Origin of the sequence: Methylobacterium sp. WCS2018Hpa-22, assembly GCF_031843785.1 — a bacterium.
GTDB lineage: Bacteria > Pseudomonadota > Alphaproteobacteria > Rhizobiales > Beijerinckiaceae > Methylobacterium.
The window spans coordinates 167,614-225,284 of the sequence record NZ_JAVTJA010000010.1 but is presented as its reverse complement, the minus strand read 5'-3'; the positions used below and the strand labels follow the sequence as shown (position 1 = coordinate 225,284).

At 66.5% G+C, this 57,671-nt stretch carries 49 protein-coding genes (1 of these 49 running past the window's edge); 23 read left to right on the top strand and 26 right to left on the bottom strand.

Features of this window, described 5'->3' with window-relative positions:
- The 4 genes from bioD to RQI43_RS15410 all read right to left on the bottom strand — a co-directional run.
- Nucleotides 1–299, bottom strand: partial view of a dethiobiotin synthase gene (bioD, locus tag RQI43_RS15425; RefSeq protein WP_405030632.1) — the 5' portion only. It extends 400 nt beyond the left edge of the window; the window shows 299 of its 699 coding nt (coding positions 1–299); its start codon is at nt 297–299; its stop codon lies off the left edge, out of view.
- Between the two features lies 1 nt (nt 300).
- On the bottom strand, nt 301–1,074 hold the full coding sequence (locus RQI43_RS15420; protein WP_056454539.1) for a ferredoxin--NADP reductase: 774 nt from the start codon (nt 1,072–1,074) through the stop codon (nt 301–303).
- Between the two features lie 361 nt (nt 1,075–1,435).
- The gene (locus tag RQI43_RS15415) at nt 1,436–3,034 is read right to left on the bottom strand and encodes a HAMP domain-containing methyl-accepting chemotaxis protein (protein ID WP_311275700.1); all 1,599 of its coding nucleotides are present in this window, start codon (nt 3,032–3,034) and stop codon (nt 1,436–1,438) included.
- Nucleotides 3,035–3,820: 786 nt separating this feature from the next.
- Nucleotides 3,821–4,756, bottom strand: a complete 936-nt coding sequence (locus tag RQI43_RS15410) for a ring-cleaving dioxygenase (RefSeq protein ID WP_311275714.1) — start codon at nt 4,754–4,756, stop codon at nt 3,821–3,823.
- Between the two features lie 153 nt (nt 4,757–4,909).
- On the opposite strand from RQI43_RS15410, the gene RQI43_RS15405 reads away from it, so the two are divergent.
- Entirely contained in the window at nt 4,910–5,533 is a 624-nt protein-coding gene (locus RQI43_RS15405) for an FMN-dependent NADH-azoreductase (protein WP_056423192.1), read from the top strand.
- A 10-nt stretch (nt 5,534–5,543) separates the two neighbouring features.
- Here RQI43_RS15405 and RQI43_RS15400 read toward each other — a convergent pair whose 3' ends face one another.
- The 6 genes from RQI43_RS15400 to ileS form a co-directional block, all read right to left on the bottom strand.
- Nucleotides 5,544–6,140: a HupE/UreJ family protein gene (locus tag RQI43_RS15400; protein WP_056423189.1), complete on the bottom strand. Its 597-nt coding sequence runs from the start codon at nt 6,138–6,140 to the stop codon at nt 5,544–5,546.
- A 195-nt stretch (nt 6,141–6,335) separates the two neighbouring features.
- A complete protein-coding gene (locus RQI43_RS15395; RefSeq protein WP_056423187.1) occupies nt 6,336–7,637 on the bottom strand; it encodes a pitrilysin family protein in 1,302 nt (433 codons plus the stop codon).
- 63 nt (nt 7,638–7,700) lie between these two features.
- Complete coding sequence (locus tag RQI43_RS15390; RefSeq protein ID WP_056423183.1) at nt 7,701–9,086, bottom strand: pitrilysin family protein; 1,386 nt, start codon at nt 9,084–9,086, stop codon at nt 7,701–7,703.
- A gap of 184 nt (nt 9,087–9,270) precedes the next feature.
- Entirely contained in the window at nt 9,271–9,900 is a 630-nt protein-coding gene (locus RQI43_RS15385; RefSeq protein WP_207413047.1) for a hypothetical protein, read from the bottom strand.
- A 209-nt stretch (nt 9,901–10,109) separates the two neighbouring features.
- The gene (lspA, locus tag RQI43_RS15380; protein WP_056423178.1) at nt 10,110–10,610 is read right to left on the bottom strand and encodes a signal peptidase II; all 501 of its coding nucleotides are present in this window, start codon (nt 10,608–10,610) and stop codon (nt 10,110–10,112) included.
- 163 nt (nt 10,611–10,773) lie between these two features.
- The gene (gene ileS / locus RQI43_RS15375) at nt 10,774–13,758 is read right to left on the bottom strand and encodes an isoleucine--tRNA ligase (protein ID WP_311275699.1); all 2,985 of its coding nucleotides are present in this window, start codon (nt 13,756–13,758) and stop codon (nt 10,774–10,776) included.
- Nucleotides 13,759–14,232: 474 nt separating this feature from the next.
- Between ileS and RQI43_RS15370 the strand changes: the two genes are divergently transcribed.
- Together RQI43_RS15370 and RQI43_RS15365 are read left to right on the top strand one after the other, a co-directional pair.
- A complete protein-coding gene (locus RQI43_RS15370; protein WP_056423171.1) occupies nt 14,233–14,502 on the top strand; it encodes a hypothetical protein in 270 nt (89 codons plus the stop codon).
- A gap of 133 nt (nt 14,503–14,635) precedes the next feature.
- The gene (locus RQI43_RS15365) at nt 14,636–14,884 is read left to right on the top strand and encodes a hypothetical protein (RefSeq protein WP_311275698.1); all 249 of its coding nucleotides are present in this window, start codon (nt 14,636–14,638) and stop codon (nt 14,882–14,884) included.
- Nucleotides 14,885–14,970: 86 nt separating this feature from the next.
- On the opposite strand, the gene RQI43_RS15360 is transcribed toward RQI43_RS15365, so the two are convergent.
- From RQI43_RS15360 to RQI43_RS15350, 3 genes are all read right to left on the bottom strand, one after another.
- Nucleotides 14,971–15,525 carry a MarR family winged helix-turn-helix transcriptional regulator gene (locus RQI43_RS15360; protein WP_156467655.1) on the bottom strand — a complete coding sequence of 185 codons (555 nt, stop codon included), beginning with the start codon at nt 15,523–15,525 and terminating at the stop codon, nt 14,971–14,973.
- A 332-nt stretch (nt 15,526–15,857) separates the two neighbouring features.
- A complete protein-coding gene (locus tag RQI43_RS15355; protein WP_056423399.1) occupies nt 15,858–16,247 on the bottom strand; it encodes a response regulator in 390 nt (129 codons plus the stop codon).
- A gap of 82 nt (nt 16,248–16,329) precedes the next feature.
- A complete protein-coding gene (locus tag RQI43_RS15350) occupies nt 16,330–17,553 on the bottom strand; it encodes an adenosylmethionine--8-amino-7-oxononanoate transaminase (protein ID WP_405030631.1) in 1,224 nt (407 codons plus the stop codon).
- Nucleotides 17,554–17,880: 327 nt separating this feature from the next.
- Here RQI43_RS15350 and RQI43_RS15345 point away from each other — a divergent pair, with 327 nt between their 5' ends.
- Nucleotides 17,881–19,050 carry an aminotransferase class I/II-fold pyridoxal phosphate-dependent enzyme gene (locus tag RQI43_RS15345; protein ID WP_311275696.1) on the top strand — a complete coding sequence of 390 codons (1,170 nt, stop codon included), beginning with the start codon at nt 17,881–17,883 and terminating at the stop codon, nt 19,048–19,050.
- 2 nt (nt 19,051–19,052) lie between these two features.
- Here RQI43_RS15345 and RQI43_RS15340 read toward each other — a convergent pair whose 3' ends face one another.
- On the bottom strand, nt 19,053–22,478 hold the full coding sequence (locus RQI43_RS15340; protein ID WP_311275695.1) for an acyl-[ACP]--phospholipid O-acyltransferase: 3,426 nt from the start codon (nt 22,476–22,478) through the stop codon (nt 19,053–19,055).
- Nucleotides 22,479–22,662: 184 nt separating this feature from the next.
- Here RQI43_RS15340 and RQI43_RS15335 point away from each other — a divergent pair, with 184 nt between their 5' ends.
- Complete coding sequence (locus tag RQI43_RS15335; protein ID WP_311275694.1) at nt 22,663–23,277, top strand: TetR-like C-terminal domain-containing protein; 615 nt, start codon at nt 22,663–22,665, stop codon at nt 23,275–23,277.
- A 102-nt stretch (nt 23,278–23,379) separates the two neighbouring features.
- Complete coding sequence (locus RQI43_RS15330; RefSeq protein ID WP_311275693.1) at nt 23,380–23,937, top strand: pyridoxamine 5'-phosphate oxidase family protein; 558 nt, start codon at nt 23,380–23,382, stop codon at nt 23,935–23,937.
- A 10-nt stretch (nt 23,938–23,947) separates the two neighbouring features.
- Here the strand turns inward: RQI43_RS15330 and RQI43_RS15325 are convergent, their stop codons facing one another.
- Together RQI43_RS15325 and RQI43_RS15320 are read right to left on the bottom strand one after the other, a co-directional pair.
- Entirely contained in the window at nt 23,948–24,820 is an 873-nt protein-coding gene (locus tag RQI43_RS15325) for a DUF3108 domain-containing protein (protein ID WP_311275692.1), read from the bottom strand.
- A 124-nt stretch (nt 24,821–24,944) separates the two neighbouring features.
- A complete protein-coding gene (locus RQI43_RS15320) occupies nt 24,945–25,964 on the bottom strand; it encodes a gamma carbonic anhydrase family protein (RefSeq protein ID WP_311275691.1) in 1,020 nt (339 codons plus the stop codon).
- 226 nt (nt 25,965–26,190) lie between these two features.
- On the opposite strand from RQI43_RS15320, the gene RQI43_RS15315 reads away from it, so the two are divergent.
- From RQI43_RS15315 to RQI43_RS15305, 3 genes are all read left to right on the top strand, one after another.
- Nucleotides 26,191–26,682: a molybdenum cofactor biosynthesis protein MoaE gene (locus tag RQI43_RS15315; RefSeq protein ID WP_311275690.1), complete on the top strand. Its 492-nt coding sequence runs from the start codon at nt 26,191–26,193 to the stop codon at nt 26,680–26,682.
- A gap of 136 nt (nt 26,683–26,818) precedes the next feature.
- A complete protein-coding gene (locus RQI43_RS15310) occupies nt 26,819–28,003 on the top strand; it encodes an AI-2E family transporter (protein ID WP_311275689.1) in 1,185 nt (394 codons plus the stop codon).
- 674 nt (nt 28,004–28,677) lie between these two features.
- Nucleotides 28,678–29,394: a helix-turn-helix transcriptional regulator gene (locus tag RQI43_RS15305; RefSeq protein ID WP_311275688.1), complete on the top strand. Its 717-nt coding sequence runs from the start codon at nt 28,678–28,680 to the stop codon at nt 29,392–29,394.
- Between the two features lie 34 nt (nt 29,395–29,428).
- Here the strand turns inward: RQI43_RS15305 and RQI43_RS15300 are convergent, their stop codons facing one another.
- Both RQI43_RS15300 and RQI43_RS15295 read right to left on the bottom strand, forming a co-directional pair.
- Nucleotides 29,429–30,406 carry a site-specific tyrosine recombinase XerD gene (locus RQI43_RS15300; protein WP_311275687.1) on the bottom strand — a complete coding sequence of 326 codons (978 nt, stop codon included), beginning with the start codon at nt 30,404–30,406 and terminating at the stop codon, nt 29,429–29,431.
- Nucleotides 30,403–30,555: a hypothetical protein gene (locus tag RQI43_RS15295; RefSeq protein ID WP_056423134.1), complete on the bottom strand. Its 153-nt coding sequence runs from the start codon at nt 30,553–30,555 to the stop codon at nt 30,403–30,405. Before RQI43_RS15295 ends, RQI43_RS15300 begins: the two co-directional genes overlap by 4 nt.
- A gap of 325 nt (nt 30,556–30,880) precedes the next feature.
- Here RQI43_RS15295 and RQI43_RS15290 point away from each other — a divergent pair, with 325 nt between their 5' ends.
- The 3 genes from RQI43_RS15290 (at nt 30,881) to RQI43_RS15280 (ending at nt 34,098) form a co-directional block, all read left to right on the top strand.
- The gene (locus RQI43_RS15290; protein WP_056423131.1) at nt 30,881–31,498 is read left to right on the top strand and encodes a shikimate kinase; all 618 of its coding nucleotides are present in this window, start codon (nt 30,881–30,883) and stop codon (nt 31,496–31,498) included.
- Complete coding sequence (gene aroB, locus RQI43_RS15285) at nt 31,495–32,613, top strand: 3-dehydroquinate synthase (RefSeq protein WP_311275686.1); 1,119 nt, start codon at nt 31,495–31,497, stop codon at nt 32,611–32,613. Before RQI43_RS15290 ends, aroB begins: the two co-directional genes overlap by 4 nt.
- A gap of 180 nt (nt 32,614–32,793) precedes the next feature.
- A complete protein-coding gene (locus tag RQI43_RS15280; protein ID WP_311275685.1) occupies nt 32,794–34,098 on the top strand; it encodes an HlyC/CorC family transporter in 1,305 nt (434 codons plus the stop codon).
- Nucleotides 34,099–34,133: 35 nt separating this feature from the next.
- Here the strand turns inward: RQI43_RS15280 and RQI43_RS15275 are convergent, their stop codons facing one another.
- On the bottom strand, nt 34,134–34,562 hold the full coding sequence (locus tag RQI43_RS15275) for a cupin domain-containing protein (protein ID WP_311275684.1): 429 nt from the start codon (nt 34,560–34,562) through the stop codon (nt 34,134–34,136).
- A gap of 25 nt (nt 34,563–34,587) precedes the next feature.
- Nucleotides 34,588–35,358, bottom strand: a complete 771-nt coding sequence (locus RQI43_RS15270; RefSeq protein ID WP_311275683.1) for a hypothetical protein — start codon at nt 35,356–35,358, stop codon at nt 34,588–34,590.
- 404 nt (nt 35,359–35,762) lie between these two features.
- Here RQI43_RS15270 and RQI43_RS15265 point away from each other — a divergent pair, with 404 nt between their 5' ends.
- On the top strand, nt 35,763–38,654 hold the full coding sequence (locus tag RQI43_RS15265) for a phosphoenolpyruvate carboxylase (protein ID WP_311275682.1): 2,892 nt from the start codon (nt 35,763–35,765) through the stop codon (nt 38,652–38,654).
- A gap of 120 nt (nt 38,655–38,774) precedes the next feature.
- Here the strand turns inward: RQI43_RS15265 and RQI43_RS15260 are convergent, their stop codons facing one another.
- Complete coding sequence (locus RQI43_RS15260; protein ID WP_311275681.1) at nt 38,775–39,494, bottom strand: YggS family pyridoxal phosphate-dependent enzyme; 720 nt, start codon at nt 39,492–39,494, stop codon at nt 38,775–38,777.
- A 196-nt stretch (nt 39,495–39,690) separates the two neighbouring features.
- Here RQI43_RS15260 and leuS point away from each other — a divergent pair, with 196 nt between their 5' ends.
- The 7 genes from leuS to RQI43_RS15225 all read left to right on the top strand — a co-directional run bounded on the left by leuS (nt 39,691) and on the right by RQI43_RS15225 (nt 48,539).
- On the top strand, nt 39,691–42,282 hold the full coding sequence (leuS, locus tag RQI43_RS15255; RefSeq protein WP_311275680.1) for a leucine--tRNA ligase: 2,592 nt from the start codon (nt 39,691–39,693) through the stop codon (nt 42,280–42,282).
- 215 nt (nt 42,283–42,497) lie between these two features.
- Entirely contained in the window at nt 42,498–43,049 is a 552-nt protein-coding gene (gene lptE / locus RQI43_RS15250; RefSeq protein WP_056423110.1) for an LPS assembly lipoprotein LptE, read from the top strand.
- On the top strand, nt 43,046–44,077 hold the full coding sequence (gene holA, locus RQI43_RS15245; RefSeq protein WP_311275713.1) for a DNA polymerase III subunit delta: 1,032 nt from the start codon (nt 43,046–43,048) through the stop codon (nt 44,075–44,077). The genes lptE and holA overlap by 4 nt, the downstream gene beginning before the upstream one ends.
- A 154-nt stretch (nt 44,078–44,231) precedes the next feature.
- Nucleotides 44,232–46,121, top strand: a complete 1,890-nt coding sequence (gene mnmG / locus RQI43_RS15240; protein ID WP_056423104.1) for a tRNA uridine-5-carboxymethylaminomethyl(34) synthesis enzyme MnmG — start codon at nt 44,232–44,234, stop codon at nt 46,119–46,121.
- Nucleotides 46,111–46,752, top strand: coding sequence for a 16S rRNA (guanine(527)-N(7))-methyltransferase RsmG (gene rsmG, locus RQI43_RS15235; RefSeq protein ID WP_156652702.1), 642 nt, complete (start codon nt 46,111–46,113; stop codon nt 46,750–46,752). Before mnmG ends, rsmG begins: the two co-directional genes overlap by 11 nt.
- Complete coding sequence (locus tag RQI43_RS15230) at nt 46,749–47,591, top strand: ParA family protein (RefSeq protein WP_056423099.1); 843 nt, start codon at nt 46,749–46,751, stop codon at nt 47,589–47,591. The genes rsmG and RQI43_RS15230 overlap by 4 nt, the downstream gene beginning before the upstream one ends.
- 54 nt (nt 47,592–47,645) lie before the next feature.
- On the top strand, nt 47,646–48,539 hold the full coding sequence (locus RQI43_RS15225) for a ParB/RepB/Spo0J family partition protein (RefSeq protein WP_056423097.1): 894 nt from the start codon (nt 47,646–47,648) through the stop codon (nt 48,537–48,539).
- Nucleotides 48,540–48,585: 46 nt separating this feature from the next.
- Here the strand turns inward: RQI43_RS15225 and mnmE are convergent, their stop codons facing one another.
- From mnmE to RQI43_RS15200, 5 genes are all read right to left on the bottom strand, one after another.
- Nucleotides 48,586–49,893, bottom strand: coding sequence for a tRNA uridine-5-carboxymethylaminomethyl(34) synthesis GTPase MnmE (mnmE, locus tag RQI43_RS15220; RefSeq protein ID WP_311275679.1), 1,308 nt, complete (start codon nt 49,891–49,893; stop codon nt 48,586–48,588).
- A 216-nt stretch (nt 49,894–50,109) separates the two neighbouring features.
- Nucleotides 50,110–51,453, bottom strand: a complete 1,344-nt coding sequence (gene rho / locus RQI43_RS15215; protein ID WP_056423088.1) for a transcription termination factor Rho — start codon at nt 51,451–51,453, stop codon at nt 50,110–50,112.
- A 267-nt stretch (nt 51,454–51,720) separates the two neighbouring features.
- Nucleotides 51,721–52,377, bottom strand: a complete 657-nt coding sequence (locus RQI43_RS15210) for a Smr/MutS family protein (RefSeq protein WP_311275678.1) — start codon at nt 52,375–52,377, stop codon at nt 51,721–51,723.
- The gene (locus RQI43_RS15205; RefSeq protein WP_311275677.1) at nt 52,374–53,558 is read right to left on the bottom strand and encodes a murein transglycosylase A; all 1,185 of its coding nucleotides are present in this window, start codon (nt 53,556–53,558) and stop codon (nt 52,374–52,376) included. The genes RQI43_RS15210 and RQI43_RS15205 overlap by 4 nt, the downstream gene beginning before the upstream one ends.
- A gap of 16 nt (nt 53,559–53,574) precedes the next feature.
- On the bottom strand, nt 53,575–54,303 hold the full coding sequence (locus tag RQI43_RS15200; protein WP_311275676.1) for a Tim44/TimA family putative adaptor protein: 729 nt from the start codon (nt 54,301–54,303) through the stop codon (nt 53,575–53,577).
- A 436-nt stretch (nt 54,304–54,739) separates the two neighbouring features.
- On the opposite strand from RQI43_RS15200, the gene secB reads away from it, so the two are divergent.
- The 3 genes from secB to hisS all read left to right on the top strand — a co-directional run bounded on the left by secB (nt 54,740) and on the right by hisS (nt 57,601).
- The gene (gene secB / locus RQI43_RS15195; protein ID WP_056423082.1) at nt 54,740–55,252 is read left to right on the top strand and encodes a protein-export chaperone SecB; all 513 of its coding nucleotides are present in this window, start codon (nt 54,740–54,742) and stop codon (nt 55,250–55,252) included.
- A 233-nt stretch (nt 55,253–55,485) separates the two neighbouring features.
- Nucleotides 55,486–55,971 carry a DUF3429 domain-containing protein gene (locus RQI43_RS15190; protein ID WP_311275675.1) on the top strand — a complete coding sequence of 162 codons (486 nt, stop codon included), beginning with the start codon at nt 55,486–55,488 and terminating at the stop codon, nt 55,969–55,971.
- Between the two features lie 106 nt (nt 55,972–56,077).
- Entirely contained in the window at nt 56,078–57,601 is a 1,524-nt protein-coding gene (gene hisS / locus RQI43_RS15185; RefSeq protein ID WP_311275674.1) for a histidine--tRNA ligase, read from the top strand.
- Nucleotides 57,602–57,671 lie beyond the last annotated feature (70 nt).

Below are 57,671 nucleotides of genomic sequence, written 5' to 3'. Positions count from 1 at the left end.
AAAAGGCTCAGGCTCCTTCCTTCGCGGGCGGCGGCGAGATCGGGGCTGAGCGGCGCGGCAAAACGCCAGGGCGAGCAGGCCTCCACCGTCTCGGCCGTCAGCGGCATCCCCTGTGCGTCCAGCAGGATCGCCGTGTCGCTCTCACGAAATGCCGGATCGCCGAAGGGCGGGACACCGCTCGCCAGAGGCTTCAGGGTCGAAACGGCGCAGTCCTGCGCGCGCAGGGCACGCGTCAGGGACGCGGTGACGTAGGTCTTGCCGATCTCGGTGCCGGCGCCGGCGACGAAGACGGCGCGCACGTCACTTCTCGACGAAAGCCTTCTCGATGACGTAGTGGCCGGCCTCACCATGGTTGCCTTCCACGTAACCGCCGCTGGTCAGCATCTCGCGGGTGTCGCGGATCATGTCCGGCGAGCCGCACAGCATGAACCGGTCGTTCTCCACCGACATCGGCGGCAGGCCGATATCCTCGAACAGCTTGCCGGAGGTCATCAGGTCGGTGATCCGGCCGCGGTTGCGGAAGGGCTCGCGGGTGACCGTGGGGTAATAGATCAGGCCGGCGGAGATGACCTCGCCGAGGAACTCGTGGTTGGGCAGGTCCTGCGTGATCGTCTCGCCATAAGCGAGTTCCGAGACCTGTCGGCAACCATGGACGAGAACGACCTTCTCGAAGCGCTCGTAGGTCTCCGGGTCCTTGATGATCGACATGAACGGCGCGAGGCCGGTGCCGGTGCCGAGGAGATAGAGGTTCTTGCCCGGCATCAAATTGTCGAGCACCAGCGTCCCGGTGGGCTTCTTGCCGACGATGATCGGGTCCCCGACCTTGAGGTGCTGCAGCCGGGAGGTGAGCGGGCCGTTCTCGACCTTGATCGAGAAGAACTCGAGCTCTTCCTCGTAATTGGCCGAGACCACGCTGTAGGCGCGCAGCAGCGGACGGCCCTCGACTTCGATTCCCATCATCACGAACTCGCCGTTGCGGAAGCGGAACGCGGGGTCACGGGTGGTGCGGAAGGAGAACAGCGTGTCGGTCCAGTGATGGACACTCAGTACACGCTCCTCGTTGAACTTGCTCATCGACGGGTCCGTCTCAAACTTCGCTTGCGAATCTCGGCCTTCAGCCGGGTCTTCTCGCACCTGCGGCACGCCCGTCAAGGCATAGCAGGCGCGCAGGCAGCGAAACCGCCAACTGTCTGGAATTGCTCTTACTTGAGGGCGGCGATGCCTCGGGCGATGCGACCTCGTCCCGATTCCTTCTCAGGATCTTGCGGGAACGCGGGTGGGAAGGGGCATTCGCGGGGCTCCCGTGCCCTCACCGGGAGGGAGGGAGAGTGTCCGCCCAAGGCAGCGGGCTGCATCGCGACGCATGCCGCCCGCCTCATCGAGAGGCGGGCGGCGCTGATAGTCCTCGACCGGAGAAGGGCGATCGGCCCTCGGTTCAGGCGGCGCGCACCGTATGCAGGAACTTCTGCACTTCCGCGCTCAGCCGCTCCGCCTGCCGTGCGAGTTCCGACGAGGCGGTGAACACTTGGCTGGCGCCGGCGCCGGTCTCCTGCGCCGCACGGGCAACGCCGGTGATGTTGGCGCTGACCTCGCCGGTGCCGATCGAGGCTTGTGCCACCGAGCCCGCGATCTCCCGAGTCGCGGAATCCTGCTGCGCGACCGATGCGGAGATGGCGGCGGCCGTCTCGTCGATCCCGTGGATGGTCGAGGAGATCCCGTCGATGGCGCTGGCTGCCTGGCGGGTGGAGGATTGGATCGCCCCGATCTTCGCGGAGATTTCCGTCGTCGCCTTGGCGGTCTGGTTCGCGAGCTCCTTCACCTCGGAGGCCACCACCGCGAAGCCCCGGCCCGCTTCTCCGGCCCGCGCAGCTTCGATCGTCGCGTTGAGAGCGAGGAGATTGGTCTGGCCGGCGAGGTTGGAGATGAGGTTCACGACATCGCCGATGCTGGCGGCGACCTCGCGAAGTTCCGACACCGCCAGTGCGGTCTGCTCCGCCTCACGGACGGCGGCGGCGGTCATGTCCGCCGAACGTGCGACCTGGCGACCGATCTCCGCCACCGAGGCGCCGAGCTGCTCGGCCGAACCGGCCACGGCGGTGACATTGGCCGAGGCTTCCTCGGCGGCCGACAGAACCGCGCTGGACTGGGCCGACGTCTCCTCGGCGGAGGCCGTCAGCTGCGAGGCGGTAGCCTGCATTTCGGTAGCCGCAGCGGACACCATGCTCACGATCCCGCCGACCGCCGCCTCGAACTCGTCGGCCAGGGCATGCATGCCGGCCTTGCGCTCCGCCTCCGCGACGCCGCGCAGGTGCTCGGTTTCGACCTCGAGGGCGCGGTTGCGGATCATGCCGTCCTTGAACACCTGCACCGCCGACGCCATGGCGCCGAGCTCGTCCGTGCGCGTCCGATCCGGGATCGCGACCTCGACATCGCCTGCTGCCAGCCGGTTCATCGCGTCCGTCATTCCGCGTATCGGCCGGGCGACCGTGATCATCGAGAAGAGGGCCGAGCCGGCCTGAAGGAGGATCGCTACGCCACCGATCACGAGGCCCAGAAGCGTGGCGGTTTCCACGGCACCGGTCGACGACAGCCGCGCCTCGTCCGTGAAGCGCTGCGCATTGGACAGCGATTGCTCGATGGCGACGAGGGCCTTTCTGCGAGCACCGTTCCGCTGTTCCCCCGTCGACGCCAGGGCCGCCTCGTCGATCCTCTTGCGACCCTGGTCGTACGTAATGGTGGCTGCCGACTTGAGGGCGAGTTCCGTGAACTGCGCCAGCCCAGCATCGATGTCCTTGAGGACGTCGGGCTTCAGGGCGATACGGATCGGTGCCTTGAGGCCTTCATGGGCTGAATCGAAGCTCGTCCTGATACGGCCGACGGCCTCCTTGTAGGCCTCTTCCGTTTCGGACAGGCGCGCGTCGCGGAAGGCGACCTGAATCTGGGACAGGCCGAGCTGCGCGTTCTTGATGCCGTCGAGGATCGTCTGCTCTCGGCCGACGGCTTCGATAGAGCTCGTGATCCGCTGGTTTCCCATCCACTGATTAGCGACCAATCCGACCGCCATTAGAATGCCAAGGCCTGAGAAAAACCCCAATTTCTTCGCGATCGACAACTTGAACATCGTTCAGCCTGAGTTCCGATGGGATGGGAGAATGTCGGAGGCCTTTTCACTGCTCTTGCCGACGGGAGGTTTCGCCTCCGGTGTGCGTTATCGCCAATACGGGCTAAATATTTCTTAATTCGATCGCCTTTTCAGGCGATTACTGTTTTTGATAGAATTACTCAGATAAATTAGACTAAAACGATAGCTCGATGCTCTTTTCGCCGGGATCCTACCCCCGACTCGAGACACGGTCCTTCCGGGAAAAGGGGGATCGTGCTCACCGGTGTAATATAGCCGTCGGTAACCTGCCAGGATCGCCGACAGAGCTGGACCGATCAGCTTGATGGAGTTGATTTGGGAGGTTTGGTAATCATCGCTGAGCGTTGCGGATGCTTGTCGATCTGATGGAGCGGACGCACAGAGCCTTCCATTGGTTGCTTCCCTCGAACAGAATCACGCTGACAAAGTGAGTGCTGGTGACTTGGTTCGGGCGAAAAATGACGGCGGCGCGGGCAATCGACACCCGTTCACGGTTTCGTTGTCTGACGTAAGTAGTTCGCATTGGCCAGCCAAAGCTTCACCTCGCTCTGGCCTCTGAACGGTCACCGGTTCGAGGACGCAGAACCGGCGACCATTTCTGTTGAACTTGAGTAGCCGAAACCGGTCCGCGTCGGGGATCGTCTCATGCCGAACCTGCTCGGGGTAGTCGTCTTGCGGTCAGAGGGGCTTCAGCCCGGCTTCGATCTCGGCGCGGCGTCCTTCGAGGAAGGGCGGCAAGGACAGGCGCTCGCCCAGGGCCTCCAGCGGCTCGTCGGCGGTGAAGCCCGGACCGTCGGTGGCGATCTCGAACAGGATGCCGTTGGGCTCGCGGAAGTACAGGCTTTTGAAATAGTAGCGGTCTACCGGGCCGCTGGAAGGCATGCGGCGCTGTTTCAGCCTGTCGGCCCAACCTGCGTAGTCCGCATCGGGGACGCGGAAGGCGACGTGGTGGACCGCCCCCGCTCCCTGGCGCGCGGGCGGCAGGCCGGGTTGGGCGATGAGGTGTAGCTCGGCACCGGCGCCACCGTCCCCCATCTGCCAGACGCGGACTTCGCCTGCCGGTAATTCATAGGTGCGGGATTGGCTCATCCCCAGCACGTCGGCCAGAACCGCCTCGGTCGCCTCGATCCGCGCAAGGCTCAGACGGATCGGCCCCAGACCGCGGATCTGCCGCTCCACCGGCACCGGGCTGGCGGGCCAGGGATGGGCCTCTCCCGCGCCACCGTCATCCACCAGCATCAGGCGCTGGCCTTCCCGATCCTCGAAATCCAGGGTGAGGCGACCGTCGCGCAGGACGGGCTCCTCGTGGATCACGCCGTCTCGCGCGAGATGCTCGCGCCACCAGGCGATCGTGCCCTCCCCCGAGACGCGGAACGCCGTCCGGACGATGCTGTCGGTGCCCCGGCGCTCGGGTGGCGCCGGCCAGTCGAAGAAGGTCATGTCGGTGCCGGGTGCGGCGACGCCGTCGGCGTAGAACAGGTGGTAGGCCGAGACATCGTCCTGATTCACCGTCTTCTTCACGAGCCTCAGCCCGAGGCTCCGCGTGTAGAAGGCCGCATTGTCGGCGGCCCGCGCGGTGATGGCGGTGAGGTGATGAAGTCCGGTGAGGTGCATCAGCCTGTCCTTCGAATGACGAGGGAAAGCTGACATGGGTCATCCGACGCCGGAATGCGATGCCCCTGCGTACCATCCGCGAAGGGAGCGTGCCCCTAGGCCGGGGCGGAATGCGCGATAGATCCCTCGCTCACCGACCATCGGAGTTTCCGCATGCCCCACCTGCTCTACGTCGAAGCGTCACCGCGCAAGGAACGCTCGGCGTCGATCGAGGTCGCCCGCGCCTTCCTCGATGCCTGGCGTGCGACGCATCCGGAGGGCAAAGTGGACATGCTCGATGTCTGGAACACGGCGCTTCCGGACTTCGACGGGGAAGCGCTGGCGGGCAAGTACGCGGCCCTGGCGGGCGAAACCTTGAGCCCCGCACAGGAGGAGGCCTGGGTGGCGATCCGCGCCCTTGCGGACAGGTTTCGCGCGGCGGACCTGATCCTGTTCGCGGTGCCGATGTGGAACTACACCATCCCCTACAAGCTCAAGCACTTGTTTGATCTGGTCTCCCAGAAAGACCTTCTCTTCACCTTCGACGAGCGCGGCCAGAACGGGATGCTCGATGCCACGGCCGTCGTCATCAATGCGCGCGGCGTCGCCATCGGCGCGGATTTCCCGGCCGAGATCTACGACCATCAATCGACCTACATGGCTACTTGGCTGCGCATGGTCGGCATCACCGACGTCCACCAGATCGCCGTCGAGAAGGGATTGATGGGAGCCGATCTCGACCGGCAATCCCGTGACGAGGCCCGCGCCAAAGCCGAAGCCCTGGCGCGAAGGCTGTAGGGCTACGCTTTCAGAAAGCGCCGGCCAGGAGGCCGAGACCGGCGGCCGCGAAGGCTGCGCCGGCGACACGTAGCGCCGGACGGCCATTCTGCTCACCGAGGCGGCCCATGCCGAGGCCGAGACCGAGACCCACGGCGTGGAGCAGGGCGGTGGCAGCGACGAAGCCGGCGCCGTAGGCAAGGCCCGAGGCCGCCTCCGGCATCTCGGCACCGTGGGCATGGCCGTGGAACACCGCGAAGACGCCCACGAGCGCCATGGCGGCCGCGACCGGCATCGTCAGGCGCAGGGCGACGGCGGCACCGAGCACGGCGACGGACAGGGCGATGGCGGTCTCCACATGCGGAAGCACCACGCCGGACGCACCGAGCGCGCCGCCCACCACCATCATGCCGATGAACGACAGCGGGACGAGAAGGATCGCGCGGCCGCCGACCTGCGCGGCGACGAGGCCCACCGCCACCATGGCGAGCATATGGTCGAGGCCGGTGAGCGGATGGAGGAAGCCATGGGCGAGCCCCGACGCATCGCCCTGCCCGGTATGCGCCAGGGCGGGACCGGCCATGATGCCGAATGCCAGACCCGGCAGAATTCGAACGAAACGCGTCATCCCTACTCTCCCCGAAGCCCCGAAGGCCATCACCCGTCCTGAATGCAGGACGTGATCGGTCCTGGCAACGGTCGTGCCGACGCGACGGCGGGCAGAATCAGGTAGACTTGGCAGGACGGTGACGTCCCCCGATGCGTGGGGCGCGAAAGGCATCCGATCCGGAGCTCGGCCGACACGCCGCGAAGCATGCGAATCCTACAGGAAATCGGTGGGCCGCCCCGCCGCCACAACGAGCATCCTGCCGTCGGCGAAGGTGCGAGCGCCGGCGCGGCGGATATCCGCCTGGGTTACGTTCGTCACCATTTCGTTGCGGCGGGCGAAGTAATCCATCCCCAGCCCTTCGAAGGAGATCTGCACGAGCTGATGCGCGATCTTGGTCGAGGTGTCGAAGCCGAGCGCATAGGAGCCGGTGAGATAATCCTTGGCCTTCTGTAGCTCTTCGTCGGACGGACCGTCGCTGATGAGCCGGCCGATCTCGTCGCCGATCACCGACAGCGCTTCACCGACGCGCTCGTTCTTGGTGGCCGTGTAGCCCCAGGTCATGGCGCTGGCGCGGTGGCTGACGAGGGAGGTGCCCACGGAATAGGCCAGCCCCCGCTTCTCGCGCACTTCCTGGAACAGGCGTGAAGTGAAAGAGCCGCCGCCCAGAATATGGTTGAGCACATAGGCGGGGATGAAATCCGGGTCCTTCCACGGCACGCCGCCCATGCCGAAGCGCAGGACCGATTGCGGCACGTCGATATCGACGACGACGCGGCGACCGAGCTGGCCGACCTGCGTCTGCAGCACGGCATTCAACGGTCCGGCCTCGTCGAGGACACCGAAAGCGCGGTTGAGGGCATCGGCCAGACGGTCGGAATCGATGGCGCCGACGGCGGCCACCTTGAGTCCACCGCGGCCGATGAGTTGCCGATGCATCGCCACGAGGTCGTCACGGGTGATGGCCGCGATGCTCTCCGGGGTGCCGGAGGACGGCCGGGCATAAGGATGGCCGACATAGGCCTCGGCGAAGAAACGGCGTGAGGCCATCACGCCCGGATCGTTCTGCTGGTAGCGCAGGCCGGCGAGGGTCTGGGCACGGACCCGCTCGATGGCGTCAGCATCGAAGCGCGGCTTGGCCAGCGCGAGGGCCAGGAGATCGATGGCCTCGTCGGCGTGCTTGACCAGCATCTTCAGGGAGCCGCCCACCGCATCGGCGCCGGCATGGAACGACAATTCGATGGCCCGCGCGGCCAGCCGCTCCTGGAAGGCGTCGGAGGACAGATCGCCTGCGCCCTCGTCGAGGAGGCGTGCCAGCATCTGAGCGACGCCGCCCTTGCCCTCGGGATCCTGCGCGGCACCGCCCTCAAAGGTGAATGCCAGGGCAATCATCGGCACCACGGGCGATTCCACGTGCCAGGCTTCGATCCCGGCGGCGGCGGCCACCGGAAGCGCCACCGTGGGAGCGTCCGCGCCGCGGGCGGTGGTATCGACCAGATTGGCTTCGACCGAGTTCATGAGAACCTCATTCTTTTTCTGGGCGCCCGGGCCGGCATCAGCGGGATCGCGCGAGGGCTCGCCTCACGCAGCGGCCGCGTCGGGATCGCGCGTCTTCGTCAGGTATCCGGTCACGGAGCGGGCGGGGATTAGGTAGCGCTCTGCGACGGCGGCGAGCCGGGCCTGCGTGACCCCCTCGATATCCGAGGGCCAGCGACGGACCTCCTCGATGCTCTCGCCGATCGCGAGGGCCGAGCCGTAGATTCGGGCCAGCGAGGATTGGCTGTCGGAAGAATAGACTGTCTCGGCCACGAGCCGGGTCTTGGCCCGCTCGATCGCCTCCGGGCCCAGGGCTTCGGAGGGAACACGGCGCAGGACGCGGTCGACCTCCTCCTCCAGCCGCTCCAGGCTGACGCCCTCGGCCGGGATGGCGTAGACCGAGAAGCGGGTGTCATCGATGGCCGAGCCCATGTACCAGGCACCGGCATTCACGGCGACGCCGAGTTCCATCACCAGCTTGCGGTAGAGGAACGAGGTCGAGCCGCCGCCCATCACCTCGGCCAGGAGTTCCAGGGCATGGCACTCGCCGTCGCGGGCGGTCATGCAGGACGGGGTGAGGTAGAGGCGCTGCAGGGTGGGCTGCTCCACCTTCGGATCGGCGACGCTGAGGCGGCGCAGGGCGCGGGGCTCCGGCTCCTTGGCGCGGACCCGAACCGGTCGCGATCCGCGCGGCGTCACGAGGCCGTAGGTATCGTCGGCAAGGCGGCGGACCTCATCGGGCGTCACGTCGCCGGCGACGACGAGGATCGCGTTCTCGGGGGTGTAGAAGCGGTTGTAGTAATCCAAAGCGTGGGTGCGGTTGAGATCCTCGATCTCGTGCATCCAGCCGATGATCGGCGTGCCGTAGGGGTGATGCACGAACAGCGAGGCAGCCATGGCCTCCGAGAGCTGCGCCGACGGATCGGTCTCGACCCGCATGCGGCGCTCTTCCAGCACCACGTCGCGCTCGGGCGCCACGACGGAATCTTCGAGGACGAGACCGGTCATGCGGTCGGCCTCGAACTCCATCATGGTCTTGAGATGGTCGCGGGCGACGCGCTGGAAATAGGCGGTGTAATCGTAGGAGGTGAAGGCGTTCTCCTGCCCGCCGAGGCCGGAGACGGCCTGCGAGAACGCGCCGACCGGGTGCTTCTCGGTGCCCTTGAACATGAGGTGTTCGAGGAAATGCGCGATGCCGGACTGCCCGATCGGATCATCGGCAGAACCGTTGCGGTACCACACCATGTGGGTCACCACCGGGGCGCGGTGATCGGGCACCACCACGACGTCGAGGCCGTTATCGAGGGCGAAGGCGGAGACTTCGGGACCACCTGCCTCGGACCGGCCGAAGGGCGCGGCCTCGGCCCGGCCCGCATGGCCGTAGCGGCGGTTGAGCGAGAACCCGGGCGTATCCTTCCGCAGCAGATGCATCGTCTTTTCCTTGATACGTCGGCCACACGTGACCGCCCGTCATGAGCGCAATGCCTCTTGCGCACTCCTCGGATGCCGTGAGCCCGAGGAACGAAGTCAGGGCAAATCCCGTACCGACACCGGCCGGGCGTTAGCCTCGCCCTCTCGAAGAGCCGGACCAGGCAGGTCCGAGATTCGAACGCGCCTAACGCCCCCGGATGTAGGCACCCGGATCGGCTTCTTCACGCTCGCGCGAGGGATTGTTGATCGGGTCGCTGTTGTTCCGGGCGACCGCCTTCGGAGCCTTGCGGTATCCGTTCGGCGGATCGGTCAGCGTATCGCGATCGGGCTCGACGAGAATCGGCTCGGCCTTCTCCTCGCGCTTGCCGAAAATGTCGAAGGGACTCCAGATCGAAGACGAAGCACCGTCGCTTTCGGGACGACCCGGCTCGGTACGCACGCTCGCGTCGGCACGGCGACCGCCGCGCATCTCGTCGAGCGAGAGCGTCATGTTGTTGTCGTCCATCCGCCCCTGTGCCCCGCGGGAGATCGGCTTCCTCGCGTCGGCGAGTTCGCGCTCGCGTTGAACGATCTCGGGATCCTTGGGCCATTGCGGCGTGGCGGTGGCGGCGCGCGGCGGCGGCAGCGCCTTGCCGTCGAGCTTGGGCGGCATCACCAGGGGCGCCCGCTCACGGTAAGTGATGGCCGGCTTATCGGCCTCGATCAGGCCCATGCTGCTCAGGGTGTCGCGCATGAACACGCCCTGCTGCGCCTGCGCGCCACTCGCGGCGAGGAGTCCGGTAAGGCCCAGGATGAACCCACGATGCCCGATCATGCTGCCCCCAAATTACGCCGGCTCGCAGATTGCGCCAGCTCGAATGCGTGCCTGCCCGGAAGGCACCGGCGTTCGTTGGTCGATGCCGATCCTGCCCTCGTGGCCTGACGGCGGTTTCAGGCGATCGTATGGCGCCTTGACCGCAGCGCACCAGCCTCGCGGAGATAAGGATCCGTATTGTGGTTTACGGAACACAGCCACGCGAATCTTCAGGCCTCGCCGGGCGAGGCCCCGTCGCGAGGGCGCCGGACCGGGATTAGACTGTCGATGAGGAGGCCGACCACACCGGCGACGATGGCCGCATCGGCGATGTTGAAGACGTACCAGGACCATGCTCCTGCATGGAGGTGGACGAAGTCGAACACCGCGCCGTAGGCCGCACGGTCGATGGCGTTGCCGATCGCCCCGCCCGCGATGAGGCCGAGGGCGGCGGCCAGGAGTGCCGACGAGGCACGGCGCATCCAGGCGATCATCCCGATCGAGGCCGCCACGGAGACTGCCACCAGGATCCAGCGACCCAGGCCGCCATCCTGCTGGAACAGGCCGTAGGAAATCCCGCGATTCCACACGACGACGAAATCCACGAAGGCGGTCAGGTGCCAGGGCTGCGTCAGCACCAGGTCGGTGCCGAAATAGAGCCAGAGCTTGGAAGCCTGATCGAGGACGAGGGTGGTCAGGAGGACGACGAGGCCAAGGCGGAAGGAGGTCATGGCCACACTCGTCCCTTTCCCGGTCGCGAACGAGGTCGGCCCTCGCCTGAGCTTGGGTCAGGTGAGGGACGCGCCGCGTCGCTCGGAGACGGCGCCCGCTCCTCCGGTCGCTTCATGACCGGCCTCCCCCGGAAAAGAGGGGCGGCCGCCCGGCGCATTCGGATCACGCCGCCCCCGCCCCGCCATGGACGGCGTCCCACTCGCGCAACGCCTGGGCATCGCGCGGCGTCACGTCCGGATAGGCGGTATCGGACCCGACCGTCTCCGAGACCCGCCACGACCGGGCGCATTTGCGTCCCTGGGCCAGCCCCGGGACCAACGCCACGCCCCGCACATCGTCGAGCCGGAAAGCGTCGGCCGGCCCCTCGCCCGCCTCGATGGTGATGCCGGAGGTGATGCAGACTTCCGAGAAGTCGATTCCGTCGAGCGCCGTGAGCAGGTCGGGATCGGCGATGAACACGGTCGGCGCCGCCTCGAGACTCGCTCCGATGCGCTTAGCTGCGCGCTCGATTTCCAGGGCGCCCGTGACGACCCGGCGGACGCGGCGGATCTTCTGCCAGCGCTGAGCCAATGCGTCGTTGCGCCAGGACGTCGGCGTTTCGGGCAGCGTCTCGAGATGGACCGAACCGACGGCGGACGGGTAGCGATCGAGCCAGGCCTCTTCCGCCGTAAAGGCGAGCACAGGCGCGAGCCAGATCGTCACCCGGCGGAAGGTTTCGTCGATCACCTGCAGGGAGGCACGGCGGACCTGCGACGAGATCGGGTCGCAATAGAGCGCGTCCTTTCTCACGTCGAAATAGAAGGCCGAGAGATCGCCGGTCATGAAGCCGTTGAGCAGGGCTACCACGCGCTTGGTGTCGAAGCTGGCGTAGGCCTCGCGGATCTCGCCGTCGAGCTCGCAGAGGCGATGCAGGATGAGCCGCTCGAGTTCGGGCAGCTCGACATGGGACACGGCCGGCCCGGCCTCGAAATGCGCCAGCGAGCCGAGCATCCAGCGAAGCGAGTTGCGCAGCTTGCGGTAGGTCTCGGCGAAAGTCTTGATGATCTCGGGGCCGATGCGCAGGTCGTCGGCATAGTCCGAGGCCGCGACCCAGAGACGAAGGATATCGGCACCGGAATCCTTGATGACGCTTTGCGGCGCCACGACGTTGCCCTTGGATTTCGACATCTTCAGCCCCTTGGGGTCGAGGACGAACCCGTGGGTGAGGACGATGTCGTAGGGCGCGCGTCCCCTGGTCCCGCTCGATTCGAGCAGCGAGGACTGGAACCAGCCGCGATGCTGATCGGAGCCTTCGAGATACATCACCGTGTCGAGGCCGCCGTCGCGCTTACGCACGACACCCGACAGGCCGGGAAACATCTCAGGGTCGTCGAGCACGAAAGCATGCGTCGAGCCGGAATCGAACCACACGTCGAGGACGTCGGTCACCTTCTCGTACTCGGCCGGATCGTAATCGGGGGCTAGGAAGCGAGCGCCGTCGGCATCGGTGAACCAGGCATCCGCCCCTTCCGCCTTGAAGGCTGCCGCGATGCGGGCATTCACCGCCTCGTCGCGCAGGACCTCGCTGGTGCCCCGCTTGACGAAGACGGTGATCGGCACGCCCCAGGCGCGCTGGCGCGACACCACCCAGTCCGGGCGGTTGGCGACCATGCCGTTGATGCGGTTCTTGCCCTGGGTGGGCACCCATTGTGTCTCGTCGATGGCCTTCAGCGCCACGTCGCGCAGTGTCTTCTCGCCGAGCGCCTCCACCGGCCTATCGAGGGCGATGAACCATTGCGGCGTGTTGCGGAAGATTACCGGCTTCTTTGAGCGCCAGGAATGCGGATAGCTGTGCTTGAGCGTGCCGCGCGCGACCAGGGAGCCGGCCTCCGTCAATGCAGCGATGACCGCCTTGTTGGCGTCTCCTTTGTCGCCCTTCGGAGTCAGAACGAGTTTTCCCGTGAAACCGGGCGCCTCTTCGGTGAGCGCCCCGTCGGCATCGACGGTGTAGGGGATACGGGTCTCGATGCCGCGCTGGGCAAGGGCCCGGCCATTGGCCGTCCAGACCTCGAAATCCTCGCGGCCATGGCCCGGCGCCGTATGGACGAAGCCGGTGCCGGCCTCGTCAGTGACGTGGTCGCCGTCGAGGAGGGGTACCGCGAAATCGTAGCCGGGGACGTGCCCGGCGAGCGGATGCGAGAGGGTGAGGCCGCCAAGCTCAGCGGCCGTGACGTCCCTGACACGCTCGAACTTCTCCACGCGGGCCGAGGTAAAGACCCCGGCGGCCAAGCTATCGGCCAGGATATAGCTGTCGCCGGTCTTGGCCCAATTCTCTTCGGCGGCCTGAGTCACCCGGTAGAGCCCGTAGGCGACGCGCTTCGAATAAGCGACGGCGCGGTTGCCCGGCATCGTCCAGGGGGTCGTGGTCCAGATCACGATCCGCGAAGCGGCCAGGTCATCGGACGCCCCTGCGGTGAGCCGGAACGCCGCGAAGATCGTGTCGCTGACATGGTCCTCGTATTCGACCTCGGCCTCGGCGAGGGCGGTCTTTTCCACCACCGACCACATCACCGGTTTCGAGCCGCGATAGAGCTGCCCTGTCATGGCGAAGGTCATGAGTTCACGGGCGATGGCGGCTTCCGCCGGAAACGCCATGGTCGCGTAGGGGTGCTCCCAATCGCCGGTGACGCCCAGGCGCTTGAACTCGGCGCGCTGCACGTCGAGCCAATGCGCGGCGAATGTCCGGCACTCCTGGCGGAACTCGATGACCGGAACGTCGTCTTTGTTACGGCCCTTGGCACGGTACTGTTCTTCGATCTTCCACTCGATCGGCAGGCCGTGGCAGTCCCATCCCGGAACGTAATTGGCGTCGTAGCCGAGGGCGCCTTGGCTGCGGACGATGACGTCCTTCAGGATCTTGTTGAGCGCCGTGCCGATATGGATGTTGCCGTTGGCATAGGGCGGCCCATCATGGAGCACGAATTTCGGCCGGCCGGCCGCCTTCACGCGGATCTGGCCATACAGGTCGATGGCGGCCCAACGCTCCAGCAGGTGAGGCTCGCGCACCGGCAATCCGGCCCGCATGGGGAACTCGGTCTTGGGCAGGAACAGGGTCTGCGAATAGTCGCGGGCGGGCAGGCCGGCGTCGGTGGCTGTCGAATCGGTCATGGAATCTTCTGCGAAACGGTGCGCTGATCTTCAAGACGGTCGGCATTGGGCCGATGTCGGCGAACGGAGGCGGTGCGACCGCCCTCCCGGCTCCCGCTCGGGCCGCCGCAGCGGCCTTCAGGCGGAGGCCGGGCTCGTAATTCGAAGGCGGCTCGCGCCGCGCGGGACGTCAAGAACGCGCATTCCCGGCTTCTAGCAGCGCCGGACGGCAGAAACCAGCAGCGGTGCGAGAGTCGTCGGGCAATCGCTTGAAGCCATCCCAATGCGCCTCTCATGTCCTCTTCCTGGACCCGGTCCACCATGGAACCGCGAGCGCCCGGCGGGATCGATGCCACCTTTTCGAAGCTCGGCCGTTATCAGTCTATGCGTGACGGCGCGCCGTCCTTGTCGAGGACGGTGCCGATCCGAACGCTCGAAGCCGAATCGGCCGCGAACATGCGGCCGGTTTAGGAACGAAAGAGAAGGAAAGCCGTCATGAAGAAGGCATTGCTTGCTGCCACCCTCGTCCTATCCGCCTTTGCGCTGTCGGGCGCGGCCGAGGCCCAGGGCCTTCCCGGTGGTGTCCGTCGCGGCGCGGCCGAGGGTGACCGGGTCGGAGGACCGATCGGTGGCATCGTGGGTGGCGCGGTCGGCGGCGCAGTCGGGACCGTCAACGGCGCGCTCGGGATCGATCCGGGTCGCAGGGCCTACCGGACGCGCATGAATTCGCGTCGCCACTACCGCCACCACCACCACCGCCGCTGAGGCGAATCCGAACCGGCCTTCCCGCGACAGGGAAGGCCGGCGGGCTTCTCTGCAACGCTCGCCATTGGTTTAAGAGTGTCTTTATGGAGGTGTGGCACCGTCGGTCCGGCCTTACCGAGAGACCGTCTGCAAAATGGCAAAATGGGTTCCCCTGACGGCCCTTTTCGGTCTCGTCTGCCTCATGGTGATCCCGACGCCGGGCGTCATCGGTATCCTGATCGGGAGCGCCTGCGCCTTCGCCATCATCGTCAGCGCCATCGTCATGATGATAGACCGGCTTGCCGGACGTCTCGCGCGCCGGTTGGAGCGCCGCAAGCTGCGGCGCGTGCCCAAGCCTAAGCTGGGTGTCCACGCGAACTCGGGCATCGCCAGAAAAATCTGAGGGCGCTCCTCAGTTCGGCACGCGCAGGTTTCCACCCCAGTGACGCGTCACCGATTCGCTGACCGAAGAGTAGAATCCCATAAGGTTCAGTCGAGGCGGTCGGCCTGGATCGGCACGACCAGCGCATCGGGCTCGTCGTCGTCGAGTTCGATATCCGAGTCTCCGTCGACCTCGTGTCCGGTGACGCCGGACACGTCGGCGAGGTTGCGAGCAGCCTTGCGCAAGAGCTTACGCAGGCGACGCCGCTCCTTGCCGTCGAAACCGTCGAGCATTTCGGCTTCGACATCGTCCCAGATGCGCTCGATGGCCTCCGCCTTGGCGAGGCCCGTATCGGTAAGCCGCACGCGCACGACGCGACCATCCCCGGCTTCTGCACGACGCTCGACGAACCCGAGGGCCGCGAGGCGCGAGATCGTCTTGGAGGCGGTGGGCGGACGAACCCTCAAAGTGGCGGCCAGATCTCCCATGGTCATGGTTCCGGCGACGGCCAGTGCCTGCACCACTTGTTCCTGACCGGCGAAAAGGTCGAGGGCGGCCAAGCGGTCGCCGACTCTGGAACGATGCAGCCGCGCGGCCTGAACCAGGGCCCAGCCGACACTCTTCGAACCGGGAGGACGGATACGCTTGTCGGACTTGCCCATCGTCTGCTCGCTATCCCTATCGGCCTCGCCGAGCTTGCCTGTTTCGGATTTGTCCATTGCGGACTTGCCCGAGGGTGAGGCCTTGCCGGACGACACCGTCCCTCGCTGATCAGCCGAAACCATCGCCGCCCGACTCCACACTTGCAGACAGCCACGTTCTTCCGCACGGCCAGATGGCACAGGCGGGATCAGCGGGCTATTTGGGCGCATGTGGCGTCCGGCTCGTGAAGCTGGGATGACAGTCGGCTTAAATTCGCGCCAAATCGACGGTCGGCAAAGGACTCTTCGCCGACCGGCTCCATGCTGAGGAGGTCCGAACCTATGCGGAGGCCTCAGCAGGGCATCAGGCTCCTGATCTGCTGAAGGATGTCCTCTCCGGTGCAAGGCCTGGAGATGAAGCGGGCGCCTGCGGGAATCCGCTCCGGATCAGGCGCGGCGCGGCCAGACACGATGACGATCGGCAAAGTCGGCCGGGCCTCCGACACCGCGTTGGCGAGTTCGAACCCGTTGACCTTGCCCGACAATTCCACATCCGTGATCAGCCCGCAGATATCGGGCCGGGCCTGCAGGATGCCGAGGGCGCGCTCCGCAGACGCGCATTGCACCGTCTCATAGCCGCCATCCTCGAGGACATCCCCGAGGTCCATGATCGTCAGGGCTTCATCCTCGACGAGGAGGATCACCGGCCTGTCGTCGTCCGAGCGCGTCGTCTCATTCACCACGATGCCCACCCTTCACCGTTTGACCCAACCTGATCCAACGATAAACATCCGTTCAGGTTGCAGGGTGGAAGCGGACAGATTTTCAGCTCTGCGCCTCAGCCTCGACCGATGCCCGGACCACATGGGTCACGGCTTCGCAGAGCCGGTCGAGATCGCCCGGCGCGATGGTCAGGGCCGGCGTCAGGTAGACGATGTCGCCGAAGGGACGAACCCAAACCCCCTGCTCCACGAAGCGCGCCTTGAGCGCAGCGAGATCGGGTGCGCGTGCGAACTGCACGACTCCGATGGCGCCGAGAACGCGGATGTCGGCGATACCGGCGAGGCCGTGAAGGCCGGAGAGCCCATTACGCAGGCGAAGCTCGATCGCCCGCGCCTGATCCAGGCGCGGCTCGGTCTCGAACAGGTCGAGGCTCGCATTGGCGGCGGCGCAGGCGAGAGGGTTCGCCATGAAGGTCGGCCCGTGCATCAGCGCCGCCGCGGGATCGTCGGACAGGAAAGCCTCGAAGACCGGACGCCGTGCGATCGTCGCGGCAAGCGGCATGGTGCCGCCGGTAAGCGCCTTCGACAGGCAGAGGATGTCGGGCACGATTCCGGCCTGCTCGCAGGCGAACAGGGTGCCGGTGCGGCCGAAACCCGTGAAGATCTCGTCGGCGATGAGAGGCAGTCCATGCCGCTCGGCCGCCCGCGCCACCCGTGCCAAGGTCTCGGGCGCGTGCATCACCATGCCGCCGGCCCCCTGGACCAGGGGCTCGACGATGATCGCCGCGAGGGTATCGCCATGCTCGGCCAGGGCGCGGTCGAGGGCGTCGGCGGTGGCGTCGTCGCGCGGAAGATCGCAGAAGACCTGGGCAGGCAAATAGGCGCCGAAGCGCCGGTGCATGCCCTCTTCCGGGTCGCAGACCGACATCGCCCCCATCGTGTCGCCATGGTAGCCGCCACGGAAGGCGAGGAAGCGGCTGCGTCCGGCGATGCCCCGGTTGAGCCACATCTGCGCCGCCATCTTGAGCGCCACCTCCACCGCCACCGAGCCGGAATCCGTGAAGAACACGTGGTCGAGGTCGCCCGGCGCCAAGGCGGCGAGGCGGGACGCCAGGCGCTCTGCCGGCGCATGGGTGAGCCCGCCGAACATCACATGGGGCATGGCATCGAGCTGGGCCGCGACCGCGTCGCGGATGTGGGGATGGTTATAGCCATGGACGGCGGTCCACCACGACGCGATACCGTCGATGAGTTCGCGTCCGTCGGCGAGCACGATCCGCGAGCCGGAGGTGCGCACGGCTTCGAGCGGAGGCGCCGCATTCCTCATCTGCGTATAGGGCCGCCAGAGGGAGTTTTTCGGACGCGCAGGCAATCGTGGGGCAGGCATTCACGGGGGATGGGCGCGCGAGGCCGAACGGTCAAGGGAGCGAGCCGCAACCCGATCTGAAAGCCGCCGGAGGCAGGGTCGGTGACCGGCCTTCCAAAGGGATCCGGTTTTTCTCCGGGACCATCCTATGCCTCTCGAGAGACCCGAGTTCGTCCCCGGTACAGTTCCTCACGCTTCACGCCCGACCCTCATCGAAAGGGATCAACCGCGCGAGTGGTCGCGGCACTCGCTTGACATCGCGATGGCGCGGGCTTCCTTCCCGCTCCCATGTCCGACCTCGACCGCCCCACCAGCCTCGAAGCGTTCGCCCGCGACCATCTCGCCCGCCTCGACGAGACCTCCCTGCGCCGGCATCTCAATCCCACCACGCGTGGCCCGCAGGCGGCGGCGACGCGGCACGGGCGCAGCCTCGTCTCGTTTTCCTGCAACGATTATCTCGGCCTTTCGCAGGATCCGCGGGTCATCGCAGCGGCCCAGGCTGCGACCGCGCGTTACGGCACCGGCGCCGGCGCCTCCCGTCTCGTCACCGGTAGCCACCCGCCCCTCGCCGCCCTGGAAGAGCGCCTCGCCGCCCATAAGGGGACGGAGGCGGCCCTGGTTTTCGGCAGCGGCTATCTCGCCAATCTCGGCATCGTCTCGGGGCTCGCCGGCCCGCGCGACCTGATCCTCGTGGACGCACTCGGCCATTCCTGCCTCTGGGCGGGTGCGCGGCTCTCCGGCGCGAAAGTGATGCGGTTCGCCCATAACGATATCGGCGATCTCGAAGCGCTCCTGACCAAGCACCGCTCTCGCCACCAGCACGCACTGATCCTCACGGAGCGCGTCTACAGCATGGACGGCGACCGGGGGCCGATCACCGACATCCTGACTCTCGCCGACGCGCACGATGCCTGGACCCTGGTGGACGACGCCCACGGCCTCGGCGTCATCGGGGAGGACGCGCGGGCGCCCCTCGAAATGGGCACCCTGTCGAAGACGCTCGGCTCCTATGGCGGCTATCTCTGCGCGTCCCGCGCCGTGGTCGACCTGATGACGAGCCGCGCCCGGAGCTTCGTCTACACCACCGGCCTGCCGCCGGCTTCGGCCGCCGCCGCCCTGGCCGCCCTCGATATCGTCGAGGCCGAACCGGATTTCGCCGCGCGTCCGCTCGCCCTCGCCCGCCGCTTCACCGCGCAACTCGGCCTCCCCGAGGCACAGAGCCCCATCGTCCCCATTCTCGTCGGCGAAGCTGACGCCGCGCTCGGCCTCTCGGCCGCTTTGGAGGAACGGGGCTATCTCGTGGTCGCCATCCGCCCGCCAACGGTCCCGGCCGGGACGGCGCGGCTGCGAGTGGCGTTCTCCGCCGCGCATACGGAGGCGCAGGTGGAGGGGTTGGCCAACGTGGTAAGGGGACAATGGCCACGAACCCTCCCCCCTTTCCGGGAGAGGGTTCGCTAGACCTACGCCGCAGCGGTGGACTCGCCGCCGGCCCGCTCGTGCGCGAGCTTGACCACGCCGACCTGATCCACCTTGCCGGTACCCAGCATCGGCAGCTTGTCCAGCACCACCACTTCGGCCGGGATGGCAATCTCGGTGGCGCCCTTGGCCTTGGCGAAGGCCTGGTAGGCGGGGCGTGTGGCGTCCTTGCGCTCCGTGAACAGGATCAGCCGCTCGCCCTTTCGCGCATCCGGAACCGCCGCCACCGCACTCGGTGTATCCGGCCAGAGCTCGCCGGCAATGGCCTCGATGCCGGCGAGCGACACCATCTCGCCGGCGATCTTGGCGAAGCGCTTGGCGCGGCCCTTGATCGTGACGAACCCTTCCGCGTCGATGGCGACGATGTCGCCGGTATCGTGCCAGCCCTCCGGCGGCGCTTCCAGCACGCCGGGCTTCTCCGCCCTGAGATAGCCGAGCATCACGTTCGGGCCCTTCACCGAGAGACGGCCGCCCTCCTCGATGCCGGGCACCGGTTCGAGCCGGGACTCGATCCCCGGCAGGAGCCGGCCGACGGTACCGAAGCGGTTGAACATCGGCGTGTTGAGGGCGACCACCGGCCCGCATTCAGTGACGCCGTAGCCTTCGAGGATACGCAGGCCGAACTTCTCGCTCCACGTCTTCCGGGTCGCCTGCTTCACTGCCTCGGCCCCGGCCACCACGTAGCGGAGCGAGCGCAGGTCGTAGGAATGAGCGGTCTTGGCGTAGCCGGAGAGGAACGTGTCGGTGCCGAACAGGACGGTGGCATTCGAGCCGTAGATCAGTTCCGGCACGATCCGGTAATGCAGCGGCGACGGGTAGAGATAGACCGGCACGCCGGAGACCAGGGGCAGGATCAGGCCCGCCGTCAGTCCGAAAGCATGGAACACCGGCAGCACGTTGAAGACCTTGTCGGTCGGCCCGAAATCGATTCGAGCGGCGACCTGGGCGGTGTTGGCGAGCATGCAGCGATGGGCGAGTACCACGCCCTTGGGCGTGCCCTCCGAGCCCGAGGTGAACAGGATCGCCGCCGGATCGTCGCCGCGCCGCGCCACGAGGGGCTTGCGGGGGCTGAGGAAACCCCGGATCTTGTCGCCGGCGGTAATGCTGGCGCGCACGTCCTCCAGGTAGACGAGCTTCACCTTGCCCTGGATGGCCTCGATCAGGCCGCCGAGGCGGCCCTTCTCGATGAAGGCGCGTGACGTGAGGATGGTGTCCACCTCCGCCGCCGAGCAGGCCGAGAGGACGTTGGCAGGGCCGGCCGAGAAGTTGATCATCGCCGGCACGCGCCCGGCGCTGGCCAGGGCGAAGAAAGTCACGGCCGCGCCGTTGGCATTGGGCAGCATCAGCCCGATGGCCTTGCCCTCGGCGGCGAGCGGCATCAGCTTCCGGCCGAGGATGTTGGCGCCCATCACGAGGCGCGAATAGCTGAGCGTGCCCGTGACCGGGTCCTCCAGCGCGGTGCGACGCCAGCCATGGTCGGCACCGGCCTGGATGAGAGCACTCATCACGCTGCGGTCGATGGGGGCGGTGTCGAAGACGAGATCGGACATGATGTCGTACAGCGCCGCTCCTGCCGCGCGCCGCCGGTTCTTGCCCTTCAGCGCGGGATCGACGGTAAGCGCCACCGGCGACATCACCGTGACGATGACCTTCGGCCACCAGCGGCGGCGGACCTGATTGCGGGAGAGGCGCGAGAAGGCGGTCTTCTCCAGCCCCTCGATCTTCACCGGAACCACCTTGGCTCCGGATTTCTCGGCGATGAGGCCGGCGCCGTCATAGACCTTCATCAGGCTGCCCGTGACGGTGAGGCGGCCTTCGGGGAAGATGATCAGGGTCTCGCCGTTCTTGACGGCATTGATGAGCGTGCGGGTGGCCAGCGGCCGGGTGGGGTCCAGCGGCATCGCCTTGGTCACCCGCAGGAAGGGCTTCACCCACCAGCGCTGCGCGATGCCGTGGTCGACGGCGAAGACCGGCTCCTTGTCGAGGAGCGAGAGGGCCAGCGGTGCATCGAGAAACGAGACGTGGTTGAGGGCGATGATGGCGTTGGGGCCGGCCTTCTCCACGTTCTCCAGGCCCCGCACTTCGAGCCGGTAGAAGGCGCGGAACAGGATCGAGAGGAAATCGCGGAAGGCGCTCGTCGGCATCACCTTCAGGACGATCACGCCAGCGGCGAGGTTGGCGACGCCGATGAGGGTGAGGAGCGAGGCCATCGACCAGCCTGCGCCCTGCAGGGCGGCGAGGCCTAGCGCCCCGGTGACCATGAAGGCGGCGGTGAGCACGTTGACGGCGCCAATGACGCGGGCGCGCTTGTCCTTGTCGGTCCAGGCCTGCACGGCGGCGAAGGAGGGCACGATGTAGAGGCCGCCCGCGATGGCGAGGCCGGCGAAGGACGCCGCCACGCGAAGGCCCGTCCCGGTGGAGAGGAAGGCGCCGGCCCCCATCACCTCGCCGGAGACCGGCGGCAGGTGCGAGATGGTCCAGGCGAGGTCGAGGGCGAACAGGCCCATGAACAGAGCGCCGATCGGCGTCGGCAGCAGGACGATGCGTCCGCTGGCAAGCCAGGAGGCCAGCGCCGAGCCGATGGCGATGCCAACCGAGAAGATCGCGAGCAGCAGGGTCACCACCGTCTCCGAGCCGTTCAGGCTCTCGCGCACCAGCACCGGCAGCAGGGCGAGCACCACCGCGCCCACCAGCCAGAACCAGCTGACGATGAGCGAGCCGCGCCACAGGCGGGTGTCGGTATAGAGGTCACGCAGCAGGGCCACGGTGGATCGGGCGACGTTGGGATCGATCCTGAGCGTCGGCGCCGCCTCGCCGGTGGAGGGAATCTGCCGCGCGGAGAGCCAGCACAGGATCGCGAACACCATGATCAGCGCGCTGAAGGCCAGCGCATCGCCGCCGAGCGCGCTGGCGAAGCCGGCCACGATGGTGCCGAGCAGGATGGCGAGGAAGGTCGCGGCCTCGACCAGCGCATTGCCGGCGGTGAGCTCGTTGCGCTTCAGGTGGTCGGGCAGGATGCCGTATTTGATCGGGCCGAACAGGGCCGCCACTGTGCCGAACAGGCCGAGCGCCACGAACAGGACCGGCACGGAATGGAGGAAGAAGCCGATCGCTGCGGCGGCGGCGGCGAAGACCTCCGCGAATTTCAGCCGCTTGGCGATGAGCGCCTTGTCGTAACGGTCGGCAAGCTCACCCCCGAGACCCGACAGGATGAAGAACGGGCCGATGAAGACGGCACCGGCCAGGGTCACCAGGATGCCCGGATGGGCGGCCTCTCCCCCAGCGCCCGCGACCTTGAACAGGATCAGGAAGACCAGGGCGTTCTTCAAAAAATTGTCGTTGAATGCCGAGAAGAACTGGCACCAGAACAGGGGCGCGAACCGGCGCGTCGTCATCAAGCTACGGAACATCTTGGTCTCCTCGGGGCGGACCATGACTGCCCACCCTGTAACGAACCGTCAAATCCGGTACGGCCACGATTTTTGAACGTCGTGCAAATTAACGCCCGGCAGGGATGGCGGCAACGTTGATTTTGCACGTCGTGCAATCTATGCGCTGGTGGCGTGCCGGGCGGCACGCGAGCGTGGGGACAGCGTGGCGAAGGCAACCAAACCGGCACGGCGCGGCACCGGCCCCAGAGGCGAGCATAACCGCGAGGAATTCGAGGCCCTGGTGACCAAGGCGGCAGAGGGCCTGGTCCGCATGGAGGGCCTGCGCGGCCTCGGCATGCGCCGGCTCGCCTCGGTGATCGGCTACGCACCGAACTCGATTTACAACGGTGTCGGCGATCTCGATGCGGTGGTGATGCGGGTCAACGCCCGCACCCTGGAGCGCCTGCACGCGGCGCTCACCGGCGCGATCCGTCCCGACGCCGCCCCGCGCGACAACGCCCTTGCCCTCGCCGATGCCTACCTCGCCTTCGTGGCCTCGGACCCGCGCGTCTGGAGCCTCGTCTTCGAACATTCCCTGGCACCGGATTCAGCCTTTCCCGACTGGTACGCCGCCGCGCTGGCCCAGGCGACCGACCTCGTCGACGGGGTGCTCGAACCCATGATTCCGGATGCGAGCGAGAGACGGCAGGCGGTGGCGACCCTCTGGGCCGGCCTTCACGGGCTCGCCTCCCTGTCCACCTCCAACAAGCTCGCCGTCCTGACCCCCGAGCCGCCGCGCGACCTGGCGCGGCTGCTGGTCGGGCGGTTCCTGCGCTGATCCGCCATTCCTGCTCGGAAGCGTTCGTCAGCATCGCCGTGGATGCGAGATCCGGCACGATGCTGTAGGTTTCAAAGCCCGCCCCTGTCGTCCGAAAGCCCCATGGCCAAGCAGTTTCCGGCCCTCGACGAGCGCCATCGCGATTTCATCGCCCGGCAGCATATCGTCTTCACCGCATCGGCGGCGGAGGGCACGCGGATCAACCTGTCACCGCGCGGAACCGACACGTTTCGGGTCATCGACCCGAACACCGTGATCTATCTCGACCGCACCGGCAGCGGGAACGAAACCGCGGCGCATCTGCGGGTGGATGGACGGCTGACGGTGATGTTCTGCGCCTTCGAAGGCGCGCCGACGATCCTGCGGCTCTATGGGCGCGGGGAGATCTTGGCGCGCGGCAGCGACGCCTATGCCGGTCTGCTGGCAGGCGCGTATGACGGACAGGAGCCGCCCGGAGCGCGCCAGATGGTGCGCCTCACGATCGATCTCGTGCAGACCTCCTGCGGCTTCGGCGTGCCCGTGTTCGACTATCGCGAGGAACGTCCCACCCTCGACCGCTGGGCCCAGGCCAAGACGGAGGCCGAACTCGACGCCTATCGCCGCCAGAAGAACGCGCGCAGCATGGATGGCCTGCCCACGGGGTTGTTCGCGGAGGAATAGGTCGGACGCCTTACCGTGCGTTGGGCAAATGGACCCTCACGGAAGTCCGGCCCGAGGGCTCCGGTTTCGGGCCCCATTGCGTCGCCTCGATCCCCGCATTGCCCCAGCCGGTGGGCAGGGAGATCGTCAGCGGCAACAGCATCGCCCCGCCGGGAACGGGCGCGAGCCGTACGCGGATGTCGTCGTTCTCAGCCATGCGGCGCACGCTGCTGCCATTGGGGCGGTGGCCCGAGATCGGCACCCAGCGCGCCCGGCAATCGAGGGCCGGTCCGCGATAGGGTCCCTCCTGGACGGTCACCAGCACCCCGCGGGAAAGGACGATATCCGCCCGGGTCACCCCGTTGAAGACCGGGATGCGCCGCTCGCAGAGGGTGGGATCGAGGGATGCCCGGCCCAGCGGAATCGCCAGCATGGTCAGGGGATCGACGACGCCCACCTTGTCCTGCGGCGCTACGGGAATCCTGTCGGGCATCGGCGTCGGAGGCGGCTCCACGCTCTCGTCGTGCGCGCGGCCGCTCGACAGGGTCATGGAGACCTGAACCGGCTTACGACCGTACAGGCTGTCGGACCGGAACGTGCCGGTGAGCGCTCCGCTCCGCGACCGCTCCCCCGACGCGGATGCCGTCCCCGATCCTTCGAAGAAGACGCCTGCCAGGCCACGCAGGCCCGCCTTCAGATCGTAGGCGTAGCGCCCACCGGTCTGATCGACGGAGAGATCCGCCTCACCCACGGGAAGGTTGAGGAAGAGCAGGCGATAAGTGACGGAAAAGCGCTGGGGTGCCGGTTCGGCCGAAGCCGTGACCGGTGCGGCGAGGGCCAGAAGCACCGCGCCGATCAACGCGATGAAGCACGTCTCATGAGCATCATTGGACGAAGCGACCATGCGCTGCCCTCCTGCATGCCATCATGCCTTAAGAGATGCCGCCACTGACGCTGGTGCGGACCGGCACCTACCGGGTGATCGTCGCATTCGAGAACCGGACGGCAGACGCACTTCCAGCATCCGGTCAGTTCTCCCCCGCCTCCATCTGGCGATACACCCGCCCATGCTCGCAATAGCCGGCGACGATGCGGGTCATCATCGCGCGCTTGTCCGCGTCGAGGGGGCCGAGGATGCGGGCGGGCCGGCCGCCCCAGAGATAGCCGGTCTCGAGGAGCTGGCCCGGATCGGTGGTGGAGCCGCCAGCAAGCAGGACGTCGTCGGCCACCACGGTGCCGGGGGCTAGCACGCAGCCGATGCCGATGAGGCTGCGCGCGCCGATACGGCAATCGGCCATCCGCACGTTATGCGCGATCGTAGTGTCGCGGCCGATGACAACGCCTTCGGCCCGTGCACGGATGACGGTGTTGTCCTGAATGTTAGTGTCGGCGCCGATGAGGATGGGGCCGACCTCCGCATGCAGGTCGCAGGAGAACAGCACGCTCGATCCCGCCCCGAGGGCGATGCGGCCGCGCAGGCGCGCCGTGCTGGCGACGTAGACGCTGGGATCGACGTCGATCTCGTCACCGGCGACGGGCGACGGGGTATCTCCCGTGGCCTCGCGCACGCGCTCGGCCCGCTCGGCGATCTCGGCCGCGGTGATGGGGCGCTGGGGTTTCGCCGGGCTGCCGGCATAGGCGAAGCCGGCGGCGAGGTGCGAGCGCGGGAAGACGGTGGCACCGGCCTCGATCAGCACTCCGTCCTCCACGGTGGCCCCGTCGAGGACGATGACATCGTCTTCGATCACCACGTCGGACCCGACCGTGCAGGCATGGACCACGGCGTTGCGGCCCACCGTCACCCGGTCACCGACGAGGGTGGGATGCGAATCGGTGGCGATATGGAGCGTCGAGCGATGGCCGAGCCAGAAACGCTCGCCGACGGTCACCGCCTCGCCGTCGGCACGGATCACGCTGTCGTCGCCGAGCCAGGCCTGGGCACCGATCGTGGCGGCGCCGATGACCGTGCTTCCGCGCCCGCACCAGACCGGACGGGCCGAGAAGACCGGCAGGACGCCGTCATGGGGCAGGATCAACTCAGGCGTCACGCGAGGGGAATTCCTTCGAAGCCGGTGGCGTGGACCGGGTATGGGACCGACTGGGCATGGCACCCATGCCGGTCGAGTGGTAAAGGCCGGGCGCCGGAATGGTGTTGCCGGAACGACGCGCAACAGCGTGGAACCACCGCGCGGACTTTGCAATGTCGCGCATCCCTTAAGGGGGATCAAACCCGGTCGCGAGGGCTTTCGCGCCGATGCGTCAAGGAATCGATGGATGTCGGCAGGCGAGATGACGGCGGGAAATCAGCCCGCACCCGCGATCAGCATCCAGAGTGCGCCCTTCGACGTGGCCGCGGAGATGGCCGCGCTGAGCGGGACGCTTCGCGGCAGGACCGGGGCGATCGTCACCTTCACCGGCCTGTGCCGCGACGAGGGCGGGCGCCTGACCGGGCTCGAACTCGAACATTATCCCGGCATGGCCGAGGCGGAGATCGGCCGGGTGGTCGAGGCGGCACAGGACCGCTGGCCGCTCCAGGCGGTGCGGGTGATCCACCGGCACGGCCTCGTCGCGCCGGGCGACGGCATCGTCCTCGTGGTGACGGCGGCAAGCCACCGCGTCGCCGCTTTCGAGGCGGCGAGCTTCCTCATGGACTATCTCAAGACGAAGGCTCCGTTCTGGAAGCGTGAGCATCTTGCGGACGGCACCATGGGGGGCTGGGTCGAGGCCACGGGCGCCGACGATGAGGCCGCGTCACGCTGGGCGTGAGGGTGGACCGGCGGCGATTCGCCTCCGGTCCGTCCACAGAGGAGAGTGGGCCTCATGCCTTGCGCCCCTTGTCTGTAACGGGTTTCGCGCGCCCGTTCGCACCGCGCTTCGGTAGACCGCGCCAGGGGACGGGCAGATGCAGCAGGGTACGCCGATCAAGGACGAGCCGGGTCCGCACCCCGCCAGTTGGTCGCCGACGGCCTCAGGAATCGCCGTGGTGGCGTTCATCGCCCTCCTGATCCTCGCCTGGACCGCCGCCTCGACCCTGCTCCTGATCTTCGCCGGAATCCTGCTCGGGGTCTTCCTCGATGGGCTGACGCGCCTGCTCGGCCAGGCCATCGGGCTCGGTCGCGGGCTGCGGCTCACCATCGTCAGCCTGATCCTCGGCGGGCTCACCCTCGGCTTTCTCGCCTTCGGTGGCGCGACGGTGGTGCAGCAGGGACGGGAGCTCGGCCAGACCGTCACGAAACAGGCGGGGTCTGTCCGTGATCGCCTGAAGGAATACGGGATCGACCTGCCGGCCTTCTCGGTACCGAGCGAAACGCCGGGCGATCAGGACACCGACAAAGCCAAGGACACTGACAAAGCCAAGGACACCGAGACCGACAAGGACAAGAAGGCCGGGGGCCTCGGCGGCCTCGCCTCGGGTGCGATCAAAAGCCCCGGCTCCCTTCTCTCCGATGCCGGCAGCATGCTCGGACCGGCGGCCACCGTCATCACCGGCCTGTTCAATGCGCTGGGCAACGTCCTGGTGATCGTGTTCCTCGGCCTCGCCTGCGCGGCCGATCCCGCCAGCTACCGCGACGGCGCGGTGCGGTTCGTGCCGCCCCATTACCGTCCCCGCGCCACCGCCCTCCTCGACGGTATGGGCGAGACCCTCCGGCATTGGCTGTTCGGCCAGCTCATCACCATGGCGGTGATCTTCGTCTGCATCTGGGCGGGCTTGAGTTTCCTCGGCATCGGCGGCGCCCTCATCCTCGGCCTGCAAGCGGGGCTCCTCGCCTTCATCCCCACCATCGGCCCGCTGATCGCCGGCGTCGTCATCGTGCTGGCGGGCCTCGCCTCCGGGACCAACGCGGCGCTCGGCGCCTTCGGTGTCTACCTTGTGGTGCAATGCCTGGAGAGCTACGGGCTGACGCCCTTCATCCAGAAGCAGGCTCTGGACATCCCGCCGGCCACCATCTTCGCAGGCCAGCTCGTGCTCGGTGTGCTGTTCGGCCTCTGGGGCATCGCCCTCGCGCTGCCGCTGATGGCGGTGATCAAGGTCGTGCTGGAACAGGTCTATATCGAGGACACGCTCAACGAGGAGGCGGATGTCTGAGCGCGGAGCCGGTGGAGAGGCGTGACGCTGGCGCTGGAGACGACCACGCGGGGCCGGCCGGACGAGGACGATCCGCCTATGAGACTCGCATGCTCGCGCAAGTGGCCATGCTTGTTCCAGGGGCGATGGAGATTCGCCGAAAGCCCATGATAGAGATCCGGGCGCCCTTACAAAAGAGCCTTGTCAGGGCGGGTCGATGACATCGGCAATCGCCCTGCGATTTTGCATCACGGTAAGGATGTTTCCCAAATGAATATTGCGATACTATCAAAAGATAGATATTCGTTGGTTCAGATCGTCGTTTCGGCTCGCTGGCTCCGTCCTGTTTCCGACGATCATCGTGAGTTTGTGGTCTCACAATGCACGGCGGTACGTTTAAAAACCTATCGGATGGCGTTTCAGACATAGTCAGACACTTTGTAAGTGTCGGGCATTGGCATTGGGACTTCGTCGACGGCACTCATTTCTGGTCGCCCGGGCTCTATCCGATCCTGGGGATTCCCGACGGCCTCGTCAGGCCCGATTACGCGCTCCTGTTTAAGCTCATCCATCCGGATGATTGCCCGCGGACCATGGCACCCGGCTTCGTCAGGCGATCGGAGGCGGTTCCGCCCTCGATCTTCCGCATTGTCCGGCCGGATTCAGGGGTCTGTACCGTCTTGAGCCGTGTGGAGGTGACGACCGCGCCCAATGGACGGCCCCTGAGTGCCCATGGCATCCTCGCCGAGATCGGCGACCCTGCCATGCAGGCCTGTGCCGAAGCGGAGCAGCGGCAGCGGGACCGTGCGATCTTCGACAGTGTCGGTGCATTCACGTCGACCACGGATATCTACCCGTTCAGGAAGTTCTCGACGGAATGGCTCGACCTCGTCGGACTTCCCGAAGGAGAACTCCTGCAGGAGCCGACCCTGCCGGTCCTGAAGGGCGAGCGCATCCGTTGGCGCGATTACGGGCGGGAACTGTATCTCACCAAGCGCCTCGTCCATACGATGCCGAACCTCAGACTGGCGAATGGGGAAACCGCGACTTACCGCATGGTGATGATTCCCATGCTGAATGAGACGGGGGCTGTCGAAAGCTGGACCAATTTCGTTGGTCCGATCCATCTGAAGATCAGGCCTACAGGCCGCCTTCTGAAGGGCCTCGAACAGCGCATCGAAGCTGGACATATCCGTGCGGCACGCGCACTGCTCGACTGGTCGATGGCGGATTTGAGCGGAGCCTCTGGCGTGTCGCTCTCGACCGTCCGTCGGCTCGAGGGCTGCATCACCTCCGTCTCGGTGGCCAACCGCAATCAGGCGATTGGCGCCCTGCGCAGCGCGGGTATCGTGTTCTCGCTGACCGATGAGACGACGATCGCGGTCAGCAGGGGAAGTCAGATCGCCGGCTGAGACGCAGCCGGATCGGTGCGGTGTGGCAGTCCGTTCAGATGGGAGCGGTGTCGGGTTCGGCCGGTTCGTCCATGAGGGGGTGGAGATCGCGGACCATGCTCTTCAGCCGCTCGTCGAGGACATGCGTGTAGATCTGCGTCGTCGAGATGTCGGCATGTCCCAGAAGCTCCTGCACGATCCGCAGGTCGGCCCCGTTCTGCAGGAGGTGGCTGGCGAAGGCGTGGCGCAACACGTGCGGACTCACGCGGTCCCCGCGAATCCCCGCCGCCGCCGCCGCCACCTTGAGGTCGCGGGCAAAAGCCTGTCGGGTCAGGTGGCCGCTCTCGCTGGCGGCCGGAAACAGGAAGGGACCGTCTCCGCTGAGATGAGCCAGGTGCTCGCGCATGGCGCCCCGCGCGAGATCGGTGAGCGGGACCAGCCGCTCACGTCCGCCCTTGCCCTTCACCACGAGGTAGCGCTGTTTCGTGGTGGCGGCCGAGCGTGGCAGGGCGATGAGTTCCGACACGCGCAGGCCGGTGGCGTAGAGGGTTTCGAGCAGGCACAGCATCCGTACCGCGCGCCGCCGCTCGCCCGGAGCGTCTCCGGTCTCCGACGCCACGGCTCGCTCGCGGGCGGTGCGCAGCAGGTCGTCCACCTCGGCCACCGACAGCACCTTGGGCAGGGTGCGCCCCCTGCGTGGACCTCCCACGGGCGCGCTCGGATCGGCCTCGGCGAACCCCTCCGCGTAGAGGAACTTGTGGAAGCCGCGAATGCAGGACAGCCGGCGTGCGGCGGAGGAGGCCTTCAACCCTTGGGTTTCGAGATCCGCCAGATAGGCGCGGACCTCGCCCGCATCGGTCTCGAGCGGGTCACGTCCCGAAGCGGTCAGAGCCGCGAGGTAGTGGTCGAGGTCGCGGCGATAGGCGGCGAGCGTATTGGCGGCGGCACCCCGCTCGGCCGCGAGCATGTCGAGATACGCGACGATGAGAGCGGGGCCGTCGGTCCCCGCCTCGTCCCCGGGCGAGCCCGTCACCGGTTCGGCGGCTGTAGCTTCGCGGCGGGAATGCTGACGCTCATTTCCCGGGGCGTGGGCTGAACGAAGGTCGCGAGCGCGAACATGCCCGCGAAGACCAATCCGCCGAGGATGGCGAGCGTGGCGAGGAAACGAAACAGGGTCGGCACTCGGACGAACCTCGGTCGGAGGGAACTCTGCGGAAATGGACGGCTTCGGTCCGCGAGATCGGCAGGCAAGTCATTGCACAGCCAAGCCAAGGGGTTGCACCATGCCGGGCCCACAATGGCAAGCACTTCGGAGCCACAGGGTGCACCGCAAGAGAATCCCGGTCGACGAGCGGCGATCAGCCTCACTGGATCGGGAGGCATCGCGGCTTTGGAGGCAGGCCCTATGAAGACGCGTTCAAGAATCGCGTCGTGACTTACGGCCTCGCTTCGCCCGGACGGTGAAACGCGCTAGGATCGCGAGAACAGGTATATCAAGATTTCAACGATGACCGAGATCGAGCCATCGGAGGGCGACATCGCTCCCGATCCCATTGAAGTCAGGCTCCGCCGCGCTCTCGGCGCGCGCTCGATCGTGCTCGTCGGTCTCATGGGTGCCGGCAAGAGCACGGTGGGGCGGCGTCTGGCGACGCGACTTGGGCTGATGTTCAAGGATGCCGACAACGAGATCGAGGCGGCGGCCAAGCTCACGATCCCCGACATCTTCGCCATCTACGGCGAGCCGAGCTTCCGCGAGGGCGAGGAGCGTGTGATCGCCCGGCTCATCCGCGAGGGGCCGCTGGTGCTGGCCACCGGCGGGGGCGCCTTCATGCGCGAGGCGACACGCGCCCGCATCGCTCAGGGCGGCGTCTCGGTGTGGCTGAAGGCGGAACTCGACGTGCTGATGCGCCGCGTACGCAAGCGCGGCAACCGGCCCCTGCTCCAAACCGACGACCCCGAGGAGACGATGCGGCAGTTGATGGAGATCCGGCATCCCGTCTATGGCAGTGCCGACGTGATGATCCCCTCGCGCGACGTGTCGCATGATCGCGTGGTGGAGGACGTGATGGAGGCCCTCGATGCCTATCTCAACGGCCCCTCGAACCAAGGCGTCGCCGCGCAGTGAGTGACGGACAGACGGTCCACGTCCCCCTCGACCAGGGCCGCGACTACGACATCCATATCGGGCGGGGCCTCCTCGCCGAGGCGGGTGCACGCGTGGCCGCCCTCGGCGCGCGGGCCGCCGCCATCGTGACCGACGAGACGGTCGTGGGCCTCTATGGCGAACGCCTGCGCGAGAGCCTGGAGGCGGCGGGCCTGCGCTCCGGTCTCGTCACCGTGGCGCCGGGCGAGGCCTCGAAAAGCTATGCGGTCTACGCACAGGTGTGCGACGGCCTCCTCGCCCACCGGATCGAGCGCAACGACCTGGTGGTGGCCCTCGGCGGCGGCGTGGTCGGCGATCTCGCCGGCTTCGCGGCGGCGACGCTCCGGCGCGGCGTCCGCTTCGTCCAGGCACCCACGACCCTGCTCTCCCAGGTCGATTCCTCGGTGGGCGGCAAGACCGGCATCAACTCGCCGCTGGGCAAGAACCTGATCGGCGCCTTCCACCAACCGCGTCTGGTCCTGGCCGATACCGCCACCCTCGACACCCTGTCCGAACGCGAGATGCGCGCCGGCTACGCCGAGGTGGCGAAATACGGCCTCATCGCCGATTCCGGTTTCTTCGATTGGTGCGAGGGCCACTGGGCCGGCATCTTCTCCGGCGGCCCGGAACGCGACGAGGCGGTGGCGATCTGCTGCCGGGCAAAAGCCGGCGTCGTGGTGCGCGACGAGCGCGAGGACGGCGAGCGCGCCCTGCTCAACCTCGGCCACACCTTCGGCCATGCTTTGGAACGGCTCACCGGCTACGAATCCGCCCGCCTCGTCCACGGCGAGGGCGTCGCCATCGGCCTGGCGCTGGCCTTCCGCTTCTCCGCCCGCCTCGGCCTCTGCCCCGGCCAGGATGCCGGTCGCGTGGCCAACCATTTGGCCCTGGCAGGCCTGCCTACCCGGCTTCAGGCCGTCCCCGGCGGATGCGGGGGCGTCGACGCCATCCTCGACGCCATGGCCCAGGACAAGAAGGTCCGGGACGGCGCGCTGACCTTCATCCTCGCACGGGGGATCGGCCAGAGCTTCATCGCACCTGGCATCGACCGCGCAGAGGTAAAGGCCTTCCTGACGGACGAACTACGCGGGGCGTGACCGGATCGCCTCCCTGTACTGGAGGCCTGGAGCTTCAACTGGGGATGATGCGCTCCATGAACCGCATCCCCTCCGATCCCGACGCCTGCGGCATCGATTCGCTCCTGGGTTGGTATATGAGGGGGCTTTCCGCAACCGGCACAGTGCCGGTGCGGCATGGCTTGGTGCGACGACCGCCTGATGGACACGCATACCGATCTCTGGCTCGCCGCGAGCATCGTGGTGATGTCGCTGCTGCTCTCGGCCTTCTTCGCGGGGGCTGAGACCGCCTTCACCGCAGCCTCGCGGGCACGGATGCTCTCACTGGAGAACAACGGCGACCTGCGGGCACGCCTCGTCAACCGCATCCTCGCCTCGCGCGAGCGGTTCATCGGCGCCATGCTGATCGGCTACAACATCGTCGCCATCGGCGCTTCCGCCTTCACCACCAGCGTGCTGACCACGATCTTCGGCAAGAGCGGGGTGCTCTACGCCACCGGCGTGATGTCGGTCCTCGTCATCGTTTTCGCCGAGGTGCTGCCGAAGACCCTTGCCATCAACAAGCCGGACCAGGCCGCCCTGGTGATGGCGCGGCCCGTCGCCTTCGCGGTAGCGCTCCTCGGCCCCGCCGCCATCGCCATCGAGAAGGTCGTGCGGCTGATGCTGCGCCCCTTCGGCGTCAGTATCGGGCAGCATCAGTCGATCCTCTCGCCCATCGAGGAAATTCGCGGGCAGGTCGCCCTGCTCCACCGCGAGGGCGGTGTCGCCAAAGCCGAGCGCGACATGCTCGGCGGCCTGCTCGACCTGCACGAATTATCCGTGTCCGAGGTCATGGTGCACCGCACAAAGATGCGCACCATCAATGCGGACCTTCCTTCGGAGGAGATCGTCCGCGAGGTTCTGTCCTCGCCCTATACGCGCATGCCGCTCTGGCGCGGCACCTCGGAGAACATCATCGGCGTGCTTCACGCCAAGGATCTGCTGCGCGCGCTCGACGCCGCCGGGGGCGACGCTTCCGGTCTGAAGGTCGAGACCCTGGCCCTCGAGACCTGGTTCGTGCCCGACACGACGAGCCTGCGCGACCAGCTCAAGGCCTTCCTCACCAAGAAGACCCATTTCGCCCTCGTCGTCGACGAGTACGGCGAGGTGATGGGTCTCGTCACGCTGGAAGACATCCTGGAGGAGATCGTCGGAGACATCGCCGACGAGCACGACGTCGCGGTTTCCGGGGTGCGCCCCCAGGGCGACGGCTCGGTGAATGCGGATGGCTCCGTCGCCATTCGCGATCTCAACCGCGCCATGGACTGGAACCTGCCCGATGAGGAGGCGACGACCATCGCCGGCCTCGTCATCCACGAGGCGCGGGCGATCCCCGACACCGGCACCGCCTTCAACTTCCACGGCTTCCGGTTTCAAGTCCTGCGCAAGGCGAAGAACCGCATCACCGCCCTGCGGATCACCCCGCTCGTGCCGCTAATCGCGAAGAAGGACGAGATCGAGGGCTAGGCCTCCGGCAAGGCGAACGGAGAAACGCGCCTCCCTCAGCCGCGCGGCACCGGCCGCCAGCCCGCAGGCGCCATCTCGAACCCGTCAAACCGGAAGGCCGGGGAGACGGTGCAGCTCACCAATGTCCACGATCCGAGGCTTGTGGCGATCTGCCAATGCCCCGCCGGCACGACGATCTGCGGCTGCTGGCCGTGGGCGAGATCGGGACCGAGATAGGTAGCGGAGGCATCGTGACCGTTCGGGCTCGTGGTGATCACCATTGGCGCGCCGGCATGCCAGAACCAGATCTCGCTGGCATCGACCCGGTGCCATTCCGAGGTCTCGCCGAGATCGAGCAGGTAGTAGATCGCGCTGCCCACCGAACGGCCATCGACCTCCGTCGGATCGCGAAACGTTTCGCGATAATGGCCGCCCTCCGGGTGGGGCTGGAGCCCCAGCTTGGCGATCACCTCGGCGGCTTTCATGTCGGTCTCCCTCGTCCCGCGATCATTATTGGCCGGCCGGAATGGCGCCCTGCGGCAATTGAAGACCGCGAGGGGCCGCGCCCTCCCCTCGCCCCGCTCCCTCGGCGGCGGAGGCCTTGGGCGGGCGCGGTGATTTGGCAACGGGTTTGGGCTTCGCCTTGGCGACCGGCGCCGCCTTGACCTCCGGGGCATCGCCGCAGCGGCTGTAATCGAGGCGCGCCAGGACCTCGCCCGCTTCGGAGACGATGTTGAGAAAATCGGGCAGGACCGTGAGTTGCTCGTCCCAGCGGACCGGTCCGCCTATCGTCGCCTCCAGGGCTGCGGGGCTGCCGCCCCGGCGCAGGGCCAGGAGGTCGGGGCCGAAGGCGGTGGCGGCCTTGTTGCCGATGACGACCTGCAGCACGCGGGTAGCCTCCGGCGTCAGGGGGCGAAGCGGGTTGTCGACGGTGATCGTGCCGCTCCGCGTCACCCAGAGCGAGACCGCGCCCTGCCCTTCGTAGAACGCACCCTGACCGTTGTCGCAGACGACGATGAGCTCGGGCAGCTTCACGGGAGCGAGATTGGCGGCCGGCGTCGGCAGGGCCGTGGCCGGAGGAGCATCGGGCGTCTCGGCAGGTTTGGCGACGGGTTTCGGTTTCGGTTTGGGCTTTGGTCTCGGCTTAGGCTTGGGGGCCGGTGCCTCGGCCTCGCCCAGCGGTGCGGCAGCGTCTTCTTGCGCGAGTCCGGGAGCGGCTCCCAGCATCCCGAATAAGAGGGCAACGCAGGAGACCAGCGCCAGGCGGCTCCCGCTCCGCATCCTCCTAGCCCGAAACACGGAGCTCGGGTCGCCGGGAGGACAGGACGGGATCGGACGGATCTGCATGGCCCAGAGGGTTACCCCAGCCGGAACCGGGTTGCATCCACTTGTCTCGCACCACAGGAGCGCTTTCGCACAAGGGCCGGGCATAGCACTTCGGGTTACCGTGGTCGGAACGGTCCTTGCGTCTCGTTTCGACCCCTTGCGCCGAGGGAACGTGGAGCCGAAACCATGCGGACGGATTGGCTTTGCACAGTGGTGATGCTGTTCGGCCAAGCCATCCGTCGGTGGATGACGGGTCGTCATGCACGCATTGTCTTCGGCGCGATGCCCAACCTGTTCTAAGGCGACTCGACTCCGGGGCCGTCCTCTTTCTTCTGTCCAGACAAGGTCGATCGATGCGCATGCTTGACCGCAGCCCAGCCAGTGCGGTGCCCGATCCCGGCGGGCTGGAACAGGATCTCATCGCCCTCATCGAGGAATCTCGCGAGCGTTCGAGCGAGGATCCGTTCCGCAATCCCGTCTTGGCGGTGACGCTCGCGATTACGCGCCGCTTCGACCGCGAAGAAATTGACGACGACGACCTCGACGGCCTGTTCACCCGCCTGCGCGCACAATCGTTGATCGCTCGGGCGGAGCGCCTGCGCGGCTATGTCGGGCTGGACCGGGACACCCAGACATCGGCGGACAACACGATGCCTGCCCGTCTCGTGGCTGCGATTCCGAAAGGAACGGGGGATTTCGAGACCTTCCGCGACCTCGTCGGCCGTACCGGCTTCGCCGTGGTGTTCACTGCCCACCCGACATTCGGGATGCCGAAGGCCGTGGCGGCGCTCATCGCCGAGGCCGCGTCGCAGGACAGCGAGGCAGCACGCCTGCCCCTGCTCGAGAAAGCCGCGGCCCTCTCGACCCGGCCGGATGCAAAGATCAGCCTCGACGATGAATTCGAACAAGCCTGCCTCGCGGCCAATCACGGTCGTACGGCCTTGGACAGCTTCAACGCCGCCCTGCTCGATGCGGCCCGCGCCCGTTGGCCCGACCGCTGGACCGAGTTGGTGCCCAAACCCTTCGCCATCGCATCCTGGGTCGGCTGCGACACAGATGGGCGCACCGATATCGGCTGGTGGGACACCCTGCGCTATCGCCTGGAATCGAAGCGGATGCAGCTCGACAGGGTCATGCGCCACCTCCCAGTCGTACCCGCCACGAACGTCGTGCGTGAGCTGACGCAAGGCGCGCTGGCGGCCGTGAACCGGCAGCTCGCCGTCGCCCCGCGCCTCGGGACCAAACCTACCCTGGAGGCTGTGCACCGCTTCTCGCTGGCGCTCATCATCGAGCGCGAGCGGGCCCAGACCGATTCCGGACCGATCCTGGCCGGCCTCGCCGGAGCCATCGGCGGCGTGGAAAGCGACGAGGACAGGCGCGCCATTGCCCTCCTGCGGTCCGGCATCGCGACACACGGCCTGTCGAACGCCCTGCCGCATTTCCGGTTGAACGCCAGCCAGATCCACAATGCCGTGCGCCGGGTCATCGATCTCGACGGCGAACCGACGGACGCGGCCCATCGGCGCTCGCATCTCGCCACCATCCATGCCCTTCTCAACGATGTACAGCCGGTGGCCGTGGATTTCGGCGCGCTCGCCGCCGAGCGTGCCTCGGCCGCGCGCCTGATGATGACCATCGCGCAGATCCTGAAACACGTGGACGGCACCCATCCGGTGCGCTTCCTCATCGCCGAGACCGAAACGGGCTACACGCTGCTCGCCGCCCTCTGGCTGGCCCGGCATTACGGGATCAGCGACAAGGTCGAGATCACGCCGCTGTTCGAGACGGCGAGCGCCCTGGAGCAGGGCATCCGCGTCCTCGATGACGCGCTGCGCAACCCGCATTGGCGCGCCTATCTCAAGCGCATCGGCCGGTTGACCGTGCAGTTCGGCTACTCGGATTCGGGGCGCTATGTCGGCCAGCTCGCCGCGAGTTTCTGGATCGAGCGTCTGCGCCTGCGCATCACCGACCTGATGACGCAGAACGGCCTGTCCGGCATCGAACTGGCGATCTTCGATACCCACGGCGAATCGATCGGCCGCGGTGCCCATCCGACCTCACTTCGGGACCGCCTCGCCTATCTGGCCCCGGAGGATTCACGGCACCGGAACCGCAAGGCCGGCATCAAGGTGCGGCTGGAATCGAGCTTTCAGGGCTCGGACGGCTACCTCATGTTCGGCACCCAGGCCCTTGCCCGCTCGACGGTGGAGCGGATCGCCGAACACGTCTTCGCCTTCGATACGGCCGACGACGATTCCTTTGCCGATTATGTTCTGTCCGACGCGCCGGGGGCGGACGAGACCGACGACCCGATCTACGGTGAGGCCGATTTCGCCGCCGAGTTCTTCACCGTGGCCCGGCAGGACATGGAAGCCCTGGTGGATGATCCCGGCTACGCGGCGCTGCTGGGCACGTTCGGCCCGAGCCTGCTCGACCGCACCGGCTCGCGTCCCGTGGCCCGCCAGACCGATAGCGGCGGCCCCAGCATGATCACCCATCCCCGCCAGATGCGGGCGATTCCGAACAACGCGATCCTGCACCAGCTGGGCTATCTCGCGAATTCGCTGCACGGCCTCGGCCGGGCGGCGAGCCGCGCACCGGATCTGTTCCGTGACATGCGCCGCGATTCGGTTCGGTTCTCGCGCGCGTTCCGCCTCGCCCAGCATGCCTCGGCGGTGGGCGACCTCGATGTGCTGCGCGCTTATATCGATACGCTCGACCCGGCCATGTGGCTCGAACGGGCACGGCGCACACAGCGCGACGACCGGCGCGACGAACTCCTCGTCATCGCCACTGCCCTCGACCGCCTGCGGCTCGCGCCCGATCTGCGCCGTCTGTTCGGGCGCCTCACCAGCGACTGGCTGAGTCTGCAATCAGCCGCCCCGGACCTCGGCAAGATGTCGGTGCGGCTGACCATGCTTCATGCCCTGCGCCTCGCCCTGATCCACCGGATCTGGTTCCTGGCGGTGCACATTCCGGGCTTCCGCCCGCAATCGGGCATCACTCGCGAGCAACTGATCGAGCGCTTCCTGCGCCTCGACATCGACGGCTGCCTCGCCATGCTCGACGAAATCTTTCCGATCACGCCGGACCCGACGCTCGGTCTCAATTTCGGTGAGCCCGCCGGCCCGCGCGATGTCGGAACCTATGAATCGGAGCACAAGACGATCTTCGACCCGATCCGCCAGTCCTTCGCCCGTGTCCGCGAGCTGTCGGGCATGATCCAGCACGAGGTGGGCGCATTCGGCTAGGGTGCGGCGAATCCCGGGCTCCGCTCCGCAGGCCCGGGAAAGCTGGCGCCGGTGGGGAAGGGCGTTCCATTCCTCACCAACCAGCCCCCTTCCCGGCCGGCTAACCCACTTGGAACCGCATCACGCTCCGGCGGGGCGCGGCCTTTCGCCGAAGATGGCCGTGCCGACGCGGATATGCGTGGCTCCCATCTGGATCGCCGCCGGGAAATCCGCGCTCATTCCCATGGAGAGGATGGGCAGGTTGTGACGCTCGGCGATGCGCGCCAGGAGGGCGAAATGCGCCGACGGCGGGTCCTCGGCGGGGGGAATGCACATGAGACCGTTGATCGCCAAGCCATGGGTCTCACGGCATTCGCTGAGAAGAACATCCACCTGCGACGGCGAGACGCCGGCTTTCTGCGGTTCGTCACCGGTGTTGACCTGAACCAGCAGCTTTGGCGTCCGCCCGGTACGGTCGATCTCCTTGGCCAGGGCCGCCGCCAGTGACAGCCTGTCGAGGGCATGGATCACGTCGAACAATTCCACCGCCTCGCGCGCCTTGTTCGATTGGAGCGGCCCAACGAGATGAAGCTTCACATCGGGAAAGCGCTCACGCAAAGCCGGCCATTTCGCCTTCGATTCCTGGACGTAATTCTCGCCGAAAACCCGATGACCTGCCTCTAGGGCGGGGATGATCCCATCCGCATCGATGAGCTTCGAGACGGCCACCAGTGAAATCGCGGCCGGATCCCGCTCGGAATCCTGGGCCGCCTGGACGATGGTCTCGCGCACGGCCTTCAAGCCGGCGACGACGTCGGCCGCGTGCGGATGAGCGTATCTCGGCGGGGTAGAGTCGGGCATGATGTCTCGTCGGCCTTGAGAGGAAGGGCAGCTCCTGCCTGACCTAACACTCGCCCCGTGGTCCGCAAGCGCCGGGCTTCGGCGGGAAGGCTCTGTTGACCGGCAAACAGGCCGTGTTAGTCCGGCACCCAACCTCTCCGGCGCCGCGTGAGGCGCCTTGCCAGGCCATCCTGGTCCGTATCTCAGAGTTCCTCTCATGACCTCCTCCCCAATGCCCATTCCCGAGCGCTACAACGCCAAGGATGCCGAGCCGCGCTGGCAGGAGGCCTGGGCCGCGCACGGCATTTACGCCACGCGCAACGACGACCAGAGACCGAAATACTACGTGCTGGAGATGTTCCCCTACCCGTCGGGGCGCATCCATATGGGCCACGTCCGCAACTACGCCATGGGTGACGTGGTGGCCCGCTATAAGCGTGCGAAGGGGTTCGCCGTGCTCCATCCGATGGGTTGGGATGCGTTCGGCTTACCAGCCGAGAACGCCGCCATGGAGCGCAAGGTCAACCCGCGCGACTGGACGTATGCCAACATCGCCACCATGCGCGGCCAGTTGCAGAGCATGGGCCTGTCCCTCGACTGGAGCCGGGAGATCGCCACCTGCGATCCCGACTACTACAAGCACCAGCAGCGGATGTTCCTCGACTTCCTCGACAAGGGACTCGTCACCCGGCGCACGGCCAAGGTGAACTGGGACCCCGTGGACCATACCGTGCTGGCTAACGAGCAGGTCATCGACGGGCGCGGCTGGCGCTCGGGCGCGCTGGTGGAGCAGCGCGAACTGACCCAGTGGTTCTTCAAGATCACCGATTTCGCGCAGGATCTCTACGACGCACTCGACGGCCTGGAGCGTTGGCCGGAGAAGGTCCGGGTGATGCAGAAGAACTGGATCGGCCGCTCGGAAGGGCTCGAGGTCCGCTTCGCGTTCGATGCCCGTGACGGTGAGATCAAGGTCTACACCACCCGGCCCGATACCCTGTTCGGCGCAAGGTTCCTGGCGATCGCGGCGGACCACCCCGTCGCGGCATCGGTTGCTGCCATGCGGCCCGAACTCCAGAGCTTCATCGAGGAATGCCGCCGAACCGGTACGGCTCAGGCCGCGATCGACACGGCGGAGAAGCTCGGCTTCGATACGGGGTTGCGGGTGCGCCACCCCCTCGACCCGTCCTGGCTGCTGCCCGTCTACGTGGCGAATTTCGTCCTGATGGATTACGGCACCGGCGCCGTGTTCGGCTGTCCGGCTCACGACCAGCGCGACCTCGACTTCTCCAACAAGTACGGCCTCGGCAATACGCCTGTCGTCTGTCCGGAGGGGCAGGACGCGGCGAGCTTCGTCGTCACCGACACCGCCTATGACGGCGATGGACGGATGATCAATTCGCGCTTCCTCGACGACATGACGACGGACGAAGCGTTCCATGCCGTGGCCAACCGCTTGGAGGGCGAGATCCTGGACGGTGAGCCGGTGGCGGCGCGCAAGGTTCAGTTCCGCTTGCGGGATTGGGGCGTCTCGCGCCAGCGCTATTGGGGCTGCCCAATTCCCATCATCCATTGCGATTCCTGCGGTCCGGTGCCGGTGCCGGTCTCCGACCTGCCGGTGAAATTGCCCGACGAGGTCTCGTTCGACACACCCGGCAATCCGCTGGAACGCGACCATGCTTGGCGTAACGTGCCCTGCCCGCGCTGCGGCACTGCCGCTCGGCGCGAGACCGACACGATGGACACCTTCGTGGATTCGTCCTGGTACTACGCCCGCTTCACCGCTCCCTGGCTGAAGGATGCGCCGACCGACCGTTCTGCGGTCGATCACTGGCTGGCGGTGGATCAGTATATCGGCGGCATCGAGCACGCGATCCTACATCTGCTCTACGCCCGCTTCTTCACACGGGCGATGCAGGCGACGGGCTGGTCCGGGGTCTCGGAGCCATTCGCCGGCCTGTTCACGCAGGGCATGGTCGTCCACGAGACCTACAAGGACGCAGCGGGCGCATGGGTTCAGCCTGCGGATATCCGCATCACCGCCGAGGGCGGCGGGCGCCAAGCGTTTCACGTGAAAACAGATGCGCCGATCGCTATCGGCTCCATCGAGAAGATGTCGAAGTCTAAGAAGAACGTGGTGGACCCGGACGACATCATCGCGAGCTACGGGGCCGATACCGCTCGCTGGTTCATGCTGTCCGATTCTCCGCCCGAGCGTGACGTGATCTGGACGGAGGATGGAGTGCAGGGCGCGGCCCGCTTCGTTCAGCGAGTCTGGCGCTTGGTCTCCCTTGCGGTGGGCGTACCGGCAGCGAGCGGAGCGTCGGACGCTGCGCTTCGCAAGGCCGCCCATAAGGCTCTTGCTGCGGTGGAAGAGGATGTGGAGCGCCTCCGCTTCAACCGCTGCGTCGCCCATATCTACACGCTATCGAACGCCCTCGATGAAGCGATCCGTACGGCTACCATCTCGCGCGATGCGGCGACGGAAGCGGCGGGCATCCTCACGCAGCTCGTTGCGCCGATGATGCCGCATCTGGCCGAGGAATGCTGGTCGGCCCTCGGACGGCAGGGACTGGCCGCTCAAGCCGCGTGGCCGGTGGTCGATCGTGCCCTGCTTGTGGAGGACGAGATCACCCTCCCCGTTCAGCTCAACGGGAAGAAGCGGGCAGATGTCACCGTGCCGCGCACGGCCGACACCGCCGCGGTGGAAGCTCTCGTTCTGGCCGACGAGGCCGTGCAGAAGGCTCTCGAAGGCCGTGCCCCCCGCAAAGTGATCGTCGTGCCCGGCCGGATCGTGAATCTCGTGGTGTGAGCGGGGCACGGCTTCGCACGTCAGACCTCGCCAAGGCCCGGGCAGGGCGAGACTTTGCATGGCGGCAGGACGAAGGACGCCCCTTCCAGGGCGATGTCGTTTCGGGCATCACCATCGTCCTGCCGCAGAGGAATCGTAAAGCTTGCCGCTTATACAGGTGACGCGACAGGCGGGATCGCCGTAAAGAGCGAGACCGGACGGAGAGCATTGCTGCGATGATGATCCATGGGCTGAGACAGGCGGTACGGTCCCGCGCGGCAAAAGTCGCGTTGGTCTCTCTCATGGCCGTCAATCTCTCGGCCTGCTTTCGCCCGCTCTATGGACCGACCGCGTCGGGCGAGCCTATGGCCGCGCTCCTCGCCTCGATCCAAGTCGACGACGTCTCCACCGCTGCTGGGCAGGAGCGGCTCGGCCATTATCTGCGTAGCGAACTCATCTTCGATCTCGATGGTTCGGGCCAGCCTTCTCCCAAGCGCTACCGCCTGAAGATGCAGGGCAGCGAATCCGTGAAGACCCCCATCGTGTCGTCACAGACTGGACGCGCAGAGGCCGGCACCCTCGTGGGCACCATCCGCTTCTCGCTCGAATCCCTGGACGGTTCGAAGATCATTACAGATGGTGTGGCCGTCGCCACCACGACCTATGACCGCTCGATCCAGCGCTTCGCCTCGCTGCGTGCGGCCCGTGATGCCGAGATCCGGCTGGCAAAGACCTTGGCCGACCAGATCAAGACGCGGGTCGCATCCGTGCTGGTGACCAAGCCCTGACCGCCGTAAAGGCTGGCGATATCGAAGCGCTGCTGCGACGCGGACCTGCGTCGCAGATCGCGGTGATCCTCGTCTACGGACCGGATACCGGCCTGGTCTTCGAGCGCGCCAAGCGTCTGGCCGAGAGCTTCGTCACCGATCCCTCCGATCCTTTTGCGCTGGTCAAGATCGATGGCGATACCCTCGCCTCGGATGCAGGTCGCCTCGTGGACGAGGCCGGCACCGTCGGCCTGTTCGGCGGTCAGCGTAGCATCTGGGTACGGGCCGGAAGCCGCAATTACGCCCCGGCCGTGGACGCGGCATTGAAGGCAGAGATCGCCGGCGCCCGCATCGTCGTAGAGGCGGGAGACCTCGCAAAGAGCGCACCGTTGCGAACACTCTGCGAGAAATCCACACGGGCGCTCGCCCTGCCCTGCTACGCCGATGACGAGCGGGCCCTGGCGGAGCTTATCGACCGCACGCTTCAGGAGAATGGCCAGCGGATCGCCCGCGAGGCGCGCGACATCCTGGCGATGAGCCTGGGCGGTGATCGTCGAGCGAGCCTGTCGGAGATCGAGAAACTGGCCCTCTATGCCAGGGGCCACACCGAGATTACCCTGGACAATGTGGAGGCCGTGATCAGCGACGTCGCCGGCAGTGTCCTCAATACGCTGATCGATGCCGCCTTCGTCGGACGGAGCGAGGAGGTCGAACGGGATTACCGCCGCTTCCGGCACGAAGGTATGGATCCGTCGATGATGCTTGGCTCTGCGCTGCGCCACGCTCTTACTCTGCTGTCGACACGGATTGCAGGTGAAGGACAGAGTCCGAGCATGATGGTTGGCAATTGGCGTGGGCTGCATTTCCGTCGTAAGGCGCTCGTCGAAGCCCAGCTTGGGCGCTGGTCTCCCGTTGCCCTCCGCCACGCCGTGCAGTTGCTTCAGGAGGCCGTGCTCGCCTGTCGACGCTCCCCGCCTGACCTCGCCCATGCCCATGCTTCCGCGACGCTCCTGCGCATCGCCACGGAGGCGGCGCGTCGGCGTGGCTGACGCGATCTGTCGTCCGTCTCCGATCGTCCTTCCCGCGATGCCTCCATGGCAGGACGGGCTTCGACTTCGAATGTGAATCGGCAAGATTCGGCAGAGGATGGGATACCCTCGCACTCCTCGTTGACGACTCGCTCCGGTCGCGCCTAATCACCCTATGTCCCAGACAAGTCTTTCCTTCGACGTGGTCGTGGTCGGCGGCGGCCATGCTGGCGTGGAAGCCGCTGCTGCTGCAGCCCGCATCGGCGCCCGTACCGCCCTCGTCACGCATTCAGCTGCCACGATCGGCGCGATGTCCTGCAACCCGGCCATCGGCGGTCTCGGCAAGGGTCATCTCGTTCGCGAGGTCGATGCCCTCGACGGACTGATGGGTCGTGCCGCCGATGCAGCTGGCATTCAGTTCCGCCTGCTCAACCGACGCAAGGGGCCGGCAGTGCGCGGACCGCGCACCCAGGCCGACCGCAAGCTCTATGCGCGGGCCATCCAAGAAGCCGTCGCCAGCACCGCGAACCTTCATGTCATCGAGGGTGAAGTCGGGGATATTCACGTTGCGGCCGCGCGGGTCGCCGGGGTGATTCTGTCGGATGGGAGAACGGTTGCCTGCTCCGCTGTCGTGCTGACCACCGGCACGTTTCTTCGAGGCCTCATCCATATGGGAGAAGTGCAGATTCCCGCCGGGCGCGTCGGGGAGGGGCCATCCATCGGCCTCGCCCAGACGCTGGACCGGCTGGGCTTTGCGCTCGGACGTCTCAAGACCGGCACCCCTGCCCGTCTCAATGGCCGCACCATTGATTGGTCGGGCCTCGACATGCAGTCGGCCGATGACGATCCTGTGCCGTTCTCGACCCTCACGGAACGGATCACCACGCCTCAGATCCAGTGCGGCATCACGCGTACGACCCAGGCGGTGCACGATCTCATCCGTGCGAATCTTCACCGCTCGCCGATGTATTCGGGGGGGATCAGCAGCCGGGGGCCGCGTTACTGTCCGTCCATCGAAGACAAGGTGGTGCGCTTCGGAGACCGCGAAGGTCACCAGATCTTCCTGGAACCCGAGGGGCTGGACGACCCGACCGTCTATCCCAACGGTATTTCCACCGCGCTGCCGGAGAGCGTTCAGCGCGATGTCATCGCACTGATCCCCGGCCTTGAACGCGCGGCCATCGTGCGACCCGGCTATGCCATCGAGTATGACTACGTCGATCCCCGCGAGCTCGACACGACCCTCCAGGCCAAGCGACTGCCCGGCCTGTTCCTTGCTGGACAGATCAACGGCACGACCGGCTACGAGGAGGCCGCGGGGCAAGGACTGGTGGCTGGGATCAATGCCGCCCGGCTCGCCGGGGGATCGACCCTGTCGCGCTTCGACCGGGCCGAATCGTATCTTGGGGTGATGATCGACGATCTCGTGACCCACGGCGTCAGCGAACCTTATCGCATGTTCACTTCGCGCTCGGAATATCGGCTGTCCCTCCGCGTTGACAATGCCGATGAGCGCCTGACCCCGCGCGGGGCTGCTCTCGGCTGTGTCGGCTCCGAGAGGGCCGAGCATTTCGCTCGGTCACAAGGTGAACTGGAGGCAGCACGGGGGCAACTCGATAGGCTCAGCCTTACACCGGCCGCAGCGGCTCGGCATGAGATCGCGCTTAATCAGGACGGCATTCGCCGAAGTGCCTTTCAATTGCTCTCCTATCCAGAAATCGGCTGGGACCGTCTGACCGAGGTGTGGCCCGAGCTTCGGAGCGTGTCTCCTCGTATCGCGGATCGCCTCCAAACGGATGCGACCTATGCCGTCTATCTTGATCGCCAGAATGCCGACATCGCGGCTTTCCGACGAGACGAGGCCCTGTCGCTTCCAACGAAGCTCGACTATGGCACCATTCCCGGCTTGTCCAATGAGATGCAGGCCAAACTCGAAACGGTGAGGCCCGGAACGCTTGGTCAGGCTGCACGGATCGAGGGCGTGACTCCTGCTGCGCTGACGTTGCTGGCAGCCCATGCTCGCCGCGCCGACCGCTCCAATCCGGCGGCTGTCCATGGCCGCTAGGCATGACGACCGAACTCGCGTTCTGGCCCAGGCAAATGTTTCACGTGAAACAGCCGAGGCTTTGGACATCTATGTCGAGCAGCTAAGGAGGTGGCAAAGCGTCAAGAACCTCGTCGGTCCCGCCACACTCACGGAGGTTTGGACCCGTCACATCGCCGACGCGCTCCAACTGCTCGATCTCGCTCCCGACGCCAGCAAGTGGCTCGATCTCGGTTCGGGGGCAGGAATTCCTGGCCTCATCTTGGCTATCGCAGGACGTGATCGGCCGGGTTTTCAGGTGGACCTGATCGAGAGCAATGCGCGCAAATGCGCTTTTCTCACGGAGGCGGCCCGATTGACGAAAGCTCCGGCGCGGGTTCGCAACGTCCGCATCGAGGACGCTATCGCCGAACACGTTGGAGTTCACGCCGTCTGCGCCCGTGCTTTGGCTCCCCTCCCCCAATTGCTCGAATGGACGGAACCGCTGTTGACAACAGGCACCATCGCGCTGTTTCCGAAGGGCCGTGATGCGCAGGCGGAATTGACCAATGCAGCGCAACGGTGGAGATTCGTTTACGATCTGGTGACGAGCCGTACTGAGTCGGACGCGCGGATCGTCCGCGTCACCGCCCTCTCCCGCGTGGATTCATGACCATCGAACCCTCCTCCGCCTCCAGGGCGACGCCCGAGCGGCCGTTGCGCATCCTTGCTTTGGCCAACCAGAAGGGCGGTGTCGGCAAGACGACGACAGCCATCAATCTCGGTACCGCGCTCGCTGCTATCGGTGAACGCGTCTTGGTGATCGACCTCGATCCGCAGGGAAACGCTTCCACCGGGCTCGGCATCGACCGCCGCTCGCGCAAGCTGTCGACCTACCACGTGCTCGCCGGCGATGCGTCCCTGGCCCAAGCGGTAGTGCCCACGGCCGTACCGCGGCTGCTTCTCGCCCCCTCGACGATGGATCTTCTTGGCCTCGAATTGGAAATGGCGAGTTCCTCCGACAGGGCTCACCGCTTGCGCAACGCCATGATCGATCTCGGTAAGGCCGGTGCCACCGAGGGCGTGACCTATGTCCTGATCGATTGTCCTCCTTCCTTGAACCTGCTGACGATCAATGCCCTGGCAGCCGCCGATGCCGTGCTCGTGCCCATGCAATGCGAGTTCTTCGCCCTGGAAGGGTTGAGCCAACTCCTGCGCACTGTCGATCAGGTCCGCAGCGCGCTCAATCCGCGTCTCACCATTCAGGGTGTGGTGCTGACTATGGTGGATCCGCGCAACAACCTCTCGAATCAGGTTGCGGCCGATGTCCGTAGCTTCCTCGGCGACAAGGTCTACGAGACCACGATTCCACGCAACGTCCGCGTTTCGGAGGCCCCGTCGCATGGCAAGCCGGTGTTGCTCTACGACCTGAAATGCGCCGGCTCGCAGGCCTATCTGCGCCTGGCCTCGGAAGTGATCCAACGCGAGGGGCGGCTTCCAGTCGCGGCGTAGGTCGCTCGTTCTTTTTCGTGAATGCGTAGCGTATCGGAGTTGAAGCAGGTGGCGATGGCGGATGATGTGGCGCGGCCTCGACTCGGGCGTGGGCTTGCGGCCCTGATCGGAGATTTCGGCGACGATAGCGGCGATGCGGGGAAGCCGCAGGCACAGCGCAAGGTCGCCGTCGAATTTCTGCGCCCAAATCCGCGAAACCCGCGTCGGCGCTTCCACGAAGCCGAACTCGACGAGCTAGCTGCTTCGATCAAAATCCGCGGCATCATTCAGCCTATCGTGGTCCGCGCTCTGGCAGGCGTTCCGGATACCTATGAGATCGTCGCCGGCGAGCGTCGTTGGCGCGCCGCTCAGCGTGCCGGGCTGCACGAGGCCCCCGTCGTTGTCGTCGAGATCGACGATCGGACCTCCCTCGAATACGCCATTCTCGAGAACGTCCAGCGCAGTGATCTCAACGCCATCGAAGAGGCGGCTGGTTATGAGCGGCTCATGAGCGAGTTTCGCTATAGCCAAACGGAGCTCGCCGAAATCATCGGAAAGAGCCGCAGCCATCTCGCCAACACGTTGCGTCTGCTGCAATTGTCCAGCGCGATCCAGGACCGAGTCGTCGCTGGGGAGATCACAGCCGGTCACGCCCGCGCTCTTCTCGCGGTGCGGGAGCCCGAAGCCGTCGCGCGACGGATCGTGGCTGAAGGGTTGTCCGTCCGTGAGGTCGAGGCCCTGGCCTCAGCTGAAGTGCCGGAAGGCGACGCCCCCCGCCCGGGACGTCCGCGCAAGCCAGAGCGCGATGGGCAGGTCCGTAGCCTGGAGCAAGCCATGGCGCGCGCGCTTGGCGTCACGGTATCGCTAAAGTCGAAGACTCAAGGCAGCGGGGAAATTCGCATCCGCTACGAAACGCCGGAAGAGCTCGACGCCCTGTGTCGCCGTTTCGAGATCTCGAACGGGGCCTAGCTTCCCGCAGCGAACGGCCAGGGACCACCAGCCTTGGCGCCACCCGTCACTTACCGATACAGAACCCGGAGAAGAGGCGATCGAGCATATCCTCGACGCCGACCCGGCCGGCGACCTCGCCCAAGGCGCGAACGGCAAGCCTCAGATCCTCAGCGAGCAGCTCCGGAAGGGCAGGGCCCGACACGATCCTGGAGAGGTGATGGCTGCAGCGGGTCAACCCATCGCGGTGCCGCTCGCGAGTAATGAGAGCATCGCCGCCGCCAAGAGCTTGCTCCGCCCTCGCTTCAATGAAGCGTAGCAGGTCGTCGATGCCTGCACCGGTCAACGCGGATACGGCGAGTACCCCATTCACGGCAACGCCCAAATCCGACTTCGTTTGAACCCGGATCGTGCGATCTGGCGGGTCGTTCGCTGGGTCGTGTGGTTCGTCATTTGGCTGGAGCGCAAGGATGAGATCGGCTTGGTCCATCCGGTTGCGGGTGCGCCGGATGCCCTCGGCCTCGACTGGATCGGTCGTATCCCGCAAGCCGGCCGTATCCACGATGATGACCGGCAGCCCGCCGAGATCGCAACGAATCTCGATAAGGTCGCGGGTCGTGCCTGGAATGGCAGAAACGATCGCGGCATCGCGCTGGCTCAGAGCATTGAGCAGCGTGGACTTGCCGGCATTGGGCGGCCCTGAGAGAACCACGACGTAGCCCTCCCGCAGACGCTCTCCCCGCCGGCTATCGGCGAGAGCGTGATCGATGTCGTCACGGATGGCGCGAGCCTTGGCATGAAGCGCCGCATCGAGCGCGGAATCATCCACATCGCCCTCATCGGCGAAATCGAGGGCGGCCTCGGCTCCGGCCAGGAGATCGATGAGACGATCACGCCAATCGGCCACCTTACGACCCAGGACTCCGTCGAGTTGACGCAGAGCTTGGCGTCGTTGCGCTTCTGTCTCCGCATCGATGAGATCTGCCGCACCCTCGACGGCGGTCAGGTCCATCCGACCGTTCTCCACGGCACGTCGGCTGAACGCACCAGGTTCGGCGATATGGCATCCGGGATGAGCAGCAAGCGCGGCCATGACAGCGGAGCGCACCGCGAGGCCACCATGGAGGTGGAGTTCGGCCATATCTTCGCCGGTGAACGTCGCAGGTCCCGGCATCCACGCCACGAGGGCGGAATCGAGTGGTTCGCCGGTCGTGGGTTCGCGGAGAATCCGAAGAGATAAGCGCCGAGGGGGTGGCAGTCGCTTCGCGACGCTCGTGACCAGGTCGGCTGTGGCAGGTCCGCTGATTCGAATGACCGCGACGGCCGCACGTCCGAAACCGCTGGCGGGCGCGAAAATGGTAGTGCCGTCGTTCATAGCTCAACCACGACGCCGCGTAGGTCCCATGTCGGTCCGCTCTATAGCCGACGAAAAGAATGGTTTCTTTTGGAAACCATTCTCATTGAGCGCACGCTTGAGACTCGCGCTAGCGGATCTTGCGCGAAGGAGGGACCCGAACGAGAACCTTCAACGCGCAAGAGGGAAAACCTCGATACCCCGCAGGCACAGAAGGGAAGAGTGATTTAGCTTCCCTCAGGTATTCATCGAGTCGAAGAAGTCGTTGTTGCTCTTGGTCTGGCGCAGCTTGTCCATGAGGAACTCGATGGCGTCCGTGACGCCCATCGGGTTGAGGATGCGGCGCAGCACGTAGGTCTTCTTGAGCGAATCCGGCGGCACCAGAAGCTCTTCCTTGCGGGTGCCTGAGCGGGTGATGTCGATCGCGGGGAAGATGCGCTTGTCGGAGACCTTGCGGTCGAGAATGATCTCGGAGTTGCCGGTACCCTTGAACTCCTCGAAGATCACCTCGTCCATGCGCGAACCGGTATCGATGAGCGCGGTGGCGATGATCGAGAGCGAGCCGCCCTCCTCGATGTTGCGAGCGGCACCGAAGAAGCGCTTCGGCCGCTGGAGCGCGTTGGCATCCACACCACCGGTGAGCACCTTACCGGAGGACGGCACCACGGTGTTGTAGGCGCGGCCGAGACGGGTGATCGAATCGAGCAGGATGACCACGTCACGGCCATGCTCCACGAGGCGCTTGGCCTTCTCGATCACCATCTCGGCGACCTGAACGTGGCGGGTGGCCGGCTCGTCGAAGGTGGAGGCGATGACCTCGCCCTTCACCGAGCGGATCATGTCGGTGACTTCCTCGGGACGCTCGTCGATGAGCAGCACGATGAGGTAGCATTCCGGGTGGTTGATGGTGATCGACTGCGCGATGTTCTGCATCAGCACGGTCTTGCCGGTACGCGGCGGCGCCACGATGAGAGCGCGTTGGCCCTTACCGATGGGCGCGACGATGTCGATGATACGCGGCGAGAAGTCCTTCTTCGGCGGAGCGTCGAGTTCGAGCTTGAAGCGCTGCGTCGGGAAGAGCGGCGTCAGGTTGTCGAAATGGACCTTGTGCTTGATCTTCTCCGGGTTCTCGAAGTTGATCGTGTTCACCTTGAGCAGAGCGAAGTAGCGCTCGCCATCCTTCGGGCCGCGGATCGGCCCCTCTACGGTGTCGCCGGTCCGCAGGCCGAAACGGCGGATCTGGGTGGGCGAGATGTAGATGTCGTCGGGGCCGGGCAGATAGTTCGATTCGGACGAACGCAGGAAACCGAACCCGTCCTGGAGCACTTCCACCGTGCCGGCGCCGATGATCTCGACCTCCTTGGCAGCGAGCTGCTTCAGGATGGAGAACATGAGCTCCTGCTTGCGCATCGTGGAGGCGTTCTCGACCTCGACCTCCTCCGCGAAAGCGATCAGGTCCGTCGGGGTCTTGGACTTCAGATCCTGAAGTTTGACCTCGCGATGCGGGCTCAGATCGGCAGCGACCAATCCGACCTCTGCCGGCGGATCAACGGGAAGGAGGGAATCGTTCTGTGACGTCATGGGAGAATGAGAACCGACGATGGACGAGGGTTGATCGGGCTGAACAGTCGGAGGAGCGCCGGATGCCTTGTCGGCACCTGTGGTCGGAACAGCGGTAAAGACCGGTTCCGCGCATCGTCTATGGGGAGCCTATGGCTCTCGGATGCAACACGGCGTAAAAGGAGGGACCTCCCCATATCGCGTTTGCGCATCCTGCTCAAGCCCCTCATAGGCGATCGGAATGCGGGATCGCGCTCTTCTCGCCGGGAGACGCCTCGATTCACGACGTCAGCGTCGCCTCAGCCGGACGTAAAGGGCTCCGGCGCCACCGTGATGGCGCGCCGCCTCCTCGAAGCCGATAACGACGCTGCGCAGTTCCGGCGCACGCAGCCAATGCGGCACCGAGCGGCGCAGGACCCCTCGCTCCGAGAACGCATTGTCATAGCCTGCCCCGCCCCCCTTGCCGGTGACGACAAGGACATGGGCATGGCCCGCCGAACGGCAGCGCATCAGAAAGCCGATCAGGGCATCGTGAGCTTCGGCCTGATACAATCCGTGAAGGTCGATCCGTGCCTCAACCTTGAGCGATCCACGCCGCAGGGCGAGGCGAGCCTTACGTTCCAGGCCCGGCAGGGCAGGTGGGGTGACGATGGCCGCCGGGGCCGCCACGAGAGCGGGGGCGGGGACAGGTTTCACGATGCGTTTCGGGGGCGCTTTCACGCCACCGGGCACGCCGGCCCTTTCGGCAACAGGCTTGGCAACAGGCTTGGCGACGAGCGCCGGTACTTCCGGTTTCCGCTTCGGAGGAAGGGGATCCCCAGTTGGCAGTGTTTTGGCCTTCGGAGAAGGAGCACGTCCGCGCAGCGGCGTGATCAGCCGTGCGATTTCGCCCCAGAGGAAGGCGTCCTCCCCCGACAGGCCGCGGGGTCTGCGCGGCATCCTCATGGGACCGCACGCGGCTTCGGCAGCAGGACGACGAAGCCGACCGCATCGCGCAGGTTGCCGGCGGCGATCCCCGCCGCTTCTCCCGTGCCGAGATAAAGGTCCCCACGCGCCGGGCCGACGATGGCCGAACCGGTATCGGCCGCGACGACGAGGCGCCCTGGGGCGTCCTCCCCGGCGATCCGTCCCTCGAGCCAGAACGGCGTTCCGTAACGCCACAAAGTGGAGTCGACCGCCAGGCTCCGGCCCGGGGTCAGGGGAACGCCGGCCGCGCCCGGAGGGCCGAGGCGGGGATCCTCCACTTCGGCGAGCCGGAAGAAGATGTAGGAGGCGTTGGCTCGCATCAGTGGCTTGGCAAGGGCCGGATTGTCGCGAAGCCAGCCGGTCCAGCGGGCCAGCGTCAGGCCCTCGAGGGGGAGATGCCCCGCCTGGACGATGAGCTTGGCCACCGACGTATAGGGACGACCGTTGCGGCCGTCATAGAGCACCCTCACCGCCCGTCCATCCGGAAGGCGTACGCGCCCCGATCCCTGAACCTGGAGCACGAAGAGATCGACCGGATCGCGCAGGTAGACGAGCGGCCGGGCCCGCTCCCCGATTGCGCCATCCTCTATGGATGCACGGTCGGGGTAAGGCTCGAAGCCGCCCGGCGTCGCCCGTGCCGCCCGCAATGTCGGATCGAGGCCGGGCTTCGTCTCACCGGGGGCGAGACTCACGAGATCGTCCGGCCGGGCAAGGGCCGGGGTGGTGAAGCCGGGGCCGACCGCGAGGGAACCGGTGAGTTCCGGTTCGAAATAGCCGGTGAGAAAGCCCGTCCGGCGCGAAGGACCACCCGCCTCGCCCGCTCTTACGATACGGTAGGCATCGAAATTCCGCGTGAAGAAGGCCCTGGCCTCTTCCGGCTTGACCGAGGCCGCACGGGTGCAGGCGGTGGCAAGATCCTCCGCCGAGCCGGCGACAGTCGCGGCGATCTCCACCGGTGGAGCGGCGCAGGTCCGGCGGAACACCTCGAGGGAAGCGGCCGGATCGGAGCCGGGAAAGCCCGGCAAGGCGGTCGGGTCCACGGGCTCGAGAATCGCCTCTCCGACGCGAAGCGGCCCGGTCGCGAGAGCGACCGGGCCGGGAAGACAGCCAGCAGCGAGAGCTAGGGCGGCGAAGGATGCCCGATTGATAAACCCGGTCACGACAAACCCTGGATCCTCAGGCGCCGGCTTCCGTGGCCACGAGCTGCCAGTTCGGATCCCGGCTGCCCAGCGTGCGGGCGAAGGTCCAGACATCCGGCACCTCGGCCACGGCCTCGGCATTGCCGTCGATCACCTGACCATCGGCGCTGCGGGTCGCGGTGATGAGATGCGAGAGGAAGTGTACGGTCACCTGTCCCACCTTGTTGCGGACATCCACGGCAACGATCTCCGCCTTGTCGAGAGAGACGAAAGTGGTCTCCACTGTCTCACGGCGCGACTCGCGGGCTGTGATCTCCCGCTCGAACCCCTCGCAGACTTCGCGAGAGAGAAGGCTGCGCAGGGTCTTGCGGTCCCCCTTGGCGAAGGCGATCACGATGGCCTCATACGCACCCTTGGCACCTTCGACGAAGGCGCGGGGATCGAAGTTCGGTTCTGCCTGAACGATCGCTTCGAGACCATGGGCGACAGCCGAGCCCGGCTCGGCGATGCCGCGCCAGTCGCGGGCGACGGCAGCGGCGGCCGGTGCCGAATCAGGCTGCGGCTGAACCCGGTCCGCCCCTGGCAGACGCACCACGTTATCGCCTTCCGACCGGGTCGGCTGCGACGGATTGTGGTTCCGGTCCACCGGTTTGAACGGCGAGCGCTCCGCTCCGGTCTTCTGTCCCAGCACAGACCGGAGCCGCCAAATGACGAACACCGCGAGTCCCAGGAAGATCAGGGTCGTCAAATCGAAAGAATCCTGCATCACCGATCCGATCGTGGCCGTCGCACGACATGCTTGTTCGAGGGGGCTCCCAAGAATCCCGCCGCTACGCCCTTTATTGGAGCGTTGCGCAAGGATCGAGCCGGAGAATTCAAAGGATCCCGCCCGTGAGAGGAGGGCGCGACCCACGAGGTCACCCTGCATATGGGGCTGCCCGCGCGCCGTATCCAGGCAGGGAGGAGCCATGCCGGAGGCCTCAGGGTCAAGAGCAGACCGCCGACTTCGGAGACGGCTCCGGTTCCTCGACCGGATCGACGCGCCTCCGGATCGCCTCCTCCCGCCCCTCGTCTTGTCCGGGGTGGCCCATCGTGTTAGCGCGCTGTGCTCTCGGCCCCGGCCCTGCGACGATCAGACGATACGCCGCGCAGTGGATCGCCGAGGTGGCCCAGTAGACCCCGCGAAAGAGGACGAGATCGCCATGGCCGATACCCCGGCACCGAACGGCAACGGCGCGGCTCCCGCCGAGGACCAGTCGCCCGCCATCAACGCGTTGGCCCAATACGCCAAGGATCTCTCCTTCGAGAACCCCAACGCGCCGCGCTCGCTCCAGCCGCAGGAAAGCGGCCCGCAGATCAATATCCAGGTCAACGTCAATGCCAAGCAGTTGGCCGAGGCCGATTTCGAGGTCGAACTGACCCTGGAAGGCGATGCAAAGATCAACAACGAGGTGCTGTTCGCCTTCGAGCTGAACTATGCCGGCATCTTCCGCATGCGCAACATCCCCCAGGACCAGCTGCATCCGGCCGTGATGATCGAGTGCCCGCGCCTTCTCTTCCCGTTCGCGCGCCAGATCATCGCCGAGGCCGTGCGCAACGGCGGTTTCCCGCCTCTCTATATCGATCCGATCGATTTCGTGGGTCTCTACCGCCAGAAGGCCTTTGAGGCCCAGAACCAGCAGGGCAACACTCCGACCGGTCCCCTCGCCTCCTGATCCACGAACGGATCTGCCAAGGCATTTCCGCCATCGATCCCGAGAACGCCCCGGCTGCCTTCAGCGTGCCGGGGCGTTCTCGTCTCGGGATACGAGCAAGCGGCAAGTCCACCTGTTGCACGTGAAAACAGCCGCGCTTGGCCTGCCGGCGCCGATCTCAAGCACGTTGCGCTCCGGAACTGGGCCACGGCGCGACGGTTGCCCGGCTGGGTGAATGGAGGAGCTCTCCCGGCATGAAGCGAGATGACAACCGCACGCTCAACGTGAGTGAGCCCCGTCGCGTGCCCTGGCTCAGCATCGTTCTCGGCTACGGGCCGATGGTGCCGTTCGCCCTCGGTGCAGCTTTCGCCTGGTGGCGGCGGGACGATCTCGGCGATGCGGTCCTCTACCTCACCATTCTATGGGGCTGTGCGATCCTGCTGTTTCTGTCGGGCGTACGGCGTGGTGTCAGCTTCCGCACCGAGGGTGGTCCGACCTTCATCCAGATCGCCACCATGTTCGGCCTGTTCGGCCTCGGTTTTCTCGCGCTCCTGTCCGCATCCCTCGGCCAGACAGTGGCGGCCCTCGCCCTTCTCATCGCCGGCTTCACCGCCGTGGCGATCCTCGATCCCATCGCCGCCCGTACCGGCGAGGCGCCGCTCTTCTTCGCTCGACTTCGCCCGCTGCAGATCCCCATCGCCATTCTCAGCTTATGCGCGCTGCTCGGCCTCAAGCTCTAACGACGGCACCCGGCGTCCCTCCCTTTGCCCGGCACGCTTGCCGCTCGGGAGCGCCCGCGATAGAGCCCGCCTGACATCGACAGCCCGAACGCAAAGCGAAGACACCATGGCCAAGGCCGAATCCAAGAAGGCCGACACGTTGAAGGCGCGCCTGCCGCGCGGCTTCGTCGACCGTCGCGCCGATGAGATCGCCGCCCAGCACCGGATGCTGGAGACGATCCGCCAGAGCTTCGAGCTCTACGGGTTCGAGGCGCTGGAGACGCCCTTCGTCGAATACACCGAGTCCCTCGGCAAGTTCCTGCCCGATCTCGACCGCCCCAACGAGGGCGTGTTCTCGTTCCAAGACGACGACGAATCCTGGCTGTCCCTGCGCTACGACCTCACCGCGCCTCTGGCCCGGCACGTGGCCGAACATTTCGACGCAATCCCCAAGCCCTACCGCAGCTTCCGCGCCGGCTACGTCTTCCGCAACGAGAAGCCCGGTCCCGGCCGTTTCCGCCAGTTCATGCAATGCGATGCCGACATCGTCGGCGCGGGCTCCGTCGCGGCGGATGCCGAGATCTGCATGCTGATGGCCGACACGCTGGAAAAGCTCGGCCTGTCCGGCCAGTACGTCATCAAGGTCAACAACCGGAAGGTGCTCGACGGCGTCATGGAGGCTATCGGCCTCTCGGGCGAGGACAAGGCCGGCCAGCGCCTCACGGTTCTGCGGGCCATCGACAAGCTCGACCGCCTCGGCGTCGACGGGGTACGCCAACTTCTCGGCGAAGGGCGAAAGGACGAGAGCGGTGATTTCGCTAAAGGTGCGGGCCTCGCACCCGACGCCATCGAGCGCATCCTCGCCTACGTCTCTTTCCAGGCCGCTCCCGACGCAGAGGGCGACCGGATGGCGTTCTGGGAGCAATTCTTCGGCTCGTGGAGCGATGTCGTCGGCTCGTCCGAGACCGGCCGTGAGGGCATCGCTGAACTGCATGCGATCATGCGGCTCTGTGCGGCGGCGGGCTATGGCCACGACCGCATCCGGGCCGACCCTTCGGTGGTGCGCGGCCTCGAATACTATACCGGCCCTGTCTACGAGGCCGAGCTGACCTTCCCCGTCACCAACGAGGACGGCCAGACCGTGCGCTTCGGGTCGGTGGCGGGCGGCGGCCGCTATGACGGCCTCGTCGGCCGCTTCCGCGCCGAGCCGGTGCCGGCGACGGGCTTCTCCATCGGCGTGTCGCGCCTGTTCTCGGCGCTGCAACTGACCGGGAGCCCTCTCCTCGAGGGCACCGCGAAGCCCGGTCCGGTGGTGGTGCTGGTTCTCGACCGCGACAACATCGCCGATTACCAGCGCCTCGTAGCGCGCCTGCGCGAGGCCGGCATTCGCGCCGAACTCTATCTCGGCGGCTCCGGCATGAAGGCGCAGATGAAATACGCCGACCGGCGCGGCAGCCCTTGCGCCATCATCCAGGGCTCCAACGAGCGCGAGGCCGGCGAAGTCCAGATCAAGGACCTCATCGAGGGTGCCAAGGCGGCGGGCGACATCGCCAGCAACGCCGAATGGAAGGCGGCGCGCCCGGCCCAGTTCTCGGTCAAGGAAGACGAGATGGTCGAGCGTGTCCGCGAGGTGCTGGCGCGGCATTTCTGAAGGCGACCGGGACAACCGGAGGCTGCGCCATGCGCGGTCCCGCCCCCCCGGATCACTCGCCCGCCGCCCC

Coding starts and splice junctions, on each gene's coding strand:
- RQI43_RS15340 (WP_311275695.1), bottom strand. CDS start 22,478: ATGTTCCGTAGCTTGATGACGACGCGCCGGTTCGCGCCCCTGTTCTGG.
- leuS (WP_311275680.1), top strand. CDS start 39,691: ATGACCTCCTCCCCAATGCCCATTCCCGAGCGCTACAACGCCAAGGAT.
- RQI43_RS15260 (WP_311275681.1), bottom strand. CDS start 39,494: ATGCCCGACTCTACCCCGCCGAGATACGCTCATCCGCACGCGGCCGAC.
- RQI43_RS15330 (WP_311275693.1), top strand. CDS start 23,380: ATGGCCAAGCAGTTTCCGGCCCTCGACGAGCGCCATCGCGATTTCATC.
- hisS (WP_311275674.1), top strand. CDS start 56,078: ATGGCCAAGGCCGAATCCAAGAAGGCCGACACGTTGAAGGCGCGCCTG.
- RQI43_RS15345 (WP_311275696.1), top strand. CDS start 17,881: ATGTCCGACCTCGACCGCCCCACCAGCCTCGAAGCGTTCGCCCGCGAC.
- RQI43_RS15310 (WP_311275689.1), top strand. CDS start 26,819: ATGCAGCAGGGTACGCCGATCAAGGACGAGCCGGGTCCGCACCCCGCC.
- RQI43_RS15225 (WP_056423097.1), top strand. CDS start 47,646: ATGGCGGATGATGTGGCGCGGCCTCGACTCGGGCGTGGGCTTGCGGCC.
- RQI43_RS15265 (WP_311275682.1), top strand. CDS start 35,763: ATGCTTGACCGCAGCCCAGCCAGTGCGGTGCCCGATCCCGGCGGGCTG.
- RQI43_RS15275 (WP_311275684.1), bottom strand. CDS start 34,562: ATGAAAGCCGCCGAGGTGATCGCCAAGCTGGGGCTCCAGCCCCACCCG.
- RQI43_RS15290 (WP_056423131.1), top strand. CDS start 30,881: ATGACCGAGATCGAGCCATCGGAGGGCGACATCGCTCCCGATCCCATT.
- mnmG (WP_056423104.1), top strand. CDS start 44,232: ATGTCCCAGACAAGTCTTTCCTTCGACGTGGTCGTGGTCGGCGGCGGC.
- RQI43_RS15325 (WP_311275692.1), bottom strand. CDS start 24,820: ATGGTCGCTTCGTCCAATGATGCTCATGAGACGTGCTTCATCGCGTTG.
- RQI43_RS15270 (WP_311275683.1), bottom strand. CDS start 35,358: ATGCGGAGCGGGAGCCGCCTGGCGCTGGTCTCCTGCGTTGCCCTCTTA.
- RQI43_RS15230 (WP_056423099.1), top strand. CDS start 46,749: ATGACCATCGAACCCTCCTCCGCCTCCAGGGCGACGCCCGAGCGGCCG.
- RQI43_RS15390 (WP_056423183.1), bottom strand. CDS start 9,086: ATGCATCTGCTGCGGAAGGATACGCCCGGGTTCTCGCTCAACCGCCGC.
- RQI43_RS15365 (WP_311275698.1), top strand. CDS start 14,636: ATGGCAAAATGGGTTCCCCTGACGGCCCTTTTCGGTCTCGTCTGCCTC.
- lspA (WP_056423178.1), bottom strand. CDS start 10,610: ATGACCTCCTTCCGCCTTGGCCTCGTCGTCCTCCTGACCACCCTCGTC.
- RQI43_RS15350 (WP_405030631.1), bottom strand. CDS start 17,553: ATGAGGAATGCGGCGCCTCCGCTCGAAGCCGTGCGCACCTCCGGCTCG.
- RQI43_RS15405 (WP_056423192.1), top strand. CDS start 4,910: ATGCCCCACCTGCTCTACGTCGAAGCGTCACCGCGCAAGGAACGCTCG.
- RQI43_RS15190 (WP_311275675.1), top strand. CDS start 55,486: ATGAAGCGAGATGACAACCGCACGCTCAACGTGAGTGAGCCCCGTCGC.
- RQI43_RS15360 (WP_156467655.1), bottom strand. CDS start 15,525: ATGGGCAAGTCCGACAAGCGTATCCGTCCTCCCGGTTCGAAGAGTGTC.
- RQI43_RS15280 (WP_311275685.1), top strand. CDS start 32,794: ATGGACACGCATACCGATCTCTGGCTCGCCGCGAGCATCGTGGTGATG.
- rsmG (WP_156652702.1), top strand. CDS start 46,111: ATGGCCGCTAGGCATGACGACCGAACTCGCGTTCTGGCCCAGGCAAAT.
- RQI43_RS15400 (WP_056423189.1), bottom strand. CDS start 6,140: ATGACGCGTTTCGTTCGAATTCTGCCGGGTCTGGCATTCGGCATCATG.
- secB (WP_056423082.1), top strand. CDS start 54,740: ATGGCCGATACCCCGGCACCGAACGGCAACGGCGCGGCTCCCGCCGAG.
- RQI43_RS15210 (WP_311275678.1), bottom strand. CDS start 52,377: ATGAGGATGCCGCGCAGACCCCGCGGCCTGTCGGGGGAGGACGCCTTC.
- RQI43_RS15315 (WP_311275690.1), top strand. CDS start 26,191: ATGTCGGCAGGCGAGATGACGGCGGGAAATCAGCCCGCACCCGCGATC.
- lptE (WP_056423110.1), top strand. CDS start 42,498: ATGATGATCCATGGGCTGAGACAGGCGGTACGGTCCCGCGCGGCAAAA.
- RQI43_RS15410 (WP_311275714.1), bottom strand. CDS start 4,756: ATGCACCTCACCGGACTTCATCACCTCACCGCCATCACCGCGCGGGCC.
- RQI43_RS15420 (WP_056454539.1), bottom strand. CDS start 1,074: ATGAGCAAGTTCAACGAGGAGCGTGTACTGAGTGTCCATCACTGGACC.
- mnmE (WP_311275679.1), bottom strand. CDS start 49,893: ATGAACGACGGCACTACCATTTTCGCGCCCGCCAGCGGTTTCGGACGT.
- RQI43_RS15415 (WP_311275700.1), bottom strand. CDS start 3,034: ATGGGAAACCAGCGGATCACGAGCTCTATCGAAGCCGTCGGCCGAGAG.
- RQI43_RS15395 (WP_056423187.1), bottom strand. CDS start 7,637: ATGAACTCGGTCGAAGCCAATCTGGTCGATACCACCGCCCGCGGCGCG.
- ileS (WP_311275699.1), bottom strand. CDS start 13,758: ATGACCGATTCGACAGCCACCGACGCCGGCCTGCCCGCCCGCGACTAT.
- RQI43_RS15370 (WP_056423171.1), top strand. CDS start 14,233: ATGAAGAAGGCATTGCTTGCTGCCACCCTCGTCCTATCCGCCTTTGCG.
- rho (WP_056423088.1), bottom strand. CDS start 51,453: ATGACGTCACAGAACGATTCCCTCCTTCCCGTTGATCCGCCGGCAGAG.
- RQI43_RS15385 (WP_207413047.1), bottom strand. CDS start 9,900: ATGATCGGGCATCGTGGGTTCATCCTGGGCCTTACCGGACTCCTCGCC.
- RQI43_RS15200 (WP_311275676.1), bottom strand. CDS start 54,303: ATGCAGGATTCTTTCGATTTGACGACCCTGATCTTCCTGGGACTCGCG.